Origin of the sequence: Cellvibrio fibrivorans (genome assembly GCF_031457055.1) — a bacterium.
GTDB lineage: Bacteria > Pseudomonadota > Gammaproteobacteria > Pseudomonadales > Cellvibrionaceae > Cellvibrio > Cellvibrio fibrivorans.
On the sequence record NZ_JAVDVX010000001.1, the window covers coordinates 288,357 to 346,027 of the forward strand.

The following is a 57,671-nucleotide window of genomic DNA, read 5'->3' on the forward strand; positions in this document are numbered from 1 at the left end:
CACCCAGAACGAATTTGATGGCGATGGCGAATTCCGCAAAACCGCCTCAGTCGCCAAGCTGGTAATCAACGGTTACGCGGGCGCGGGCACCATCACCATGGGCGGTTACGACTACCATACCGGCGACCGTTCCACCGGCGAAATGCGCGATCTGCGCGCAGGCCGCTGCATAGGCGCTTGTATCGAATACGCCGCACGCAAAGGCATGCCGGTGATGATTTATGTATTTAGCGACGGCTCGGTCTTCAGCAACGGCATGATCGATGATTCCATGGCGGGCGGAGGCAAAGGCGTCTGGACCGGTGACGACCAGCAAACCGGCGCCGCCTTCTTCCTCGTCTACAACCCAGCGCGCCGCGCCGTGTTGATGGGCGGTACCAGCAGCGATCCGAACACCATCAGCGATGCGCAGCGCCTGCACCAGCAAATCGGCCATATGCGCGCCAGCGGCGATGTGGAAACCGGCTCAGGTGTCGTTGCCGCTAACAACGTCAACTCATTGGTGGAAACCGTCGTGCTCAATTACATGGCTTTGCACGGCGCGCAAAACCAGTTCGGCAGCGTTTTCCCCGGCAACAGCCTCGGCAACGCCGCTACGCTCGATAAACTCACCGCCTTTACCCCAATTTGCAACGGGGTAATTTCGCAGCCAGTGTAATTACCAACCAATCGACAGCAGATAACAAAACGCCGATACTGCCCGCCAGTATCGGCGTTTTATTTTATCCGCCCGCATAAAATCCCTGACTACCGCATTAGCGAACAACAATAATTCCAAGGATCTGCCTCATGAAAAAATCACTCTCATGTATTTGCACTGCAATTGCACTATTCGGTCTTTCCAATTCATCCAACGCCAGTATCCTCTGGCAGGGCGATTTTGAAACCGGTGATATTTCCCAGTGGGATACACCTATTAATCCAGCGGGATTATCCGTTACCAGCGAATGTGTTTTCGACGGCAAATATGCAGGCAAAGTGCGCTTGACCGGTGAAGATTCTTTTTTGTGGAAAGGCAATAAATTTTTGAATCGCAGCGAATTCCATCATCGCCGTGCAGTGGGCAATACCCATGAAGGTAAAGAGACTTTTTTTGCGTTCAGTTTTTATCTGCCGAAAAAACTCAGTGAGCACAAGCACGAATTGGGTTATTGGGAATCGGATAAAAGCTGGCAACAGATGCTGCGTTTTAATATCGCGGGCAGCGAGTTAAGTTTTCAGGAAACTGCAGCAAAAGAGGTGCTTTGGAAATTACCGGAAGGCGCTGCACCGGGGCAATGGCATCGCATTGCGCTACATATCCGCTGGTCAACCGATCCCAAGCGCGGCTCAGCAGAAGTCTGGGTCAACGGCCAGCATATGGGCAAAAACCAGTTTAAAAATTTACCGGCGAAAGACTCATTGATGTTTACCCAAATTGGTATTTTGCGTACGCAAGAAAAAACGGTTGAAGACATTTTAGTTGATGGTGCGATGGAAACCGACAACCTTACTGAGTTGTTGGAGCGGGATAAACATTTGGTCGGCAAAACCTGCAATCCAACCACTAACTAATCACTAGGTATTTGCCATCCAATAGAGTGCAATTTTTTAAGGTTGCACTCTGTTTGGGCTGCCCACCCAATCTGCATACGATTGGTATAGCAATCTTTTAGTGGTTGCTAACACACAATCACTTTGCTTATCAGCATCACGCACGCTTAAAACCAAATAATAGGACACGATCAAGTGACACCCCCAAAATCACTTTTTCGTGCACTTTTTCGTTTCACAAATTCGCCTGCGCACAACATAAGTGCAACCACGTTGTTTATATCAGGCTAAAACGCGCGAATTCCGCTACCACGACATACCTCCCCGCGATGGCACATGAGTTGCAAAACCATACTTATTCTCATTGCGGGTACTGGCTATGCGATTCATTTTTTCGGCTACGCGGCTTTGGTCTATTGCGATTGGTGTATGTGCAATCTTATTGGGGGCAAACTGTATTGCAGCGGAACCCAATATTATGGAAGTGACCACTGCGCTGAATAGCAGCTGGGTAGTCATTACCGGTGTGCTGGTTTTTCTAATGCAAGCGGGTTTTGCTTTGGTGGAGAGCGGCATGGCGCGCGCAAAAAATTCCGTCAATGTGATTATGAAAAATTACATGGATGTTTGTGTGTGCAGTGTGATTTTTTGGGCGCTAGGTTACGGATTAATGTTCGGCGTGAATAACTCCGGTTGGTTTGGTGAGAGCCATTTTTTCCCCAGTGATCTCGCTGGATGGGATTGGACATTTATCTTTTTCCAAATGATGTTTGCTGCTACCGCCACCACTATCGCGAGCGGCGCTATGGCAGAGCGAATTCATTTTCATGCTTATTTAATCGGTGCCTGCATTATTGCCGGATTGATTTATCCCGTATTTGGCAGCTGGGTATGGGGCAGCGCCCACGGTGGCAACGGCTGGTTGAAAGAGATGGGCTTTATCGATTTTGCCGGCTCGACCGTTGTGCATTCGATTGGCGGCTGGGTTGCTCTGGCCGGAATTATTGTGCTCGGGCCGCGTCTCGGACGATTTTCCGCGGCTGGCGAATCGCGCGCAATTCCCGGACACAATTTAAGTATGGTGGCACTGGGTGGATTTATTTTGTGGTTTGGTTGGTTTGGTTTTAATGCAGGGTCAACACTCGCGGCGAATATCGACATCGGTAAAATTGCACTCAACACCCATCTCGCGGCTTGCACGGGTGCACTGGGCTATATGCTCACCGCCAAATTATGTAAACAGCCAGTGCTATTAACCGGCACAGTAAACGGCAGCCTCGGCGGCTTAGTAGGTATCACCGCCGGTTGCGCCACTATGGACCCGCAGTTTGCATTACTCACGGGTTTTATTGCCGGAATTATTACTTACATCGCCCCTAAATTTATCGCCAGTTTTAAAATTGATGACGTGGTGGATGCAGTGAGCGTGCACGGTTTTTGTGGCGCCTGGGGCACACTCGCAGCGGGGATTTTTTTTGCGGGGGATTTATTCAGTCTCGAACGTTTCAGCATTCAAGGTTTAGGCGTGCTGGTTGCCTTTGCCTGGGGCTTTGGTGTCGCACTACCCTGTTACTTCCTGATCGACAAAATCATCGGCATACGTGCCAGTACGCTGCATGAACAGCGCGGCCTGGATTTTACCGAACACGCTGAACTCGGTTACCCGGAATTTCAGGATACGCGCGCGCTCAACGCAGACGCATTACATTCACAACGATAATTGTTTAATAAGAATACTGATTTAAAAATCGGCGATGGAAATAGGCTCAATTTATACGGCCATCCAAAATCAACCATCATGAACCCAGCCGATCACCACTATCACAGAGCGACAAGAACGAGGCTATCAGTGAATCCAAGCCAAAAACGTAAAGCCGTTGAAGAAGCGCTTATGCCGTTTATTAACGGTAAAACACTCGCCAACGCATTAATCCTGTGGGACGAAAAATACGCCCACCAGCCTACGTTTGCCCTGCAACATTTTTTACGTGAACTCTGTAACGATCTTGAAATAGCCCATATGCGCTCACGCATGTTACAAGCGTTGGTCAGCACGTTTTCATCGATGCAAGATGACCGTCACCATCGCACCGTCGAACATCCGCCCATCAAACACAACACTGTTCATACAGCGAAAACGTCTAGCTCGCCGATACTGCTGATGTTTATGGCACTGGTGGAGCAACTTATTGACACACCCGGAGGTGATGCCTCGACGCGCATCCGTCTCTACGTGTTGGAAAACCTCACCAAAATTTCATTGCCCACACATGAGCGCTGGGCCTTTCACGGTTGGTTAAACCAGATGGCGCCACTCACCGGCACTACGCCTAATATCAATACTATGCAGCAGGTAATCAACCTTGCGTATGTAGCACTGTGCGAATACTTGGGGCCGATTAAAGCTGATCAAATTTTGCAAAGCACGGTGAGCAATGTGCAAAAACAACATCTAACAACCAATGTCCAAAGTTTGTTGTAACTGAAAATGTATTTACTGAAATATGATTTCTGCGCGTAACCAGTATTCGCGGCCACCCGCAGGAAAAGGCGTACTCACATCATTATAGGGCTGGGGAATAAGCACATTAGCGTCAGTGAGATTGCTAACACCCAGCGTCCAGAGCACTGTTGGAAAACTGTAGGTCAAACTCAGGTTAAGGGTTTTTTCCGCGGCGAGCTGTTGTACTTGAATCGAATCTACTGCAGCTGAATATTGCTGTGCGTAGCGGCTGCCGACATAACGTAAATCCACGTTCACTCCGAGATTTTCTAGCGGTGTTTTCCACCCCAGCCAGAGATTGGCGACTTGGTTAGCCGCCCCCATATTTTGCCCTGAGTGATTGGGCACATCGTAAGGCAATAAATCATCGTCATTGGCTTTTGCATAACTCGCGTTAGCGCGCAGACTAACAACATCACCGGTAAACCAATATTGCAGATCGATACCCCGAGTTTTAATTGGCGGATTATTGGTGTAACCCGGCTCGTACGAATAAATAATGGCATCTTTAATTTTTTGATCAAACAGCGAGAGAGTCAGATAACTTTTTTGGCCAAGGGTATGGCCATATTCTATTTCACTTACCCGACTTTGTTCTGCTTTCAACGTTTCCGTCGCTGGATGAAAAATCGGATTGCTGGTTTGTAAATCCGGTTCGCGAAAGGCGGTGCCGTAGAGCATTTTCATATGCCAGTTTTTTTCTGCGCGCGTCACTCCAATGCGAGGTGTAAATGCACTGCCGGAATAATCGTGATGGGAAGCGCGCGCACCCAGTGAAAGATCATAATCACTCATACGCAAATCCCAATTTGCATAAATCGCACGCGTTTGTTGCTGCAATTCGCCGTCGGGCGGAAAATATTCTTGCGGTGGCATATCCACACTAATTGCACGCGCTATTTCCGTTTGGTGGTACACCCCCAAACTGATACTCGCGTCTTCCACATATTGGTAAATCGAATCGAGCTGTGCATCCCAGGCGCGGGCACGCACATCGTAATCGTAGACAAAATCTGGCGCTTGCGAGGATGAGCGCCAATTGGCTTCATCGCGATAACCAAAACGCGGCGTTAATTTCCATTGTTTATTCAATTCAAAATCGTGCGCGATAAAAAAATTGGTTTCGCGAAAATCAATTTTTGCCGTAGGAGCGTACACACCGTACTGTTGGATATTGTCCATACCATATTGCAGATGAAATAAACGCACTTGTGTACCCGACCAATCGAGATTGGCAGCAAGGTTGCCGCCACGCGTATCGCTGGTAGCAATATCCGCGTGTGTGCCTTGGGAATCAATCCACTTGCCTTTGCCCCAATTTCCATCCTGGAGGCTAGCCGACACGCTGAATTCACCACCATCAAAACGGCTACCGCCATTCACACTGAGGACATTGGCGGATTCTTGAGTGCTGACGGTTATTTGAGTTTCTTGCTCGGCGCGGGTATAAATTCGAATGACTGCCAACTGCGCACTGTTGCCGTACTTAACGCTACCTGGCCCGCGCAATACTTCAATGCGATCCAATTGCGCGACTGGAAAATTGGGCGGCAGCGGGAAGGTGCCGTAGATAAGATCATTCACCGGCAAGTCGTTAATCAAATATTGGATCTTGCCCTCGAATGCCCAATTGCCGCGCGCAACGAGGTTGACGGTATTTTGCGTATCCATCCCCAAGCTGACACCAGGAATGTGGAGCAATACATCGCGTAAGGTGCGGGCACCCATCGCGCGCATATCGGATGAATCAAATAAGGTAATAATGCCCGGCTGGGAGCGCCAGGAACTGCTGCGCGTACTGGCAGTGTCCACCTTTAAATCCATCAACTCGCTGAGTGACAATTCAAATAAATCTGTGCTGTTCGCCGCGTCAACACGTGCAGCAGGCAAGCCACACAATGTAAAAATCAATAACACCAAGCCTCGCCAATCGCGACAGGAAAAACGCATACAGGGGTTACCAACAGGATGAATGGTTAATTTACTGATTAAAGCCTAGCCGACGAATGAGTGGATTGCGCTTTTTACTAACTGACATGGCATTCGCTGCTAGGCTTAACTAAACCCCTCACACAAAAGCGACTGCATCATGAGCTACCGCATTCGCATCAGTTTTTTGTTGATTCTATTCATGGCAGGACAGGCCATGGCCGAGCTGGTGGTTTGGCACAGATCACCGCTGGACTTCGGCAATTTCCGCTATGTGTACGATATTGAGGTGCTGCGCCTTGCCCTGGATAAAACGCGCACCACTCACGGTGATTACCAACTACAAGCCACCCCCGCTGCCAGCTACGCGCGCGTGCTGCACAGCCTGCGCAATAATACTTATCCCAATATGCTGTTGGAAATCAGTTACGACAAACAATTGGAAGACTCGGGCGAATTAACCTACATCAACTTCCCGATTGAGCTGGGCATTATTGGCTACCGGGTTTGCTTCGTGAATCCGCTCGTCAAAGACAAGATCAAACAGGCAAAAAAGCTGGCCGATTTACTACCCCACACTGTGGGCCAAGGGGCTGACTGGGCCGACATCGACATACTGCGCCACAACGGTTTTACGGTTATCGAGGTGAGCAACTACACCAGCCTGTTCAGGATGGTCGCAGGTGGCCGCTATGATTTACTCTGCCGCGGCGCAAATGAGCTGATGATGGAATATGAGCAGTACAAACACATCAGCAACCTCACTTACGATGAAAGTTTTGCGCTGGTCTATCGCATGCCGCGCTTTTTTTATCTCAGCAAAAAAAATATCGCACTTAAACAGCGGGTAGAAGAAGGATTAAAAATCGCTTATGCGGACGGTTCATTGCTAGCGCTTTGGAGCAAACACAATTTGCAAAGCGTCCGGTTTACGCAGTTGCCCATGCGCAAAATTTTTTATCTGGACAATCCGTTAATCAAGGATTTACCCAAAGATTACGAACAGTATTTTATTGACCCCATGCTCCTTAAATAACAACACTTCCAGTTATAAGCACCAAACTAATAAGCATTAGCCATCACGCCATCTGGCTGTTAGCCTGCGCGACCTGTTTAATTATCAACACTTTAGCGGAGCAAGCTGTTCAAAATTGATCAGCCTGGCGGCGGAATTTTATGGATTTTCAACTTGGCTACGTAGTAGCTGGACTGATAGTAGGTTTTATTGTGGGTATGACCGGTGTGGGCGGCGGTTCGCTGATGACGCCCATCCTGCTCTATTTTGGTGTCAGCCCGGCCAATGCAGTGGGTACAGACTTGCTTTATGCGGCTATCACCAAAGCCGGTGGCATTCACGTCCATCACAAAAAGAAGAATATCGATTGGAAAATTACCGGTGAATTGGCACTGGGTAGCTTGCCCGCTGCGGGTTTAACCCTGTGGGCACTGCACAGCCTCAGCATGGACACCGAAACTCTCAACAGCATTATCCGCACTACGCTGGGTTATGCGCTGATCCTCACGGCGGTGGCGATTCTGTTCAAGCGCAAAATTTTTGATTACAGCCGCAAAAATGACGCATGGATTACCCGCATGAGCCGCCGCGAGCAGATGTTCGCCACTGTCGCCACTGGCACCGTGCTCGGCGCGGTAGTCACCATCACTTCTATCGGTGCGGGCGCACTCGGCACAGTCGCCCTGTTTATGCTCTACCCGCTGCTGCCCACGGTGCGTCTGGTCGGCACTGAAATCGCACACGCCGTACCGCTGACGTTAGTCGCCGGTATGGGGCACGCCGGTTTAGGCAATGTGGACTGGGGATTACTCGCTAACTTGCTGATTGGCTCACTACCGGGAATTTATCTGGGCAGCCATCTGGCCAACCGCGTTGCCGACCACTACCTACGCCCGGCGCTGGCGATAATGTTGGCGTTTGTAGGGATCAAGTTGTTGTTTTGATCAAGTCGATCTTACTGGCAGAAACAAAAATGGCGACTCTTGGGTCGCCATTTCTCTTTGATAGATTAGCGGCGGTTTAACCCGCCTTCTCCGGTGGCGGCGCAACCCGTAATACCTCTTCCATCGTCGTTAAGCCTGCAGCCACTTTCTGTGCACCGGACAAACGCAGTGTGCGCATGCCCTCTTTCATCGCCAAACGGCGCAAGTCCTGCAAGTTGCAGTCGGGGACGATTTTTTCTTTGAGGTTTTCCGACAGCATCAAAATTTCGTACAGCCCCTGGCGCCCTAAATAGCCGGTATTGCGGCATTCAAGACAACCTACCGGGCGATAGACTTTGGCGGGTACGTTCACTTTCCAGGGCGCGACCAATTCCTGCCAATGCTCATGAGTGATTTGCCCCTCTTCCTTGCAGTGCGGGCAGAGGGTGCGCACCAACCGCTGTGCCATCACACCCAGTAAGGTGGCGTTGATCAAATAAGAGGGAATGCCTAAATCCAGCATCCGCGCGACAGTTGATGGCGCGTCATTGGTGTGCACGGTCGATAGCACCAGGTGACCGGTGAGCGCGGCTTGCACTGCCATCTGCGCGGTTTCCAGGTCGCGGATCTCGCCCACCATGATGATATCCGGGTCTTGCCGCATCAGGCTGCGGATACCGGCGGCGAAATCCAGCCCAATCTTGTGGTGCACCTGCGTCTGATTGAAGCGCTCCTCTACCATTTCGATGGGGTCTTCAATCGTGCTGACGTTCACTTCATCGGTGGCGACCTGCCGTAGCGATGAGTAGAGCGTGGTCGTCTTGCCGGACCCGGTCGGGCCGGTGACCAGCAAAATCCCGTTGGGGCGGGTGAGCATGGAGTACCAGCGTGCATAGTCGTCACCCACCAAGCCCAAATCGGCAAAACTGCGCAGCAGCACTTCCGGATCGAAAATCCGCATCACCAGTTTTTCGCCAAAAGCAGTTGGCAAAGTGGACATACGCAGTTCGATTTCACTGCCATCGCTGCGCCGGGTTTTGATTCGGCCATCCTGCGGCTTGCGTTTTTCGGCGATATCCATGCGCGCCAACACCTTGAAGCGGCTGGTTACGGCGGTGGACACATTGGCAGGTAGTTCGTAGACGTAATGCAGGACACCGTCAATGCGGAAGCGGATACGTCCCACCTCCCGACGCGGCTCTATATGAATATCCGATGCACGTTGGTCATAGGCGTATTGCAGCAACCAGTCCACGATCTTGACGATATGCTGGTCATTCGCATCTGGATCGCTGGCTTTGCCAAGCTCGACCAGCTGCTCAAAATTGGTGATCGCTGAGGCCGCCGTCGCCCCACTGGCGCCGGAGACAGAGCGCGCGAGGGTGTAAAACTCCACCATAAAGCGCTCGATATCGGCCGGGTTAGCGACCACCCGTTTCACCGCCCGGCGCGCCACATGCTCCACTTGCGGCTCCCAGCCCGCCATAAATGGCTGGGTACAGGCGATAACGACATGATCTGACTCGACTTTGACGCAGAGGATGCCGTGACGTTTGGCGAAAGCGTAACTCATCACCTCGGTGCATTTGGCGACATCGATTTTCATCGCATCGATGTGGAATAGCGGCAGGCGCGCCTTAGTAGCGAGCCATTCGGTGAGGGTATCGCCATCAAGGCTCTTGCCAGGACGCTGAACATCGTCCAGATTTTGGGTGGCGATATAAGCGAGCGGATGCATGATGGCCTGCTCTCGGGTGCGCGAGGCACCAAGCAGCATATTGGCATCGACCTGCTTCATGCGCCCGTCGGCGACCAGATCCTGAATCAATCCACGCAAATCCAATACCCGATCCAACACCTGCGCCATCTTATTGTTCCTGTTTATTGATTTGAGTTCAGGGGATTGTAACGCCTCGCACGCCAAGCGTCTGCCCAGTAGCGCGCAAGCTGGTATTTCGCCCTGCGGCAGCTAGGCTCTAGTTGCGGAATTGAACAGCCACTGCCAGCGCGCCTGCACCTGGTTCACACTCAAAAAAAACGGTCACGATTCTGTCATAAAAATGTAACAAAGCCGCGTGACCCTGAAGGGCGATCTTTCTATACTGCACGCACTTTTTACCGGAGGGGGTAATTGATGCCTTTTGCAAACCTGTCAAACCTGTTCGGCCGCTCGCCCATCAAGCCTATGCAGGAACATATGGCGCTGGCGGTGCAAGCGGCTGCCGAGTTGACCCGCTTTTTCGAGGCGGTAACCAGCGACGATTGGCCGCGCGCCAGCGAGATCCAACAACGCGTGGTGCAATTCGAACATCAGGCCGACGAGATCAAAAAGCAACTGCGCCTGCATCTCCCCAAAAGCCTGTTCTTGCCGGTACCGCGTACCGATTTGCTCGAACTCCTGACCATGCAGGATCGCATCCCTAACCGCGCCAAAGACATTGCGGGCATCATCATGGGCCGCCGCATGACTATCCCGACGAGCATGAAGGAGCAGGTGAATGAGTTTGTGCGCGCCAGCGTCGCGGCAGCCGAACAGGCGTTGATCGCCATCAACGAGCTGGATGAATTGCTCGAAAGCGGTTTTAGCGGGCGCGAACTGGCAGTGGTGGAGAACATGATTAAAGAGTTGGACGACCTGGAAGAGAAGACCGACCACCTCGAAATTGGCGTGCGCACATCGCTCTTTGCACTGGAGGCGCAGCTGCCGCCGGTCGATGTGATGTTCCTCTACAACATCATCGACTGGGTGGGTGACATCGCTAACCGCGCCCATGATGTGGGCGGCCGCCTGCAGTTGCTGCTGGCGCGCTAAGGCGTCTTAATCAGGGAAATCCACCATGAATTTATTTGCCGAATACAGCCAGCTGCTGTTTATTTTGGCCTGTGTATTCGGGCTATTTATGGCTTGGGGTATAGGCGCTAATGATGTGTCCAATGCGATGGGCACATCAGTAGGCGCACGCGCACTCACGATGAAACAGGCAATCTGCATCGCCATGGTGTTTGAATTTGCCGGCGCTTATCTCGCCGGTGGCGAAGTGACCGAAACCATCCGCAGCGGCCTAGTCGAAATGGAGGTGATGGCCAAAAACCCGGACTTGTTTGTCTACGGCATGCTCGCTTCACTGCTGGCCGCCGGTAGCTGGCTGCTGATTGCCAGTATGCTGGGCTGGCCGGTCTCCACTACCCACTCCATTGTGGGCGCCATTATTGGCTTTGCGGCGGTGGGCATCTCGGTCGATGCCGTCCAATGGAGCGCGGTATGGGGCATAGTGGGCAGTTGGGTGATCACCCCGGTGATGGCAGGCGTCCTGTCCTTCTGGATTTTCCGCTCAGTACAGTTCCTGATACTGAATACTGAAGACCCCTTCGCCAATGCCAAACATTACATTCCCTATTACATGTTTGCGGTCGGCTTTTTCCTCTCGATGGTGACTATCCTCAAGGGGCTGAAATACGTTTTGCGGGAACGCCAAATCGAATTCAGCTTTTTAGAGGCGGTGGTGATTGCTGCTGGGATAGGTGCGCTGGTAGCGGCAATTGGTATCTATTTGCTCAGCCGCATCAAACAAGATGCGGCCGCGGACAAAAACAGCCGCTTCGCCAGTGTAGAGCGGGTCTTCGGCGTGCTCATGATTTTCACCGCCTGCTCTATGGCCTTCGCCCACGGCTCCAACGATGTCGCTAACGCCGTCGGCCCGGTGGCAGCAGTGATCAGCGTAATCAAATCAGGTGCGGTTGAAGCCAAAGCACCGGTTGAATCCTGGGTCCTGTTATTGGGGGCTTTCGGTATTGTGATCGGCTTGGCAACCTACGGCTACAAAGTGATGCTGACCATCGGCAAAAAAATTACTGAACTTACTCCCAGCCGCGGTTTTGCTGCCGAGATGTCTGCCGCAGCCACTGTGGTGATCGCTTCAGGTGCGGGGCTGCCCATCTCCACTACCCATACGCTAGTCGGCGCGGTGTTGGGCGTGGGTCTGGCGCGCGGTATAGGCGCACTCAATATCAGCGTGATCGGCGGTATTTTTGCCTCCTGGGTCATCACCCTACCCGCTGGTGCTGGACTGTCGATTCTTTTCTTCTACGTTCTCCAAGCACTGTTTAGCTGACTGCCAGGACTAAAGCAAACAGCCCGGGCAGGAAACTACCCGGGCTTTTTTTGCAGGGGGATTTATTGCTCTGCGCTTGCAATTTCCCGTGCAATCGCCGATAACAGCCCGTTAGTATTTCGATGAGCCCAAGCCTTTATTGAGTCGAACCATGAGTGTTGATTTCAAGCGTTACCAAGATCACCTGCAACAGCTGGTGGCACTGCCATCGGTCAGCTGCGCTGTGCCCGAATGGGATATGAGCAACCAAAAGGTGATCGACTATCTCGCCAACTGTTTTGCCGATTTGGGTTTTAACACCCAGGTAATGCCACTGGCGCAGTCCAGTAAAGCCAATTTGGTTGCCACCCTCGGTAGCGGCGATGGCGGACTGGTACTGGCTGGCCACAGCGATACCGTTCCGTACGACGCCGATCGCTGGCAATCTGACCCATTCATACTCACAGAAAAAGACGGCAAGCTCTACGGCTTGGGCGCCACCGATATGAAAGGTTTTTTTCCGGTCATTATCGAAGCCGTGAAACCCTATATCGATCAAACGTTTAAACACCCGCTCATCGTACTCGCCACCGCCGACGAAGAGAGCAGCATGAGCGGTGCCCGCGCCCTGGCAAAAACAGGAATTCCCGGCGCAACACCGCGCTATGCAGTGATTGGTGAACCCACAGGCTTAGTGCCGATTCGTATGCACAAAGGCATTATGATGGAAGCCGTGCGTGTGCGCGGCCAAAGTGGCCACTCGTCTAATCCTGCGCTGGGCAAAAATGCGCTGGAAGCGATGAATCAAGTCATGAATGAACTCATCAGCCTGCGCACTGAGTTGCAATTGAAATACCGCAATGCCGGATTTGCGGTACAGACCCCCACGCTTAATTTAGGCTGCATCCACGGTGGCGACGGTGCCAATCGCATCTGTGGCGCCTGTGAATTGCATTTTGATTTACGTTTGCTGCCCGGGATGGATAACGATGAAATGCGCGCGGCTATCCAGCAACGCCTCACACCCATCGCCGAACGCAGCGGCACCGATATTGTTTTATCATCACTCTTCGAAGGTGTTGACCCCTTCGGTGAAGATGAACAGAGCGAATTGGTAAAATTATGTGAGCAACTTACCGGCAATCGCTCTGAGAGTGTCGCGTTCGCCACTGAGGCGCCCTTCATGCAACAGCTCGGCATGCAAACCGTGGTGATGGGACCTGGATCAATTAACCAAGCGCATCAGCCAGATGAATTTATTCCACTCAATCAGATTGAACCGGCGGTAAAGATTGTGCGCGGATTGATTGAGAAATATTGTTTATAGATTTTTTTCACACCGACAATTATTTTTAAAAGACCTTTAACAAGAACTTTTTAATTAGAGAAACATCGTGCCCGCAAACACTCAAGATTACGTCAAGTGGTTTCGCCATTCGACCCCCTACATCAATAGACACAGCGATAAAACGTTCGTTGTGATGCTGCCGGGTGAAGCTATCACTCACGCCAATTTTCACAATATCGTGCACGATATTGCCCTGCTCTGCAGCCTCGATGTTCGTTTGGTCTTAGTACACGGCGCGCGGCCGCAAATTGATGATCGTCTGCAAGTCGCAGACACCTTCAGTCACTTCCACAATCACTTGCGCATTACCGACAGCGAAAGTTTGCGTTTGGTGATTCAGGCGATTGGCGAGGCACGTACGATCGTGGAAGCTGCGCTCTCTACCAGTTTACCTAACTCGCCTATGCACGATGCCGATATGCAAGTGATCAGCGGCAACTTTGTAGTAGCCATGCCCTACGGCGTGATTGATGGCGTGGATTTGCAACACACCGGCAAAGTTCGCAAGGTCAACACCCGCTCGCTCAACGCAGCGCTGGACTCTGGCGCAGTAGTCTTGCTCTCGCCACTCGCCTATTCACCTACTGGCGAAATTTTTAATTTGACCTTTAGCGATGTCGCCACGCATGTTGCCGGTGCAATCAAGGCTGACAAATTATTGGCCTTTGTTGCAGGTAATGGATTGAGCGATAGTGAAGGCAATTTAATTCGCCAGTTATCTCTGCCGGAATGCAAAAATTATCTCACCGAGTTTGGCAACAACATCAGCTTTGACTTGCAGCAAGCCGTGAGCGCCTGCTATTTAAGTTGTCTGCAAGGTGTGCAGCGCGCGCAATTAATCAGCTACGAAACCGACGGTGCATTGCTCACTGAATTATTTACCCGCGACGGCTTGGGCACCATGATTTATTCAGGCCAATACGAGCAATTGCGTACGGCGAGCATCGATGATGTCGCCGGTATTGTGGAATTAATTCGCCCGCTCGAAGAGCAGGGAATTTTAGTGCGTCGCTCGCGTGAAATATTGGAAACGGAAATCAATAAATTCCATGTAATGGATAAAGACGGCTCCATTATCGCCTGTGCCGCACTCTACCCTTATGGTGATATGGCAGAGTTGTCCTGTGTGGCAACCCATCCGGATTATCGAAACGGCGGACGTGCGGCTGCACTCTTGCAGCAGATGGAGAACCAGGCGCGCAAACAACATATCAAACAATTATTTTTGCTTACCACCCAAACAGCGCACTGGTTTATCGAGCAGGGTTTTGTGCAAGGCAAAATTGAAGATTTGCCCATCGCCAAGCAAGAGCTTTACAACTACCAGCGCAACTCCAAGATTTTTATTAAATCGCTGGAATGATTAAGTTGGAGGCCGCTGCCGACACCATCGGAAGCGGCCTTTCCCTTCTATCGCCGCCCAAACCCCAAGCTGCCGTAAAGCCTGCTTTCTGGTATGATTTCGCCCATTACCACATCCAAATTCACCGCTGTTAGCAACTCGCAACGCGCTTTACGAGGTTATGCCTTATGCCCATCTATCGCTCCAAAACCACCACTGCTGGCCGCAACATGGCTGGTGCCCGCGCATTGTGGCGCGCAACCGGGATGAAAGACGGCGATTTTGATAAGCCGATTATCGCCATCGCCAACTCCTTTACCCAATTCGTGCCAGGCCATGTGCATTTGAAAGACCTCGGTCAATTGGTAGCGCGCGAGATTGAAAAAGCAGGTGGTGTTGCTAAAGAATTCAATACCATCGCCGTGGATGACGGCATCGCCATGGGCCATGACGGCATGCTCTACAGCTTGCCATCGCGCGATATTATCGCCGACTCAGTGGAATACATGGTCAATGCCCACTGCGCCGATGCAATTGTGTGTATCTCCAACTGCGACAAAATCACTCCCGGGATGCTGATGGCGGCAATGCGCCTGAATATCCCGGTAATTTTTGTCTCCGGCGGCCCTATGGAGGCGGGCAAAACCAAATTGTCCGAGCACAAGCTCGATCTGGTTGATGCGATGGTGATTGCAGTTGATGACAATGCCAGCGATGCGAAAGTGAATGAATATGAGCGCTCCGCCTGCCCAACATGCGGCTCCTGCTCGGGCATGTTTACCGCAAACTCGATGAACTGCTTGACCGAAGCATTGGGCTTATCCCTACCTGGTAACGGTTCTTTGCTGGCGACCCACTCTGATCGTGAGCAGCTGTTTCTGGAAGCGGGTCGTCGCATCGTTGAAATCACCAAACGATACTACGAAGAAGATGACACTAGCGTGCTGCCACGTTCCATTGCCAGCTTTGATGCCTTTGAAAATGCAATGGCCCTGGATATTGCTATGGGCGGCTCCACCAATACCATTCTGCATTTGCTGGCAGCAGCGCAGGAGGGTGATGTGCCCTTCACCATGTTTGACGTAGACCGCATGAGCCGCAAAGTACCGCAGCTCTGTAAAGTCGCCCCAAATACACCCAAGTACCATATGGAAGACGTGCACCGCGCGGGCGGTGTAATGAGTATTTTGGCAGAACTGAATCGCGGTGGCCTACTGCATAACCAGTTGCCCACTGTGCATAGTAAAACCATTCAAGAAGCTCTGGATAAATGGGACATCATTTCTACTTCATCTGAAGCTGTAGCGACTTTCTACAAAGCAGGCCCTGCAGGTATCCCCACACAAGTGGCTTTTAGCCAATCCACCCGTTGGCCCACACTGGATGGCGACCGCGCCGAAGGCTGTATTCGCTCCGTGAAAAATGCGTACAGCAAAGAAGGTGGTTTGGCAGTACTCAAAGGCAACATTGCCGTTGACGGCTGTGTAGTTAAAACCTCGGGCGTGGATGAAAGCTGCTGGGTATTTGAAGGCAAAGCCTATGTGGTGGAAAGTCAGGACAAGGCCGTCGCCGATATTCTCGACGGCAAAGTAAAAGAAGGTGATGTAGTAGTAATTCGCTACGAAGGCCCTAAAGGTGGTCCGGGCATGCAGGAAATGCTTTACCCAACCAGCTATCTGAAATCCAAAGGTTTGGGCAAAGCCTGCGCACTCTTGACCGATGGCCGCTTCTCCGGCGGAACCTCTGGCCTATCTATCGGCCACGTATCACCTGAAGCAGCCTCCGGTGGTGCGATTGGCTTGGTGCAGACGGGCGATATCATCCATATCGACATCCCCAACCGCACCATCAACGTAGCGTTGACGGATGCTGAGCTTGATGCGCGCCGCGCTGCAGAAAATGCGAAAGGGGCTTTAGCCTGGAAACCCTCCGAAGTTCGCCCACGCAAAGTCAGCGCTTCATTAAAAGCCTACGCAATGTTAGCGACCAGTGCGGATAAAGGTGCAGTAAGGGATTTGAGCAAGTTAGATTAATTAGAAAGAATAGTGCTACAAAAGCCATCGCGCACGTAGCACTATTCTTGAATGAGCTGAAACAACTCTCCTAAAAAAAATTAATTCCAATAAAAAAGCCAGCGAATGCTGGCTTTTTTATTGGATAGAATATTGCTATCAATTCTGTGCAAGAGCTTCCAATCTGGCCTTCTCTTTTTCGGAGAAAGTAACCCATTGGGCTGCCACTTTAGAACTGCGAGCGTCTTTACCCGCTTCTTTGAAGAACTTGATTGCTTCATCAAAGTTTTTCAACTCAAATTCAGCTTGAGCAACTGTCAGGTTGGCATAATCAACACGCTTTAGCTTTCCAGCTTTGAGCGCTTGACGCCCCCACTTTGATGCCTCTTTGTATTTATCGGTTGCAAGATAAGCTTGTGCAAGACCAATAATCAAATCGCCATCTGTAGACTTTTCAGCTGCTTTTTCGTATTCAACCAAAGATTCTTTCGCATCTTGAGCTAAACGCAAAGAGTCAGCTAACAATTTGAGATTTTTCGCCGTTGGCTCAACAAGCTTGTCTGTGTAGATCGCCTTTTTCAAAACCTTAGAGGCTTTGTAAGGAACTTCTTCTTCCAAGTACATGCTCGCCAAACGAATAACATCTCTCTCAGTAGTCAAGCCGCCCATAAGGTAGCAAGTTTCAAGTGCATGCAGTGAATCTTTTGGTCGATCAACAACGTAATACACCTGCGACAATTGCTTCCAGTATTGCGCCTTTGGATAATGCTTAATAAGCTTTTCCAAAACCACCAAACCGTTCTTGTAGTCCTCTTTATCAAAATACAGACCACGTTGAAGCACATACCAAGATTCAGCGGGAACTTTACCTGCCACCTCCTGATTTTTTACTGCTTCATTAACATTGAGAAGCGCATTATTGTTGTCTTCAAGCTGATAATACAGCGTTGAAAACATGTAAGAATCTTCAGGTTTAATGGTGTCAGTGTATTCAGTCCATTTCAGCAAAGTTTCCAGTGCCTTTTTGGGATTATCCATTTGAGAATACAGTTGGCCAACAATACGGATTGTTGATGCTTCAGTAGCAAGCGGCATATTGGGTGTCTGGGCAAGCATTTTGTTAAAGCTTTCAATTGCTTTAGCGTAATTCTCGCTACCCAAATGAGCATAGCCAGTGTACTGATGCAACAACACTAGCTCATACGCATTAGCCTTGGCCGAATTAGCTGCCATTTCGCTAAGAAGCTGCATTGCCTTTTTAGGATCGGGCTTTACAGATTCATCTTGCGGCTGCAAATAGTTAGCTGCTTCAGTGATTTTCTTACCAAAAGACTCGCTTACGTTTGGAAATTTACGCTGCTGGTCTTTGGCATACTTGTTCTTTGCTTTCACCTGAGCCATTGCGCTAGAAATCTCTACAGCGCCAGGAGCCACTGCATCAACTGCTTTGCTCACCAACAATGGGGATACAGCAATAACACCAGCCAACAAAGTGCGGCTCAGAGCAATTGAAACGGCAGGAAGTACTTGTCTCATTTCATTACCCCTTATTTCTGCATCTCATAGGTGAAGCGGTTCTTCACCCCAGGAACTTCAACTGGCTTACCATCAACAACCTTAGGCTTGTACTTAAATTTGAGCGCAGCTTTAACAGATGCTCGGTTAAATACAGACGTTGGTTTACCGTCTTTGGTGATGCATTGATCTTCAATAGGTTGAGGGTCGCGCGTAGTACCAGTTTCAGTCACGGTATAAACAACTGTACAAAACCCTTCGATACCACGGGACAGTGCTGTGCTTGGATATTCAGGTGGAACCTTAACGATAGGGAGATATTCACCTTCACTAAATGCCAAGGAACCAGAGCCAACATCTATCCCAGCTTTAGCGACAGGAGCCGTCATATTTAAAGCCTCACCAGAAACATCAGGTGCATCAAACTCGGGTTCCGGCAAGTCTGGAGGAGTCTCAGGTTCTTGGGGCTTTTCAGGTTTCGCGTCATCTAACCTGGTTTCAATTTTAGTGTTGCTCATCCGAATATCAGGAATTTTCACAGACTTAGAAGCATCAGGCTGCGCAAATTCCGTATTTACTAGACTATTCATTAAATACAGGAGGCCAAGTGTGACAACAACACCGAGTATTCCTGCTATGGCGACTTTTATAGGGTTCATAGCTGCTTAGTTCTTCTCAGTAGATACACTTATATCGGTAACGCCAGCTTTACGCGCAGCATTAGCAACATCCACTACAAACTTAAGGTCTGACTCTTTATCTGCTTGAATAGACACTGATCCCTTAGGGTTGTCCGCACGCATACGCTCAATTGCCTGACGCACATTACGTGGATCAATTTCTTTTTTGTCCATCCAGATTTCATTATCAGGACCAATTGCAATCAAAATACTGGCATTAGGTTTGTCTTCAGCTGTATTAGCGTCAGGTCTTGAAACCTCTTTACCAGTCTCTTTGATAAAAGTGGCCGTAACAATAAAGAAAATCAGCATGATAAACACAACGTCCAACATGGGCGTCAAGTCAATTGCCTGAGCTTCTTCTTCTGGCCTTGGGTTTTTCCTGCTCATGAGACATCTCTTTCATACAGGTTGAAATTAGTCGTACTGCAATGGATCACTATTACTAGTGATCCATTGTCAGATGGTCAGCAAATAAGGCTTTTTCATTATCTGCTATGCGAGTCAAGTAAGTGCTTGCAAATACACCAGAAATTGCGGCGACCATACCAGCCATTGTAGGAATAGTGGCTTTTGATACACCACCGGCCATAGACTTAGCATCACCACCACCAGTGTTGGCAAGTACACCAAACACTTCAATCATTCCCGTTACGGTTCCAAGCAACCCCATGAGAGGACATAACGCTACCAATGCAGTAATCATGTCCAAATTAGAGCTAATCTTGTCATCCATGCGAGAAATAAGTGCCGCACGAATCTGATGAGCATTCCAAGACTTGCGCTCTTTACGAGACTCCCATTGAGCGAGCGACTGCTGTATATCGCCTTTCAGACTACCTTTGAAATAGACGAGGCGCTCAAATATGAGCACCCACATCCAAAGGGTTAAGGCAGCGATTGCATACATCAATATGCCGCCTTGGTCCAAAAAGGCTTCAAGGGTTCCTATAGCGTCCGTCAAAGCCTGCATGGTTTATCTCCTACTTGCCGTTACGCTCAGCATTTTCCGCAATAATACCGGTAGTCTGCTCATCGAGTACGTGAATCACTGACTTGGCGCGACCATTAACCAAGGTATGCATTAATACCATTGGGATAGCAACAACAAGACCCTGTACGGTAGTTACCAATGCTGCAGAAATACCGCCTGCCATGTTTTTAGGATCGCCAGCACCGAAAATGGTGATTGCCTGGAAGGTTGTAATCATACCGGTTACGGTACCCAACAGACCCAGCAACGGACCTACAGCAGCAATAATCTTCATAATCGCCAAGCCGCTTTCAATCGAAGGACGCTCTTTCAAAACAGCCTCTTCGAGCTTCAACTCCAAAGTCTCAGGGTCAACATTTTTGTTTTCTTGAGCAACCTTCAATACGCGACCAAGCGGGTTGTTTGTGCTTGGGTTACTCACATTCTTAAGTTGAGCTTTTACTTTTGCACTCATAGCGAAGAGAACCAGCATACGCCAGAAGCCAAGCAAAATACCGAAGATACCTACGTATACGATTACCCAACCTACTGAGCCGCCTTGATCAAGGTATTCCATAAAGGTTGGCTTCTGAATCAGGGCACCAAGCAACTGACCACCAAGAGGGCCAGTTGGGTCGATACCCAAATCTACTACACCGCTAGTAGCAGATTGCAATGCTGCTGCGGCAGAAAGCATTGCTGAGTCTGGCTGACGCGCAAGCTCTTCAATTTTTCTGCCGTCGTAAGTGAGGTATGTACCATTTGAAACCAGATTGTAAGTACCAACACGAACAATTTCTTGCTCCGCTTGCTCACCATTTGGTTTGATTACTGTTGCGTTGAATTTCGCAACACGGCCAGTTTCTACCATTTCACGTTGAACTTCGTACCACAAACGCTCAATCTCTTCGATGTCAGGAAGTTGAGTACTTCCATTCATCTTTTCGATCAAAGCATCCAAGAAGTCACCGCGATTAGGGTATTGGGCGCTAACCAGAGAAGTCTCAAGTGTTGCGCGCAAATCGCCAGCAGTTGAAGTCAAATGACCAAAGAGTTCACGCATTGAACCCAAACGCTCATTTAATTGCGCTTTTTTCTGAGTAACCAAGAGCTGCTGTTCGGCGTACTTCTTTTCCAAAGCAACAGAGCGGTTCTCTTCTGCTTGGCGAGTAGCATTAGCTTGCGCCAATAAACCAGCCTGACCAGCTTTATCGCGAGCAAATTCAGCTTCGCGTTGCTTGTGCTCAGCAGACTCACTGATTTGAGATTTTTTTACCATATCCAACAGTTGATCAAGCGTTTGAGCCTTCTCTTGAGCCACAGCAAAACTGCTGCTCAATAGACCAACAGTGGCAAGCATCAGGCAGTTTTTAACAAACTTCATTTTCATTGTGCTGCCTCCGGTGCTTGAATGGGCATAGTCATAATATCTTTGGTAGCTTGGTCACGCGCAATCTTCAAACCTTTCAAAATCGGCGCATTGTAAGAGCTATCTAATGAAACCCACGATTTTTGGGCAACATCCCAATAACCACTGGCTTGTGCATCAGTTGTTTGGTACATCAAAGAGATGCGGCCAACACGCAGGATGCTCACTTCACGATCCTGACCATCAAGTGAAAGGGTAGTTTTGTATGCAGAAATTGTGCTGCCGTAAGCAGATTCAATTTTGTAGGCCTCAAGCACCTGACGAAACTTCTCTGAAACAGAGATATCAGCACGATCTTGGTTAGCACGCAGCATTGCGATTTGAGCTTGACGCTCTTCCAATGAAAATGGCTTATCCAGATTCACGAACTGCTCCAAACCATCGAGCATGCGGAAAATCAGCGGCTGAATTTGACGTTCGATAACAGTTACTTTCTCGATTGATTGCTCCAACTCCTGGACCACAACCAACTGCTTGGCAACTTGCTTTTCCATCTGGGCGTTAAACACGCGGAGATCGTCGATCAGCTTGTTTTGTTGTTTGAATTGTTGCGCCAGATCGTCAGTTTCCTGAGCCAATCTATCAATGCGCTTCTGGGAGTCTTGCGCCAAAGTAGTTTTGGCTTGACCTGCCTGGAGTACTGCATCCAGAGTTTGATCTGCCATGGCAACGCTACCCATTAGCGCGCCGGCAGAAAGCATTGTGGTCAGAGCCACCGCTTTCAATCGCTGCTTTTTCATAATCCCCCCAACTGGGTGTTCAATCAAGTGAGTTTGCGGCAACAAGCTGCCACAGACGCGTTATCCACGTAGCCTCTTCGAGGCGGCTAAGAACGGCGGCATTGTAATAAGCGCCATGACCTACTTCCAATGATTTATCCTACAACCTTCCACGTGTGTATTAAGGTATCAACTTGGTAACACATTACTGCTTTTAATAAGTGCACCGGTAACACAAAAACAAAAACATCAAAAACAAACCAGAAAAAGACATTTAAAACAAAACTTTTAGTTATTAGCGATCATTTATCACGCAATCCGGGAATACACTAAAAACTCGTGTGGTACTAACGCAGCCACATCACCCGCCGCGCATGACTCCAAGCCCCATTTCGCCTCATCCAGCGCCTCAAAAAAGGCATCTCCTTGCGGCTCGACATCAACACGCGTCAGATAAATGCGATCCGCAAATTGCAGCGCTGAACGGTATATTTCTGCACCGCCAATAACCATAACCTCATCGAGATCCGAAACCGTGGAGCCGCGCACTTTTTGCGCCTCAAGCAGCGCTTGCTCTAAACTATTGGTAACAATTACTCCCTCAGCAGCCACCCAATCCTTGTTACGGGTAATCACTATATTAGTGCGTCCCGGTAAAGGCTTACCGATGGACTCATAGGTTTTACGCCCCATGATAACTGGCTTGCCCAGTGTTACCGCTTTGAAATACTTTAGATCTTGCGGAAGGTGCCAGGGCAATTGATTATTGCACCCGATAACACCATTTCTGGCTGCCGCAACTATGATGGCCAATTTCATGCAGAGCCTTCACCTTTACCTTCTAATATATTCGTCAACAACCAAAACACCACTAGATAGCAATAGGCGCGACTATACGCGGATGGGGCTGGTAACCGTCAAACACAAAATCCTGTAATTCATAGCCGAAAATGGTGTCCGGCCTGCGCGAGAACGTAAGTGTAGGCAAGTTTTTAGGTTCGCGCGTTAATTGTTCGTAAACTATGTCGTCTGTAATGTGGTTATTGTACAAATGGCAATCACCAAAGGTATGCACAAAATCACCAACACCCAAATCGCACTGCTGGGCAATCATATGGGTCAGGAGTGCGTAGCTGGCAATATTGAACGGCACCCCTAAAAACAGATCAGCACTACGCTGGTAAAGCTGGCACGAAAGCTTACCCTCGGACACATAAAACTGAAACAGGGTGTGGCACGCAGCAAGCGCCATTCGCCCCCGCTCGACATTCTGCTGGGGACTCATCGACTCATCCGGCAAATCAGCCGGATTCCAAGCACTGACAATCAAGCGACGCGAATAGGGATTTTTCTTGATTTGGGCAATCACTTGGGAAATCTGGTCGATAGTCGATCCATCTGGACACGCCCAACTGCGCCACTGCTTACCATAGACCGGCCCCAAATCGCCCGAGTCGGTGGCCCACTCATTCCAGATGTTACACCCCCGCTCCTGCAACCAGCTAACATCAGTGCGCCCTTGCAGGAACCACAGCAATTCAACAATCACACTTTTCAGATGGACAGTTTTGGTGGTCACCAGGGGAAAGCCTTTATTGAGATCAAAACGCAACTGGCGACCAAAGACTGAGCGCGTCCCTGTGCCGGTGCGGTCGCCGCGCTGAACACCGTTTTCCACTACATCGCGCATCAAATCAAGATATTGCTTCATTCACAAACCTGTACCAAAAATTTAACAGACCTTATGGGTTCTTGGCGGATTTCGGGGCAAAGACGTAAGCCCACACCAGCAGCCCTGCACCGAGCAGGAACATGGGGACGCAAAGCAATTGACCTCGAGTCATGCCAGCGATCAGGGCGACCCCCAGATCTGGCTCGCGCACAAACTCAACGCCAAAGCGGAAAATCGAATAGCCAATCAGGAACAAGCCTGACACAGCGCCCCGCGGGCGAGGTTTGGCAGAGAACCAGAACACAACCACGAACAACACCAGACCTTCGAGGAAAGCTTGGTATAACTGGCTCGGGTGACGCGCCAGCCCTTCCGGCAGCGCCTTCGGGAATACCATTGCCCAAGGTACATCGCTAACACGACCCCAGAGTTCCTGACCGATAAAATTACCCAAACGGCCAAAACCCAGACCGAGTGGGACTATGGGAGCGACAAAATCCATCACACTGACAAACGAACGGTTGATGCGATAGGAATAAATAATCATCGCCATTATCACACCGATCAAACCGCCATGAAATGACATGCCACCCTCCCACACGCGGAACAGCCAGAGAGGATCGCGCAGGAATTCTTCAAAATTGTAAAACATCACATAACCAAAGCGACCGCCGAGTATCACTCCAAAAGCACCATAGGTGATGAGATTTTCAACTTGGGATTTGTTCACAGTGGCAGCAGGAGCCTTGGCACGATGCATGGAAATCAACCAGGCACTGGCAAACGCCAGCAGATACATAATCCCATACCAATGCACATTGAACGGCCCGATAGTCATGTCGCCAAGCGATATGGGGCCAATAGGGATAGTAAAAGCGATGGGATTTAAATCCGGGTATTGCAACATAAGCGGTTAAACCTGAAACAGCCAACTCAGTGGGCGGTGATTATGGCGCGGAATTGTGACCCACCCAAGACATTTATATTTATTCATTTGCATCTGAAGCAACCGGACGGATCAGGCGAGTCAACCCTGTCTCACGCAACTCACGCGCGATATGGTCGCGAATAAGATCACCATTGGACATGCGCATCACTTCCGCAAGCAATTGTTTGGCTCGCTCGAAGGTTATACCGCGAATAACCGACTTGACCTTGGGAAGGTTGGTGGCATTCATCGACAGCACATCATATCCCATTGCCATCAGCAGGATGGCAGCGCCCGGATCACCCGCCAATTCGCCGCAGATACTAACACTGATGCCGGCATCGTGCGCTGCATAAACGATATATTGCAACGCGCGTAGAACAGCAGGATGGAAGGCTTGATAGAGGTCCGCTACCTGCGCATTATTGCGGTCTACTGCCAGCAGATACTGCGTGAGATCGTTGCTACCGACCGAGAGGAAATCCACCCGGCGCGATAACTCCGGCGCAAGATATACCGCTGCAGGCACCTCGATCATCACCCCGATTTGCGGCTTGCGCACGCGGTAGCCCTCTTCGAGCAACTCTTTATGTACGCGCTGGATCAGCGCCTTGGATGCATCAACCTCCTGCATATTTGTGATCATCGGTAGCAGGATACGCAGATTATCCAAACCTTCACTGGCCTTGATCATGGCGCGAATTTGCGCGAGAAAAATCTCCGGGTGATCCAGTGTGACGCGGATACCGCGCCAGCCTAGGAAGGGGTTGTCTTCTTCAATCGGGAAATAAGGCAAGGCTTTATCACCGCCGATATCGAGGGTCCGCATGGTCACCGAGTGGGGCGCAAATGCCTCCAACTGCTCGCGATAAATGGCGCGTTGCTCTTCCTCACTGGGAAAACGATCACGCAATAGGAACGGCACTTCGGTGCGATACAAACCCACGCCTTCAGCTCCGCGCTCAAGCGAGCGCACTACATCAGCCATCAGACCGGTGTTGACGTGCAACGGTAAACGGTAGCGATCTTTGGTTTCGCAGGGGAGATCTTTAAGCGCCTCCAAGCCTTTAACCAATGCCTGTTCTTCAAGGAAGATCGCTTTGTATTGCTTGCGCAATTGTGCGCTGGGATCACAGTAAACTGTGCCTTTGTAACCATCTACAATAATTGGACGCCCATCGATTTGGGTAAAAGGCAAATCCACCGCGCCCATCACCGTGGGGATATCCATCGCCCGGGCCAGGATCGCAACGTGAGAGTTGGAGGAGCCCAGCACCGACACCAAGCCCGCCAGCTTTTCTTTGGGGATTTCCCCCAGCATTGATGCAGTCAGCTCTTCACCGATCAGGATGGTTTTGTCGGGATATACACGCGTCTTTTGATTGGATTCCTGCAAGTACGCCAGCACACGCCGCCCCAGATCGCGCAAGTCAGTCGCCCGCTCGCGCAGGTAGGGATCATTCATGCTATTGAAGATATTTTCGTGCTCGAGGATCACCTCACTCCAGGCATAGGATGCGTTGGCGCCTTTGCGAATACGATCAGTTACTTCGCCGCCAAGGGAAGCATCATCAAGCATGGCGAGATAGGCATCAAACAGCGCCTGCTCCTCGCGGTTAATGCGCGCCTTTAATTGCTCACCCAAAGATTTAATATCGTCGCGCACCGCCATCAGGCTGCGGTGAAAGAAAGCGATTTCGGCCTCAACATCCTTACAAGCCTGATAGGGAACCGACCTTAAATCTGCCGATGGCGCAATCACTACCGCTTCACCGATAGCAATACCCGATGCGCCAGACACGCCGATAAATTTCGCCTGGGTTGCCTTGGCGCCCACCGGTACCACTCCACCAGTCGCTTCAGCATGGGCAATCACACCCGCTAATTGCGCCGACATGGTGACTAAAAACGCCTCCTCTCCCTCGTCAAAACGGCGCTGCTCGACTTGCTGGACAACGAGCACACCGAGCACTTTGCGATGGTGGATAATCGGCACACCGAGGAAGGCGCTATAGCGCTCTTCGCCAGTCTCGGGAAAATACTGATAGCTTGGATGCGCTTCGGCGTGTTCCAAATTGATCGGTTCTTCGCGCACAACCACGCGCCCAACCAAACCTTCACCAGCCGCCAGCCGCACCTTCCCAACCGCATCAGCGTTGAGGCCGTCGGTCGCCATGAGCACATAATCGCCCTTGGCATCGCGCAAGTAGACTGAGCACACCTGGGTCGCCATCACCTGCTTTACTCGCGTAACAATAATCGCCAACGCGGTTTTCATATCGCGTGCGGCGTTTACTTCCAGAACGATGGAGCGGAGTGAATTTAACATAGGGGTTGGTGATCAAGCCTGTCAGGTGGATATGGTTGGGATTATAAGTGCTTTCTTTACAGTTACTTTAATTATGGGGCGAGCGAACGCGGGCGCTGCGATCCTCCAAATGCGCGTGAAACAATGACAACTCTTTAAGCGCACGACGGTACACATCGCGCTTAAAGGAGACGACTTTACCCAACGGATACCAATAACTGACCCAACGCCAGTCATCAAACTCGGCACGACCGCCATTATTGAGGCTCACCTTGGCGTCGTCACTCAACATGCGCAACAAAAACCATTTTTGTTTTTGCCCCACACACAGCGGCAAAGAGTTATGGCGAACCAAACGATGCGGCAAACGGTAGCGCAGCCAACCACGGGTGCAGGCGAGTATTTGCACATCTTCCTGGCGCAGGCCAACCTCTTCATGCAACTCGCGGTAAAGAGCTTGCTCGGGCGTCTCATTGGGGTTTATACCACCTTGCGGAAACTGCCAGGCATCCTGACCACCAACACGCCGGGCCCACAGCAATTGACCCTGATCGTTGGTCAAAATAATGCCCACATTAGGGCGGAATCCGTCTGAATCTATCACGGGGGAATTGTCCATATAAAAGGTTTTGCTGCGGCAGAAAACAAAACTCCAGCTATGAAAGAGCGGACATGTTCCACAAAACAGCGTTTTCCGCACTATATCAGGCTTACCCAAACCCGCAACCCTGAATCTCGGAAATGGTTTTCATTGAGCGCGCTCGCCACTGCCGTTATCCTAGCGCCCCTTTTGCAGCAACTCCTGCAAACACTTACTTCATATATATAGGGAACCACCGTGGCACTGGCAATTTTTGATCTCGATAACACCTTGCTGGCAGGCGACAGCGACCACAGCTGGGGAGTCTTTTTGGTGGAAAAACAGTTGGTAGATGCTGAAATCTACCGCCAGGCGAACGATGGCTTTTACGCCGACTACAAAAATGGCACCCTCGATATCCGTGCCTATTTACAGTTTTCGCTGGCGCCGCTCTCTCGCCACAGCATGGACGAACTGGAAAAATTACACGCAGAATTTATGCGCGACCATATCGAGCCATTGATGCTACCCAAGGCAGAAGAACTGCTGCAACACCACCGCAACCAGGGCGATCATTTGCTGATCATCACCGCCACCAACGGTTTTGTGACCCGCCCCATCGCCAAATATTTGGGTGTGGATGACATTCTTGCCACTGATCCGGAGGTGGTTGACGGTCGCTATACTGGCAACTATGTGGGCGAGCCCTGTTTCCAATCCGGCAAAATTGTCCATCTCAACGAGTGGCTTAAGCACAACCATCACTCGCTGGAAGGCGCCTATTTTTACAGCGACTCGATTAACGATTTACCCCTGCTGGAGCAGGTTGACCATCCGGTAGTAGTCGATGCCGACGTGCGGCTAAGCTCTATCGCCCGCGAGCGCAATTGGAAAGCAATAAGCCTGCGCTAGGCAGGCTTATTGTGAGAAGTGGAAACGCAGGTCTGGGTTTGGCTAGGCTAAATAAACGCGCGCAAATACTGCTTTTAAATAATCGGTTTCAGGAATAGCGGGATGGATCGGATGATCCGGCCCTTGTCCGCCCTGCCCAATAATCTGCACATGGCGATCCAAGTGACGGCCGGATGCGCGCACAATTTCCAGTAGGGTATCTTTACCCAAATGCATGGAGCAGGATGCTGAAACCAACAAACCGTCGCGCCCCAACAAACGCATCCCCAACTCATTAATATGGCGATAAGCCGCCTCACCCGCTTTTTGGTCTTTGCGTTTTTTGATAAATGCAGGCGGATCAAGCACCACCACATCGAAACGCTCATCACTGGCGATCAGTTCTTTCAACACTTCGATGGCTTTGCCTTGAATCGCCGCAACCTTATCGGCGACACCATTAAGCTGGGCATTATCCAATACTGCATCAGTCGCCGATTCCGATGCATCTACACAGAATACTTCGCTCGCACCCGCCACAGCCGCTTGCACTCCCCAGCCGCCGATATAGGAAAACACATCCAATACCCGCTTGCCTTGCACATATTGCTGCAGCAATGCACGGTTCATGCGGTGGTCGTAAAACCAACCGGTTTTTTGCCCACCATGCACCGGCGCCATAAAACGTGTACCGTTTTCGACTAACTCCACCGATTCAGGCACTTCACCGTAGGCGACGTCGGTGTACTCCGACAAACCTTCCAGCGCACGCGCGCTGTGCTCATTGGCGAGCAATACGCCATGCGGATTCAGCACCTGCACCAGCGCCTCAACTATCTCACCCTTCACCAATTCCATACCCGCACTGGCAATCTGCACCACCAGATAATCGCCAAAACGGTCGACCACCAACCCGGGAAGAAGATCAGCATCGCCATAGATCAGACGATAAAAAGGTTCATCAAATGCCATCTCGCGCAGCGCGAGCGATTGCTTTATACGGTGCACCAACAGGGATTTATTGAGCGGATACTTTTCATCGCGGCTGACCAAGCGGCCGCAGATCAGTCCATTGGGATTGACTAGTGCGATACCGAGCGGCTTGCCACTGTTAGTTGTGACCAGCGCCTGCTGCCCCATTGAAAAAGATTTAAGCGGCGATTTGGCGACATCCACCTCGTTGCTGTAAATCCACAAATGCCCCAATTTTAGGCGGCGATCCGCTTGGGAATTAAGAACAAGGATAGGCAGTGTCATGGCAAGGCTCACATAGCAAAAAAAGTGCGCGGATTATAAGCCTTGTGCGACTGGGACACAGAATTAAAAATGCGCCAACTGCAAAATGCACCGAAAGGAAGTCGGAAATGCCAAGGAAAATGCTAAGAAACGCACAAATATCGGGTGATTTGGCTGCGGAAGCGCGTTTTTTGAGCGCTTGGCACTTTATCATTGAAAAGATATGAGCTAACGTTAGCTGTGGCCATAAGTCCCAATAAGCTCAACAGCTTAGCGCAGATTCTTTATGCCATTTATACCATCGAATTCAATACCAGCCGCCGCCTTATAATCAACTTACGGCGGTCGGTAACCTAGGAAGACATCATGCATACTCTAAAAACGACGACGATTGTCAGTGCAGCGTTCATCAGCCTGCTACTTTCTGCTTGCGGCGGTGGCAGCGATTCGCCGCTTCTTAACTCTGGGAACTCAAGCACTGCCAGCTCAGGGTCTGTAAGTACAACCGATCCCACAGCGATTGGTTTCGGCAGCGGTAGCAGTTTTACCGAAGGGGCAATAGGCGCCGGCAACACTAACCTCGCGCCGGGTGCAAGCACCACTCTGACAATTAATATTGTCAGCAGCACCAACACGCTTGTAACCACGCCCATCCAGGTGACTTTCAATTCTGGCTGTTATGCATCAGGCGAAGCCGTGCTGTCACAAGGCACTGAAATCACCAACAAGGTCACCACCGATATAGGTCAAGCGAGTATTACGTATGCAGCAAAGGGCTGCGTTGGTGATGATCAGATTACCGCCACGGCAATTATCGGCGGCGTAGCCAAGGTAGCTCGCGTTACCGTCAAAGTCGCACAGGATACCGTGCAGTCCATCAGCTTTGTCGAGGCAAACCCCAGCAAGATTTTCCTCAAGGATAGCGGCGGAGCACAAACATCAACCGTACGCTTCTTAGTAAAAGGCAGCACCGGCGCACCAATCAAAAACATTCCCCTGAATTTCAGTTTGAGCACTCAGCTTGGCGGCATTGCACTCACTGCCGCCACAGCAACTACGGATAGTACAGGCCATGCATCTACCGTAGTGCAAGCAGGCACAATTCCCACTGCAGTTGAAGTCATCGCCACAGACCCCGCGTCAAACATTACCGCTCGCTCAAATAAATTATCGATCGGAACCGGCATGCCGGATCAAAACAGTATGTCGATTTCAGCTTCACGCTTTAACCCTCCAGGTTGGGACTATGACGGCGAGCCAGTAAACATTACCATCCGTCTTGCAGATGCATTTAACAACCCACCAGCAGACGGTACATCCGTTCAATTTTTAACTGAAGGCGGATCGATCGATACCAATTGCACCACGATAAACGGCACCTGTACCGTCATTTGGAAAAGCCAAAGCCCAAGACCGAGCAATGGTAGAGTCACCATTCTCGCCACTACTGTAGGTAATGAAAGTTTTAAAGATGTTAACGGTGACGGCCTCTACACTGCTAATACCGATATTTTCAATAGTTTTACTGACGGCTGCAGTCCTAATGTCCCCCTATCAACTGCGGAAGCAACTCCAGGTGGTAACGACCAGCCTTGCGACGACTTGGGCGAGGCCTATCTCGATGAAAATGAAAATGGCGACTTCAATACAGGTGCAAGTGCGGAAGACTATGTAGACTTCAACATGAATGGGAGCCGCAATATTGAGAACGGTATTTACAATGGCGTTCTCTGCTCTACAGAGGGTTCAACTTGCACCAAACAACCGGTAACCATCCGTCAGGACATAGTACTGTCCATGTCCAGCGAACAACCAATGACACAAAATGGCCGCCTGCTGGGACAACCTGAAGCAATAGAATTAAGCGCCAACGAAACCACCATGTTTACGGTCACCCTTGCAGATATCAATGGTAATGCGATGCCAGTGGGAACCACGGTATCCCTGAGTACTAGCACTGCCAGTGATGTGACTATCAATCAAAGCATGACTACCGGTGTGGCTAGCACCCTGAACCCAACCTCATTCACCGTGACACTAAAAGCAAGTGAAACCAAACGCCCAAGCGGCAGCTTCAATATAGTAGTTACCTCCCCCAAGGGCACATCCTACAGCTTCAGCACTCGCTTGATTCCAAGACCTTTGGAGAATACTGCAGCCGTATATATAGGTAAGAGCAGTGGTGCAACCTTCCTGGTTGGACAAGTAGATGTAGGAATAGAGGATGCCGTGCTGCCGCCGGGAGGCTCAACCAGTCTCTCGGTCAGTTTTGTTGACAGCAATGGCAACCTCACTACTGGAAGCGCGACGGCGACATTCACCTCGCCCTGTGTGCGCGATGGCACTGCAATTCTGACTGACTCCAGTGGTCAGCCCACAAGTACAGCTAGCACCCAAACCGGTCGCGCCACACTTTTCTACAAAGCGAATGGCTGTATTGGAACGGACGTAATTACTGCTACCTCAACGCTGCCCAGTCTGCAGGTCAATACCGCTACTGCCACATTGAACATAACAGTGGCCACTGCACAGAACATCGTGTTTGACCGCGCTAATCCAGCTCAAATCAGCTTGAAAGGCGGCGGCGGCGTAGAAACGTCGGATGTACGCTTTATCGTGAATGGCCCTAACGGATTACCACTGTCTGGCGTTCCGGTAACACTTACCTTAAACAACAGTGTCGGCGGTGTATGCCTGATTGCTGGAGGTACTTGCACTCAAGAGGTTTTAGCGACCAGTAATGCTTCAGGGATAGTCAGCGCCCGCGTGCAAGCCGGTACTATTACCACCACCGTGCGCGTCACCGCATCAACCGAATCTGGCGGCACCACAATTTCGACGCAATCTTCAGGACTGGTTATTTCTACTGGCATTCCAGATCAGGACAGTATGTCAATTTCAGCCTCACAATATAATGTGCCGATTTACGTCGAAGGCTTTGAAGTGGAAGTGGTTATTCGGTTGGCAGACGCCTTTAACAACCCTGTTCCCAAAGATACCTCAGTCAGCTTTACGACCTCAGGCGGTATAATCGACAGTGCCTGCTCTACTGATGAATTCAGTACTTGTAAAGTAATTTGGCGTAATCAAAACCCAAGACCTTCCTCAGGCAAAGTGACTATTTTGGCAACCGCCTTGGGTAATGAGAGCTTTGTTGACACCAACGGCAATGGCACCTATGACGCCAATGACACCTTTGCTGAGAGCGGTAGTACCTGTACTCGCAATGTACCGACACCTACATTGGTTGACCCCGCCACGGCGTGTGATGATTTAGGCGAAGCCTATTTGGATAGCAACCGAGACAATACCTACAACCTAGGTGAAGTTTTTATCGATATCTTTGGGCCTGGCAATTCTCTGGTTAAAGATGGCGTAAGAACAGCCGGCAATGGTATTTACGACGGCGCGCTCTGCCCAGCAACAGGTGCAACCTGTACTCGCAACAGTGTAACTGTACGCCAAGACCTCATGCTGGTTCTGGGTACTGGTGTAGCAGACACAACAGGGAACCGACTAATTGGCCAACCGGCTAATATCGACATGGCAGCAAACTCTATCCAGACATTGCCGATCATTCTGCGTGACACCAATGGCAATAGCATGCCCGCTGGCACAACAGTGACCGTCAATAGCACAAATCTGACGGGCGCAACAGTAACACTGAGCCCAACAGCAGTAACCGTAGCAGACAATGTAACTGGCCCGACCACTTTCGATCTTGTGGTGAAAAGGGATGCAGCTGCGGCTTCGGGCCAGTTCAAACTGGTTGTAACAGCACCCGGTCGCCCGCCAGCGGAATACACATCAACCGTAACTTCGCTGTAACCTGGCTCCATCAATACCCCAATTCGGGGTGTTAACACCAACAAACCCCGCCCTAAAAGGCGGGGTTTTGTTTTTCTTGCACTGCGTTTTCCTGCGCTAGATCACTTCCGAAAAGCATCAGCACAGATAGCTTTCCGCTAACAAGACCAGCCTCAACTCAATTGCATAAAAGTCAACCGGTAAGTGATGCGTTAAAAGGATGTATTCAAAGGTCAGGCGAAGAGAGGCCAGTATCAGTGAATATGTGGCATGAAATACTATGTAGCGATGCAGGCAAGACTCGCACCATCGGCAGGCCACTCCGAGCAAACATCAAAACGCTTTAGTACGAGGAAGTAAAACTGACAAATAAATTCAAATGCCGGGGGCGATAGTATTGTTGGCAAAAACAAATTGCACCGAAAACTAATACTGATCTGGCCGTGATTGATTATGGCGTAGGTGGGAAGCACTTATAGCTTAAATAAAATTGGCCCCGCTATGGGGCCAATTTTTATAAGATGACAAACTTAGGGTTTTACAAAATTGACGGGAATACTAGTCGCTTCAATACCGTATTCTCCGTTGACAATGTCTTCTCCTCTCGCTGTTAAATCTAATGCGCTTTCCGATAATGACATGTCGTAACCGCCATTACCGATCCAGCTGTTAGCAATCCACCCGAATGGCAAAGTACTATTAGTCCAAGCTTTTGTATTTGCCCCAGCCAATACTCCCTCGCTCAAAGCACCGCCAGCATAATCGAACTTGAATCCATCAACCTCTGCCTGGGATTCAAAACCTATCGTTAGGATAGGCTGGGCATCCTCAACTTCAACGTTACCCCAAATTTGCACATCATCCACTTTTATAGTGGCATTTACACCGGGACCACCAAATTGGAAGCCGAAGTGTTGCAGATTGCCCAATCGGTTGAAATTGGGATTAAAAGTATCTTCAACAATTTCGATTTCAGTCCATTCGCCGGGAGTAAATTGGTCGATGGTCATGGTTGGGAAGGAGAAATGATTCCAACCTGCATCTTGCATAAAGAAGTTAAAAAAGAAATCCGTGTTACCCGCAAGATTAGCAGGCACAAAGACTTTAGCCCTAATGGTCACTGGGCCAGCCAAATTCAATTTCTTACTATTGATATCGCCTTTACCAACTGCAACATCTGCATCACCACCGGTATTGGTATTGCGAACCTCCAGCACACCATCAACCACTGCCAATGACGCCATTTTATCCCAAATGACGGAATAGGCTTCTGCGTCACCATCGAATGCACTCGCTAACTGCTGGGCATTGATAATCTTTGTGTTCTTCTTATTGGGATCATTAATCTCAATAAAATCTACCAGCAAAGGCTCTGCCATAGCGCCACTAAAGCCGCCCAACTGAATACCAAATGCTTGCGCTGGGCTAGCATCACTGAAATCCACATTGAACTTCACAGTATTCCAAGCACCAACAGTAAGGCTCGCAAAGCTTTGCGCAGGGATATCCTTCCAAATTTCCCAATTCGCACCGAATTGACCAAATATTTTCAACCAAGCATTACTTTCAGCTGAATAAGATGCAGGGACGTAAACGCGCAAAACTACCTCTAATGCCGTGTCTAGCGGAATTGAATAAAGGCTTGGTGCTTTCCAGCCCTGCAGATCTATCGCACCATCGCCACCGCCGGTTGGTAGGATTGTTAACTTTCCATCAGCAGCAGCCGTGGTGAATGGACCCCAATGAGCCTCCCACTCTTCATTACTCGCATCAAAATTAGCGATATATACAGGAGGGATGCCTGGGAATACAGTGAGATTATCGAATATCAAATTGCCGCTTACATCTACTGGCTTGCCATTTGCAACAATTTCAAATCCGATTTTTTGTACCGCCGTCAAATCAAAACCATCTTCGACGTAAGCACCTATGCCTTTTAGATAATCGACGCTGGTCAATTTAAAATTCAATTTATTCCATGCATCAAAATTCATGCTGCTTGCCTGATTCCACCCGGTATTGGCGTAGCGTCCATTGGCATCTTTTAAGTACATGACAATGCCGAGTTTGCCGTTGTCGACATAGGTTTTTGGAATAAACACATCGGTACGGATGCTTGCACCGCGCAAAAACAATGGTGTGTCCAGTGTCATAGCGTAAGCCGCTTTATCCTCCGCAGATTGCCAAGGGATAGAAAAGCCCATACCGCCATCGCCATAGCCCTTTCTCATAATACCCAGGTGATCAACCTCATTTTGGGGCGCAACAGCAGAGCCACCGAAACCACTCATCACAATCGGCATATTGGTTTTCGCCAAGCTGGTCATCGCGGTGCGCACCTTGTCATCGCTATTCCAGGTTTCGCCAAATCCGTGCACTGATAACACCAGATTACCTTGGGTGTCTGCAGCTTTTAGCTCGCGCGCCCGCCCAGCTGTAAAGGAATAATAATCCTGACCGCAACCCGCCGCGTCGATCACTAAAGGCACTTTCAAGCCGGCCTTACGGAATTCCCGGATTGCCAATTTGTGCGCTTCTATATAATCGCCGTAGCCGACAGTGTTTTCAGTGAACACACTTTTGGGGCCCCACTGATTAGCAACATTAATCATGAGATGTGGCTGAAAGCGGTCTTGTGCAATTACTTCCAACCAAGTCCCCAACCACAAATCGCTGACGACTTTATCCAGCTCATCGGCATCATCTTTACAGGTCAATGAATCATCGACCAAAGTAATCAGTGCCACCATATTTTTACCGATGATGTCCACCAGTGCGCCTTCCAGCTCTTCTTTGCGCGTGGTTTTCTTTACTTGTAAACGCACAACGTTAGAGCCAATTTCTGCCGCTGGTGTAATATTCTTAATCCGCTCCAACGGATTGTCACCAAACAGGATATTGGCTCCACGTAGAAAAACAGGCTGCCCGGAAACATCCTTCAGCATCCAACCATCCGCTTTCATAAACGGAGTGGATTCAGAGGGGCGAGGACGATCAGAACCATCATCGACTACTGGCTCGGGAATTAATGGATCAGTACTGTCCTTTTCGTCACCCGCTAAACCGCCGCCACCGCAAGCCTGCAGCAGCAAGCTACTCATAAAGAGCGCCATGTAACTAATTTTAAATTTCATAATAAAACTCCAAACTGTTTTAAAAGGTTGCCGTATTTAATTGCGCATTTGATTTATTTTTTGCGACGGCACTCATTAAAGTTTTACAGTCATACCCAAGGTATAACGGCGCTCTTGCACCCAAAGAGACTGGAACTGATCCGCCATTTGCGCGTAACTTCTGCGGTTTTGACCGGTCAGGTTGGCACCGTTGAAACTGAATTCAAGATGATCGTTAACCCAATAGTTTGCGGAGAAATCCAAATAACCGGTTGCCTCCAACCAGTTGCCCAAATTGAGCTCTGCAGCATTGGTATTCAAACCGACACGCCCGAGATACTCCTCACTGCGCCAGTTGTAAGCCAGACGCAGGTTCAAGCCATCGCGGTCATACCAGAGAATTAAGTTCGACTGATGTTCGGAGTTTGACGGCAGAGGCAAGGCATTGCCTTCAATATCAATGTTGTTAGATTTACTTTTTGAGTAGGTGTAGTTGAACTCAAGCCCCGTCGAACTGAGAATTTCACCCGGCAAAAAGGTAAACGGTTGCTTGTATCCCATTTCAAAGCCGTAAAGATCAGAGGCCCCCACATTGCTAGTGGTATAAATATTGGCTGTACGGCCACGATCAATACCATCTCCATCTGTAAATGGGCGCATCTCTTGCGTCTGCTCGGTGGATGTTTCCACTTCAATCAGGAATAAACCCGCAGCCAGCATGGCGTTTTCATCAAAGTACCATTCAGTTGATGTGTTATAGACATTTGCGTACCAGGGTTTGATGTAGGGATTACCGTCATCATTGCCGCCGCCCACACAGCTCACCGATTCATTGCGCGTTTGACCGCCGCCAACTGGGATCTGGATAGGCTTACCGTTTTCATCCAACTTGTCGCACTGCTGATACCAAAGCACCAGACCAGAGCCCACGTTGTTTAAATCATTGCGCGATGTAGTTTTTGATGCACCCATGCGAACGACAACGTCATCTTGCGGGAAAAAGTTCAGATTGAATGATGGCAATACATCATTAAATGAATGCTCAGTGGTGGCGGTTTCAGCAACAAACGCAATTTTTTGCCAATCGTCGTAACCTATGGAGTTATATTTATCTAATACATCTGGAACCACTGCGCGAATTACAGTGCGATCAGTGCGAATAAACTGCGCACCAAAATTACCTTTAAAAGGAATTCCGGCAAGCCCTTCTTCACTATTGAAATTGAATTGCGCGAATGCAGTCGCTGTCTCTTCAGTTACGTCGTAGGTATAACCTGGGTCGTTCGCTGTTTTAGTGCCAGGATATAACTTATTGAGGAATGCCAGAGGGTTATCCCATTCGGACGGATCCAGAGATGAAACGCCACCTTCAAATCCTTTAATGGGCCCAAAGTCAGTGAACACTGTGGTATTAGCCGCAGAGAAACCATTATCTACCAGCCCATTATCCAACAAGCCTGTTGGTTCTTCCGCGAATTCAAATTTGCGCCACTCAGGATACTTTTGCCAAATCTGATTGCCGGTTCTCAACTTGTAGCGCTTATCAACGGGAACACGAGGATCATCCCAGTTGGAGTAACGAGCTGTTGGTGTCACGTAATAAAACTTGGTGTAATCCGCTTGGCGTTCGCCCCAACGCAATCCGCCTTCCACAGATTCCCAAAAATTATCATTAAATGAAAACTTTGCATCAACGCGAGCGACATTAAGAGTGGCATTGGTATCGCTGCCGTCAGCAAAACCTTGGTACTGCTTTAATAAATTTGCGTTGGAAAGATCATCATCAAATACAAACGAAGGAACATCGCGTGAATAATCTACCGTGACGCTATAAATATTGAGCGGATCTTTACCAGAAATACCATCTTCGTCTACCCACAACCACGCAGGAGTACCCTGTTGGAAGGTGGCTTTGCGATAATGTTTTTCAGCTTCTGCATAAATGTAACGCACGCTCGCATCAAAATTGTCACCATTGGTGTATTTCAACTGCAGGTTTGTATTAAGCGCACCTGTGCGATTGCTTTCGTTGGTGGAACTGGTTTGAAAGTCAGCCGCATCGATACGCGCAACGTTTAATGCGTGCAGAGAACGGTTTTGAGTTACACCATTTTTGTCAACGTAACTGAAATCGATGCTATCGCCAAACTCACTACCGGGCAGCAGTACGTTGTACAACTGTTCATCGTAACCAATCAAAAGATCGTTGGTACCCTCGCGCGGAGCACGAACACCGTTGACCTCGTAATAATTAGGATTCGTGGCCGCATTAAAACCAACACTCACACCGCGATCATATTGCGCCATGCTGGTATAGAACACATCGCCGCGCAATGTAAAACCTTCTGCAATATTGGATTCAAACGTAAATGCACCGCCTTCACGCTCGCGGTCCATGTAATTGCTTTTTGCGCTGAAAGATTCAGGCGTTAAATACCAGTCACCGACTTTGTCTCCATCCCCATCAAAGTCGAGCGGGTCACGCGGAGTCCCTCCTCGCTGATCAAGAAATGCCAAGCGCGCATTTTCCCACATTGAGTAATTGGCATTGTATGTTGTTGAGTTAAAACCCGAGAGCGTAAACGCAAAGACATCATCAAAGTTATTGCCCACAAAAATGCTGACATTATGGTCTGGATCGCGTGTGCTGGTTGAACCGTCTTTGTTGGTTTCCTTATCCGACATATCACCCATGGAGCCTTCAATTCGAGCGCGCACCATCCAATCTTTTAGCGTTAATGGGCTGAGGGTTTTCAAATCCACCAAGCCGGAAATGCCTCCGGCCAACGAATTGGCAGATTGGGACTTGTAAACATCAGCACCAGAAATTAAACCGGCCGGTACATCCGAGTAGTTAGCGCCCACGCCGGTGATTGTCCATGGGCTCAGGAACTGCTCACCATTGAGCGTGGTCAACACTTGCGGCATACCACGCACGTTCAAGCTAGTACCTTCATTGGCCTCACGGGTAATTTGCACACCAGTCACACGCTGTAGCGAGTCGGTGATGGTGGTATCCGGCAACTTGCCAATATCTTCTGCCACAATCGAATCAACGACTACGGCCGAATTACGTTTGATATCAATCGCCTTGGCCTGCGATGCGCGCACGCCTTTTACGATCACTTCTTCAACCTGCTCATCGCTGGTTGCTGCGGCTGCCGGTTCCTGTGCGTATGCCTGTACACCGTAAAGTGCACAGCCTATCGCCAGAACCAGAGCTTTTTTTCTGGTGGTGATACCGCTAGGTTTGATCATCTTGAGCTTCCTCGTGTTGTTATCTTTTATAAAAATCGGGGGCAACGCTGTGCGAAAGCGCATTGGATGCAGCTCTCACCGCACATCCATGAAGGAAGGCGGAACGGGGAAATACCCTGGTTGTTTACAGCGCGAATGTTCTCTAATTGCTTAAATTTATTGTGTTTAGTTCTGCAATATTGAAAATAAATACTATTAATGACATTTATTGGTGTGAATTTATGACAGAGATGATGTATTAAAATGTAATCGGTTTCAAGCTGAATTTGTGACCGGTTACACCAAATTAAACCTCGCCATTACTGAGGCTTAATTGATTAAAACGTACTTAATTCTATTTTTTAGTCTAAAAATGATTCGAATTAGGGTTATATGCACCTAAAAACTTCAAAAAAAGAATAAATAAGCAGAATTTCCAAGCAAAAATGCTAGAAAGAAGTAATAAGCGTTATTTGACGACAACTAAAGAAATCTAAAAAAGAATACGGTTTCATTTGTTTTTGCAGATGTATGATCAAAAGTCGGGCATAAAAAACCCGGCAATGCCGGGTTTGGGGGCGGGATCTAGCTGCGGAAGTCAGGCGATAAGGGCACTCACAGCAACTGCTCTATCGCGGCCGCTAGCTTGGGTGAATCCGGCTTGGTCATACTGCCGAAATGCTCAACTACCTTACCGTCTTTACCGACCAGATATTTATTGAAATTCCATTTTGGCTCTTCACTTTGCGCATTAAGCGCTTTAAACAGGGTATTCGCCTTCTCACCGGTCACATGGGTGGGTGAGAGCATGGTGAAGGTCACACCGTAATTGAGATAACAAATTTCAGCGGCTTTTTCCTCATCGGCATCTTCCTGCTTGAAGTCATCGCTCGCAAAACCAACCACTACCAAACCCTTGTCTTTGTATTTTTTATGCAGTGCTTCCAGCTCTTTAAACTGGGAGGTAAAACCACAGTGGCTGGCGGTGTTCACCACCAACACCGTTTTGTTTTCCATCAGTGCACAAATATCGACAGAATCTTTTGAATGCAATTTACGATATTCGCCTTTCATATAATCCGGGCAGGCGGATGCGGCAGCGCTAACCAAGCTGACCATAGCAACTCCAAAGAAGGTAACCATAGGGTTAATAAATGATTTCACGGCAGATTCCTCACTATACAAGTAGGTGAATAACTTACGCAGTGTATGCTTTTTTGGATGCGAGAAAAGAGTAAGCGCGGCCGCTTAACCAATCCTTACGAGTGTGACGGCGCGCCGATAACACACAATTAAAATAGAAAAACAAAAAAGCGGACCTGTAAACAGGCCCGCAAAGTCCGGGGGAGGAGATAAACCGAAAGTGAAACAACAGCGTTAAATTTTAGTAATGCGTATCCAATTGATATTCCAACCAGCTTGCGGAGCATAAATGCCGAGACTGTAAGTGCCCGCCGTGACATTCACGTTGTGCGTAACAGTCGTCCAGTTTTGCCAACCGCCAGTTGCCGGAATAGCCACTTGCCCTAACTGGATTGCACCGGCATTCAAATCCAGCGATAAAACAGAACCGCTTAGACTGGCCACACGGTATTCCACTTTATAGGTACCACTGCTCGGGAAATTGATATTGGCGTAAGACATCCAATCGCCCGTATCAATCCAACCAACATATTGCCCTGCGCCACCATCGCTGGTGACGTCGAGCTGCACACCACTCATGACTGAATAGGATTCAGCTTGAATCAACCGGGAAATTGCTGTGGGTGTACTGGATGAAGCGCGGCTGGAGCTCAGCGGTGTACTGGAGCGCGAACTACTTGAAGCAGTTGCACCCATAACACCGTAAGGTGGCGATAATGTTTGGCAGGTTTGGATACCCACACAGTCCGCATTATTTTGCCAACCCCAACCGGAACTGATGTTGGTGCAGATAGCGTAAATTGTTCCCCACCAATTACATTGTTGCCCAGCTGCAGTTGAACTGCTGGAACTGACCGCCACACTGGAGCGACTGGAACTGTTCGGACGCGAGGATGCAGCCGGGGTTGAACTGGTATTGTTGCCATTAATATTTTGCACGTAGCTGGTACCCACCGCGCGCAAGTTGGCAATTTTTTGCGGGATTTCCGTTGCTGGAACCTGGTTATTTTTTTCAAAATAAACCCAGTCTACATCTTCAAAATATTCGCGATAGTTACTGTTGTTGATGTAACCCCGGGTATTGCACGCCGCATCAAAACAATCATTGCTAAACCACAATTGGAACATTAAATACATCGGATAATCCGGTGCCACTGCACCGCTAAATGATGTTTGATAAGCGCCGTCGATATAAAACGAAATCAACCCATCTTGCACTTGCATCACCAGTGTATGCCAACCTTGCAAACTACCCTGGGTGCGCGTAACACCGTGATTACTTTCATCCGACCAATCGACAATACGATAAGTGCCAGACCACATACTCGGTGTTGCCGAACCGGTCCACCACCCGCCGTTAGGTAAGTATTCAAAATCGATTTCGCTGTAAGGCTCCGCCCCTTCAATGTAATCCGTCAAACCAAAAAAAGTTTCGATCGCGGTATCACCATCGGGACCGGTACTGGGTGCATCGTTAAAATACATGCGCGCTGCCCAGGTGCCATTTTTATAAATTTGTTCGACACGTGCCACTTCCGCTTGCGACACGCTCCCGGTAGTGGAACGATTATTGACAATCGTACTACCGTTAATATTGGTGTTCGCCTTCAAGCGCATAAATTTATTGGCTGGCGCTGCCGGGTCGGTCACAAAAGAAATATTGTTAGTGCTCCAGGTTCCATTCGCCAAACCTGGGCCGCCTTCCCATGTGCGCACACGCCAACCGTTATTGGTTAACTGTGTTGTTGTGGTGTAACTAAAATCATCAAATAAAATTTGTTCCGTTTGGGCAACACCGGGTTGTGCTCCTAAACACAATGCCAGCACACTGGCCGCAACCATGCAGCGGCTTTGCCATGCCTTAAAGTTGATAAAGTTCATTATTGTTCGCTCTCAAAAAATTCATTGAAGTGCCCGCCCGGATAATGACTGCCAACCAGATCCAAGGCTCATTGACCACGCTAGCACTGGCCAAAAATCGCAACAATGCACACAGTGAAAGTCGCACCTGCCCTGACTAAAGTCGAACTTTGCGAAAAAAAGTGAAGCACTATTCCGCCAACCTTGTCACACCACATAAAACATCAATAACGGTTCGTTAGGGATTAACAATTACACCTTGATAAATATTTTGTTGCGATACAACAGCAAACTAATAAACCAGAACAGCAGCACATGCAGCAATGCAAATACAAGCGACGCCATGGCGGGCGGAAACACCTGCGCAAGCCAGGTAAATAATGCGCTATAGAAATTTCCGCTCTCGCCCTGCACAGGGATAAATAAGTAAGCGTGCACCCAAAAAGGCGCCAACATATAAATAAAAATGGAATTGGAACCGTAAATAATAAACGGTTGCGCCAACCGCTTGAATTGTTTGATATCCACCAGCCACACAAACAGAGCAAGTGCAATACAAAAATAGCCGGCGCTATAAATCACAAATGAACTGGTCCAGAGTGATTTATTAATTGGCAGCCCAATGCTCCAGAGCAATCCCAAGGTTATCCCTGCCAAGCCTAAAATCAGCAATATAAACAAACTTTTCACACGATCTTGTTGTGCCACTAAAAAACGCGTCAACTCAAAACCAATCAACACATTGACTACCGCAGGTAAAGTGCTGAGCAAACCCTCAGGGTCAAAAGGCACACCTTTTCCGTTATACATGTGCTCCGCACCGAGCAGCGCCACATCTAATTTGACGACAATATTTTGGGTTAAATTAAAGGGATTATCGCTGCCACCAATAACCAGCAACAACCAATAACCCACCAATAAAAAAGCGCCGATAATATAGACGTGGTGGCGCTTTAGGCTGAGCACAATAAATGCCGCAATCGCATAAGCGAGCGCGATGCGCTGTAATACGCCCATGATCCGCAAATGTTCCCAACCACCCAGTACCCCATTGAAAATCAGGCCGAGAACAAAAATGATCGCTGAGCGCCGCACAACCATGAGCGCAATCGCGGGCGATAATTGCATGGATACTTTTTGTAGTGAGAAATACATCGCCGAACCCACTACGAATAGAAAAAATGGAAAGACCAAATCGGTAGGTGAACACCCATGCCAATCGGCATGCATAAAAGGGGGATAAACAAATTCCCATGAACCGGGAGTATTGACCAAAATCATCATTGCAATCGTTAATCCGCGCAGGGCGTCCAACGCCAAAAAGCGCGCAGGGGTAGTCATCTCAGGCATAGCAGTCCACTGTATTGAGAATATTAATTTTTCGTCATTCCTGCGAACGCAGGAATCCATATGCTGGATACCCGCATTCGCGAGCATGACAACATGTGTATTGTTCAGAGTTTTTTAGCGCGAATTGGCCGCACAATGTTTTTTGATATAGTCCATATGCGTTGGCATAGCGTCAGCAGCGCGATCAATAACCGATTTGATTTCATGCATTAAACGCTGGAATTCCTGTTCTTCAATTTGATCAGTAAGCGGATGGTAAAATTTTGGAATTAATCCCTGCCCTTGCATCACTGCAAACCAACTTACCTCATCGAAAAGTTCGTTGTTGTCGCGAAACAAGCGCCCGCTGGATTCATACAGATCCAGTTTTTTCTGCAATGTCTCCGGCACTTGCATCTGGCGGCAGTAATTCCAAAATTCAGAATCTGTGCGCTGGCTTGCCTTGTAATGCAAAATTATAAAATCACGCACATAGGTGAATTCTGCGGTCAGCAATTCATTGTATTTATCGATAATGGTTTGGTTAAAATCTGCCGCAGGCAATAACGCAACTAATTTGGAAATGCTAGATTGAATTAAATGAATACTGGTTGACTCCAATGGTTCAAGGAAACCACTCGCCAAGCCCATAGCCACACAGTTTTTATTCCAGAACTTACGCCGCATACCGGTTTTGAACCGGATAAAACGCGGCTCTGCCAACACATTGCCTTTAACACTTTCCAGGAGTATTTTTTTAGCTTGGTCATCACTCATATATTTACTGCAAAATACATGGCCATTACCGGTTCGGTGTTGTAATGGAATACGCCACTGCCAGCCAGCAGTATGTGCAGTCGAACGCGTATACGGTGTTGGATCGGAAACTTTCTGCGTTGGAACCGCCACAGCAGTATCGCAGGGCAGCCAATGCGACCAATCGTCATAGCCGGTGTTCATCGCCTGTTCGATCAACAAACCGCGAAAGCCAGTGCAATCAATAAATAGTTGTGCACCTAAACTCTCACCGGTTTTTAAAATAATTTTTTCGACAAAGCCATCATCGCTACGCAATGCCACTTTGGTAATTTCACCTTCTATGCGTTCAACACCGCGCGCCTCGGCAAAGCGGCGCAAATATTGTGCATAGAGTCCCGCATCAAAATGGTACGCGTAAGAAATTTGCGAGAGGGGTGAATTGGGAATCTTTGCGGGCGGCATAAAACGCCCGCGCAAAGCGGCCTGGATTGCAATGGAAAATTCGCCTGGGTCACGCGCCTGTTGGTTGGCCGCATGGCGTAGCCAATAATTATAAAAACTTAAATAACCCATGTTCATGCCGTAAGCGCCAAAAGGATGGACATAGCTATTGCCAAGGCTGCCCCAATCCACAAACTGGATTCCCAACTTAAAAGTACCCTGGGTGTGTTTAATAAAATCATGTTCATCGATGCCGAGCATCTGATTAAATTTTTGGATTACCGGAATAGTGGCTTCGCCTACACCCACAGTTCCAATCTGGTCGGACTCTACCAAACGAATGCGACACTTATCTTTATAGACGTGTGATAGCGCTGCGGCTGCCATCCACCCGGCCGTGCCACCGCCGACAATTAAAATATCGTTAATCATTTATCACTCCGGACATTTTATTTTTTGTAAATTTAAAATTCAGTATTTGTAGGCTAAAAATCGTTTCGTCATACCCGCGAACGCGGGTATCCATAAAAATTAGAACAGTGGACTCCTGCTTTCGCAGGAGTGACGAGAAACGAAAAAAATCAGTTACATTAATTTACAAAAATCAAAACGTCGCCCGCACTGATAACGCATAACGTCGATCAGTTAAAGAGAAGTTTTTCGGAGTGGTGACACCTTCCTGGTTGAACTGCGTGCGCGTGAGCGTCATTTCGTCCAACAAGTTGCTGCCTTCAATACCGATGCGGAAATTGTCGTTGATCGTGTACCAGATAGACGCATCCAGATACCCCTGGTCTTCACTGAAGATAGGCGCAAATGAATTGGCATCGCGGCGGGTAATCAAATACTCGGAGCGCCAGTTGTACGCGAAGCGCGCTTCTATTCCTTCGTATTGATACATCAATGCAAAGTTATAGGTATCTTCCGACAAACCCGGCAATGGTAAATTGTTGAAATTACGGAACGCATTGCGGTCGCCTCCCACCGAGACACTGGTACCCATTTCCGCATCTTCAAGATCATCTTGCGATACATAGGTGTAGTTAAATTGCGTACCAAATCCGCTCCAGAATCCGGGCAAGAAATCATAAAATTGTTGATAGGCAACTTCGAAACCTTTAATGCTGCCCTCACCTTCATTGACTTGACGGCGCACCAACATATCCATCGAAGTACCGTTATCCGGATTAATTACGGTAGTTTGATAATTGCGTTCGCGGAACAAATTTTCGATATCTTTCTGGAACAAACTCAGCGTTAAAGAACCCACTTCACTGAAATACCATTCCGCCGTTAAATCGATTTGATTGGATTCTTCCGGCTGCAAATTGGGGTTGCCACCCGTACCGTTCGCCGATACTTTCATATCAATAATGTTGGCGGGGTTAGCAGGATCGGTGGTGGATGTAACCGCTGCATTGTAATTGGTGGTATTGCGCATATCGTAAAGCGATGGAAAAAATATCGCTTTGGATAATGCAAAGCGCGTAATAATGTCATCGGTCACAGCAACACTCACATTAAGACTCGGCAAAGTCGTGGTGTAAGTATCTGGCTCTGCGGTATTTACGGTTGAGCCACCGCCATTAAAAAATGCCGCATAAGTAGGAAAGTTTTGTTTATAGTAAGCTTCTGCAACATCACCTAAACCCGGCTTATTAAAACGAGATGTTCCTGTCGCTTCTACACCATAACTCACATAGCGCAGACCCACATTGGCTTTAACCGGCATTGGCAATTCATCATTTACAAAATCAAACCGCACATACGCTTCTTCGCGATCAATTGCGGTGGTGACAGTTTCGTGCGGTAAATATCCCTGCGCATTGGTCGGTTTGCCATCAATACTGACGCGCGCACCGCGATTGCGCCAACCACCATTGTTCAAGCCTTTATCCATAAGAAATTGATCGTAAGCTAATAAATTTTTCTCTTGGGTATTGCTCATGCGTGGAAATAAGAAAGTGCGGTTATCGCCCGCAAGACCTTTACCACCCATAAAATCATTGCCGAAAGTGACGCCTTCATACAATTCTGGATTGCCTGCCATACCCGCAGTCGGCGCTGTACCCCAAGTATGGGAGACTGCGCCCCAGTTAATATATTCGTCGTCTTGAGTAGTGCGGTCGATATCAGAAAAATACGCACCACCCGCAATGGATTTCAACCAACCACTTTCAATTTGGTATTCAACATCAGCGGTGAAAGAATCCATAGTTCCTTCAGCATCGACATTGGTATCCATAATTGATACTTGATAATAATCACAAGCACCCGCGGGATCAGACAAATCGGTTGCGCCGGGATTTGTTCCAGCAGGGCACCAATCCGGTACACCCCCTGTTGCATTAGTGCCTAAAAATTTCACGGTCGGAATTTTGGTGCGTAAATCGAGGAACACATCGGACATCGCGAAGCGATTGTTGATGGTGTTATTTTCGCGCTCGTAACTGGTATCAAGCGTTTGATAATCCAGTTCGATTTTCCATTTGTCATCCGGTGTCAGTAACACATTAAAACTGGCGTCCTCAACGATACTTTCAGTGCGATCGCCACGTGTTGACGCCAGATAAGCAACATTCCACGGATAGCTTATAGTTCCGCTAGTAAAGTAGCCTTTATCATCAAAGGTTGCGTCGGTACCGACCAATACAGCATTGGTAAGATCTGCATCGAAGCCCTGCGAACTGGTAGTCGGGAAGAGCACACGCTCGCGCCAACTCTCTTCGGAGTCCGAACGGATAAATTCAGCGGTGGCTTTAATAGTTTCGTCGCTATTTTGCCATTGCAATGCAGCATCAAATCCATTGCGGTCGCGATTGGAATCAGCGGTTTGCATCCAGGGCCCGGTGGGCATGTAGAGTTTTTTTCCGGCATAACCGGGCAACTCGGTCGAGCCCAAGGTTGGAAACTCGGTCTGGGTTGCACTGCGCTCATAAAAGTTGGTCAGGTTGATGCCATCACCGCGCGCGGTAAATTCCGACGTCGATGCGCTGATCAAAAAACCAAACTCACCGATATCGGTATCCCAGCGGTCGCTGAATAATCCCGAATAAGATGGCGACCAATCATCGACCAGATCACCGTAGCTGGTTTTAGCTGAGAGAAAAATTTTGCGCCCATCCATATCCAAAGGTTTGCGCGTAATTAAATTCACCGTACCGGCAATACCACCGGAAATAATATCGGCGGTTTGGTTTTTAATTACTTCCACCGTGCCCACCAATTCAGGTGGTATATCTTCGTAACTCAAACCCGATGTCCAGTTGCCCGCACTGAAAGATTCGCGCCCATTAAATTGGCTGTGCACGCGATCCAATCCGCGCACCAAAACCCCACGCCCTTCAGCCGCAAAATGGTTAGGGTCAGTCGGCGCTGCAAAACGGCCAACCGTTACACCCGGAACACGCTGCAAAGCTTCGGTCACACTTTTATCCGGCAACGCACCAATGTCGGAAGAAGTAATAACATCTTTCACCGTATCGCCGTCGCGCTTTAACGCTTGCGCATCTTCAAGACTGGTGCGAATCCCCTGCACCACAACTTCTTCCAGTTCTTGTTCAGTTGCTGCATTTCCTGTTTGCGCGATTGTTGGAGCGCCGAACGCCATAACCGAAACAGCGAGCAGGGATTTTTTAAACATCCTGCGCGTGTTTTTTGTGTTTGTATCGCCACGGTTGAACATAACTAACCCCTATTTTTGTCGAGTGATTAAAAAGCCGGCAAATCAAGCCATCTCCGAATCTAGCACTCGCATTTTTGGGGTTCTACGGCACAGAAAAACTCGAACCAGAACTACTAAAAGTCGCACTTAGGGGCCAATAGAAAAGTCGAACCTGTTTATCGGTACAAGAAAAAGATTTTTCGGGGGGAGTTTAAATAGGTTGTTTTTATCGTTTTTGTGACTGGCTTGGTATTTCTGATATCACCGTTTTCTATGCGGGATAACGCACTGATACAGCAATTAATCTTCCTTAAGCTGGATTTGTCACGCTGAATCGGAGTCGCTTGAAGCGATAATCTCAGGCTATAGAATCTGTCATTTTTGCTTTTATAACCCGATTAAGTGAACTGTCTTTCTTACCGAGGGCACCACTATGATCAAATTAATCAACCATGAAAAGCGCGGCAATTTCGCGTTCTATTTAGCAACCTTGTCGGTGAGCGGCCTGCTGTTAGCAGGTTGTAGTTCGCCCCCCAAAGCACCCGACCAGGCATTACAAGCTGCGGAACTGGCCATCGCAACGGCTGAACAAGCGCGCGTCGCCGACTATGCATCTCCTGAGCTGGGTGAAGCCCGCGACAAACTCACCGCTGCACGCACTGCAGTCGCTAAAGAAGAAATGACGACTGCGGCGCGCTTGGCAGAACAAGCGCGAGCCGACGCCGAATTAGCAACGGCCAAGGCAGAAGCAGCCAAAGCCCAAGCGATCAATGATGAACTGGGAAAAAGCGTCAATACCCTTGAACAGGAATTGCAACGTAACTCAGGAGGTGTCCAATGAACCAATTCACGAAACCTATCGCGCCAATCTTGTTAGCAGTGATTAGCAGTGGGCTGTTATTGGCCTGTAGCACTACACCTAAAGCGCCAGATGGTTCAGCAGAAGTACGTGCAAAACTGACCCAACTGCAATCGGATTCACAATTGGCAACTCTTGCACCGGTTGCGATTAAAGAAGCCGAAGCGGCCGTAAACCTTGCTGAACAACCACGCAAAGACACCAAATATTCACAACATCTGGTGTACCTCGCAGATCGCAAAGTCGATACCGCTGTAGCACTGGCAACGGCCCGCTTTTTGGAAGATCAGCGCAAAGAAATCAGTGATCAGGCAACCGAGGCGCAACTTGCATCACGCACTCAAGAAGCCGATGCCTTGCGCCGCCAATTAGCTGAACTGAATGCAAAACAAACCGAACGTGGATTGGTGGTCACCCTGGGTGATGTGTTATTTGAAACAGGAAAAGCCGATTTAAAAGGGACAGCAACAGCAAACCTCGCGAAGTTAACTGCATTTCTCTCGCAACATCCCGATCGTTCCTTGGTAATTGAAGGCCACACCGACAGCGTCGGCAGTGAAAGTTATAACCAAGTGCTTTCGCAAAATCGCGCTGATTCAGTTAAAGCTTTTTTGCTTAACCAGGGCGTTGCGTCTAATCGTATGACCGCTTTTGGCAAAGGCGAAAGCTCGCCTGTCGCCAGTAACGATTCTTCTTCGGGCCGACAAATGAATCGCCGCGTGGAAGTCATCATTGCCACTCCTGGCCAAGCAAGTGCCGGCCAATAAATGTGGCATAAACCGAAGCTGGTAATTGCCAGCTTCATCCCTCCGCAACGGATAGCACCGAGAGGATTGTCAGGGAAAATTGTTTGAATTGCGTAAGGAGAAACCTATGACCCTTGGCACAATTTTATTAATCGTCCTGATCCTGATGCTCATCGGTGCTGTTCCCGCGTGGCCTCACAGCCGCAGCTGGGGTTACGGCCCCAGCGGAGGTTTGGGTGTAGTGGTAGTAATTTTAATCATCCTGCTACTACTGGGCCATATATAGCAACAGGTATTGCGCTTTTACAATTTTAGTAATTATTAACATTCACTTTTTAAACGGCGTTTTACATTTTATTCATTCAAAGGAATCTAACTATGAAAATCTATAGTCATTATTTTACCGCTGTTCTCCTGTCCTTTTTTGTTTTGCTGGCTGGATGCTCTTCAACATCAAAAGAAAAAAGTACCGGTGAATATATCGACGATGCAGTGATTACCACCAAAGTAAAAGCCGCTTTCGTTGAAGACGACGATTTAAAAGCAACTGAAATCCAGGTTGAAACTTTTAAGGGTGTAGTGCAACTCAGCGGCTTCGTCGCTAATGCATCGCACGTTAGCAAAGCCAGCAGGGTAGCTCGCGAAGTAAAAGGTGTGCAATCAGTTAAGAATGATATCCGGGTGAAGTGATAGCGCTCGTTAAAACATCGAATAAAAGGGCTGCAATTGCAGCCCTTTTAATTCTCTCAATTATTTTTAACTATTCCGAAAAAAAAGCGGATCTAAAAAGATCCGCAAAGTCCGGGGAGAAAACAGAAGAAAACCGATAAGGCAATTCAATTACAATTTGGTAAATCTGATCCAGTTAAGATTCCATCCGCCCTGGGGTGCAAAAATTCCTACACTGTAAGTACCCGCATTAATCGACACGTTGTGCGAGACCGTAGTCCAGGTTTGCCAGCCTCCAGTTGCTGGAATATTCACTTGACCCAATTGAATCGCACCGGCATTTAAATCGAGTGATACACGTGAACCGCTTACACTCGCTACACGATATTCCACTTTATAAGTGCCATTGGTGGGGAAATTAATATTGGCGTGCGCCATCCAATCATTTGCATCGATCCAACCGACGTTTTGGCCGCCACCCGTGTCAGTTGTAGTTTCAAGTTGCACACCGCTCATCGCGGTATAGGCTTCCGCCTGAAGCAAACGGGTGAACGCAGCAGTTGATGAACTTGAAGATGATGTTGCGCCACATGCTGATGCCGCAATTGGCTCCCAGAAATAGGTACTCACATTGGGGATGTAACCCGGGTTAGCGTATTCAGCGATGTAGTAACCGCCTTGGTAAGTCACTTTATCGCCCGCCGCATAATTTTGTCCGCTTACCCACGCCGGGCAACTGGTGGATGTTGATGAACTCGATCCACCACCACTACCAATTTGGCTGTGGATTGCAGCGAGCAAACTATTTGCACCGGCAACATCTTGCGACAATTCCCAGATCATTACACCCGAACCTTCTTGCAGCGCGAGTTGGGTTTTACTGCGAATGGTGGGAATACCGTTGTAGGTAATGTAGCTGCAGCCAGCGCAGCGAGTGCCGATCACATCCGCCTGCGCAGCACCCGCACCAAATTGACTGACGATGGAATTAAAATCGTAGGCAGCCGCATAACCATTAAATCCGTAACCGTAAAAAGGAACACCTAACACCATTTTTTGTTTGGTTAGGCCACGCGCTTTCCAGATATTAATATCCGACACCGCCATCGAATAAGGTGAGTGTTCAACACCCGCCGGGCCCCAACCTGGGCCAATCGCGTCGTACGACATGATGTTTACAAAATCAAAATACGGCAGCGATGAGGTGGGCACCATTCCGCCAACATAAGAAGCAGTCGCCGAGGTCAATAATTTTCCGGCCGGTAAACCATTGCGCAGAGCTTGGATAAATGGCGTGTAGTTTCCAGCGTTATCGATATTGGTGAGCACTACACCTTCGATATCAATATCCAACCCATCGAGATTAAATGTACTCACAAACTGCAACAGGTTATTGACGATAGTGGCGCGGTTCGCTGGCTGCAACAGCGTTTGCCAATTGCCCGAGCAAGGCGGCAGAACACCGCCAGCTACCGACACCAATACCTTCACGCCTGCCTGGTGCGCTTTGTTCACCACATAGTTGATATCACTCGCACTAGCCCCTTCCATACACACCGGATTGCCACCGCTGGTAACTGCACCGCTGGCATTCGGGTTTAAAAATGACAAGTTGAGATGGGTAAGTTTGCTAAGGTCAGTGCGATCAATCACTGCTGGCATATTTTTGTACGACGGAATGTAACCGACAACTTTCGTTTGCGCTTGGGCAATAGTGGAAAAACTTGCCAGAGCGATCAGCCCCAAGCCTGCACAAAGCCATTGCCGAACTGCCGATGGGATGGTCCCCGATCTATGATTGGTTTGATGAAGTGCGCGCATTTGCGATTAACCTCTTTAACGTTATTAGTAGTGAGCGACCGATTAAAACCTCTGCGAAATAAAATCATTACCGATGCAAACTAGCACTCACCCAAAACGCTCGCAACATCCTTACAACCACTGACCTAAACTCACACCCAATTGCCATAAAGTCACACTTTGCGCACTAAAGTGGGATTTATTGTGACGATGAATGAAACGAACGAGCAAACAACGGATTGTCGTTAAGCAAACGAACCACTTTGGGCAACATAAGAGTGGGATGAAATAGCGCGACATGCATCACCAAGGTAATGACAAGCAATTCCGGTTAAACATGCACGCAAAAAAAAGCCAGAACTGGGTTCTGGCAAGTCACGGGAAACAAGGGCAAATCAAAGGGGTAATTACGATTTGCTCAGCTAACTAATAGCATTCCAAGGAACATCAAAAACAAACAACAATTAACAAAGTAAGATGAGTTTAACCACCTAGCTTTTTGATACTGATTGCGCTTTGGATTTACCAATTCACAGTTAGAATTCAAATGGACACTCATAACATTTATACCAAGAAACCCGAGTGCATAGACTGTATTGTCACGTTAGCATCGAGTTGAAGCAGCGGCAATGTATAGTTTAGGCGGGGATAAAAGTCGAACCTGGAAGCTGAATATCAAACCTTTTTATAACAAAGAAGCCCTATCGGATAAGTAATTCGTTATGCTTTTTAAAGTTCAATCCACACCTGCGAATAAAGTCAGCCAATTGCGTCATATCTTGCCCGGATTTAAATTGGGTGCTTTTCTCATCAGACCTTAAAGGAGGGAAAACACCATAACCCGCCAACAGACACGCCCATGATTTGGGCTGATAACTGCCCACCAGATTATTCGTATACATGTTTTTGGCAAAATCACCGCCTCTGTACCAAAAGTGAAGAATTTGGTTTAGTGTTTCTGACAAGTGTGTATTCGCAGCATTATCCTTCCAATATTCGGAATCTGTTCGTTGATTAACCTTGTAATGGCACACAATGTAATCCCTGACTCCATCAAATCTTGCATTAATTTCTTTATTAAATGCATCTTCGAATTGATTGGTATATCCGCCTTGTTCGTAAGACTTTATAAACCCCGATATAGTGTTGAAAGATAAGGCAAGCGCAGTCGCCTCTAATGGCTCAATAAAACCCTGTGATAAACCTATCGCTACGCAATTTTTTTCCCAGTGTTTTTCGACACGACCCACTTTCATCTGCAGATGTCTGGCTGCAACATCATTATCGAGCAACCCTAAATGCTGCCTTAATTCTGTTTCAGCTTGTTCAGGCGTAATATAATCCGCGCTATATACGTAACCATTACCATAGCGATTGGTTAATGGAATTTTCCATGCCCAGCCATTTGAAAGAGCAGTTGATTTGGTTTCGGGCGGAATGATTTCAGAGATTGGCGTCGGCATGACTACCGCCGCATTATTAAACAAGTTTTCTTTAAAACTGATATAGGTGGCCTTTAAAGCCCCCTGTAGTAGCAAAGACTTGAAGCCCGAGCAATCAATAAAGAAATCTGCTGATAAAAGGCTATCATCATCCAAGCGCACCGAAGCCAACTCACCAGTTGGATGCATGAGCACTTCTGTCACTGTGCCAAAAATGCGATTAACGCCTCTACTAATCGCTTTTTCAGCCAGATATTGCCCCAATAAACCTGAATCGAAGTGGTATCCGTAGGCAACGCCAAAGGGAAAATTTTCCGTGGGTATAGGCCCAAGATTTTGTTGGGTAATATAGGTTTCTAAAAAATAAGGGTCTGGATGTGCATTTGTGTTGTAGCCCTGCATGCGAGCGTTAATATTGTTAAAAAATGCCGGGACAGTAAAAATATCATCCGTCTGCGCAGGAAAGGGATGAAAATAGGATTCAAAACCAGGGATCAACGACCAGTTAGCAAAGGTAATTCCATTTTTATAGGTTGCGTTGCAGCGCGGCATCCAGTCTGATTCGTCAATACCCACTTCATCAAAAAAGAATTTTAAATGTGGTGTCGATCCTTCTCCCACACCGATGATTCCAATATCACTAGATTCAAGCAAGCTGATATCAACATCACGCCAGTGTACTGCTAATAAATTGGCAGCCATCCAGCCAGCAGTACCACCGCCAACAATGAGAACTTTTTTTGGTTTTTTTGCTGCGCTTGTCATATAAATAAATTCACTTTGGATGCTTGGCGTTGGTATTTTTTTGCAATCACTATTTTTTTAACTTTTCAATAAAATAATCTTTGATGGCTCGTACATAATCTAACGATAGCTTTCCTAACAGATGCTGCTGATGTTCAGGAATATAGGACGCTGGATCAATGCCCTGTTTAAATAAATAATGATCAAACATATAACGCCATGCATTGCGCTGATTCGGCGTTAAATCGCGCATGGCCAGCAATGCAATATTTAAACTGTCGATAGGGCTAGGCGATGTCGCACCTTTGACTGCAGATCCATTCCACCAATAGTTAATCAATGCATTCACTTTTGCCATAGACTCAACATGATGCCACCAGAGCATAGGAATAAAAATCGCATCACCCGGTTCAAGTTCTACGGAGTAGGCATTAGCCAATGCCGTTTTGAATAATGGATAACGTTCAAAATCCGGCGCATATAAATCGACCAAACTAACAGGTGCACCCGCTGGTGTGAAATTGAGTGGCCCGGGGTATAAATTGCCGGTTTGATCCGGGGGAAATAATGTAAAACGCCTCTTCCCGGCAACAACGCAGGCTATATTATCTGCACCATCGTAATGAGCACTGACAATGCCCTCATTACCAACCCATAGATGCTGTTCTGTAGCGGGAAAAAAAACAGAACTATTTTCATCACTTAAACCTGGCAATATTTCACTTGGAGAAGAATTTTGCATGGAAATAGCCGGGTAGATTTCTCTATCCATTAGCTCCAGCAAGCGACCTAAAAATAAATCTACCCGCTCCTCCCCGCTGATGTAATTCACATCGGTCAGATCGTCGTTATAAAAAAAACGTTTATTGGCTGCGGGAGGGGCAACAAAAATTCTGGCCTTTTGACCGGTATAAAAGCGCAATAGGTATGAAGCAAAATCCTGCGGCGATTTTTTCGCAGCCGCCACCAACGGCCAGTGTCCCGAAAAATTGCGGATCACGATGGGTTGCTGCGCGGGCGCAATCTCGTCAAAAAATTGCTGCGCAGAAAGATTGTGGTATTCCGCAATAGGCTTATAGGTGTTCATGATTTTTTAACAGCGCAATACTGTTGGATATAATCGCTGTGGGACGGCATTTTCATGACGGTATCCCGGACATTATGTGCACTCTCTTGCATCAATGTCACCATATACTGCTCATCAAATGCATCCACTAACGGGTGGTATTTTTTCGGGCGCACTTTCATACCTTCAAGAATCGAACACCAGCTATCAATGGTGAAAAACTGCCCGGGAATGTGCTCTATCTGACCACGTTCACGAAATAAACAGATTTTTTCACGCAAGGAATCAGGCACCGGCATAGTCTTACACCAACGCCAGAACTCCGTATCATCGCGGCCGCTGATGCAATAATGCAAAATAATAAAATCGCGAATTTCTTGATAATCAATATTTATTTTTTGATTAAATGCTTGTTCTGTATGGGATTCAAAATCCTGATCAGGAAAGTGACGGACAAAATGAACCAGGGTTTTATGCACCAGATGAATCGCAGTGGATTCCAATGGCTCAAGGAACCCGGACGCAAGCCCCAAGGCCAAACAATTGTTGTGCCATATTTTTTTACGTCGTCCGGTCGTAAAAGGAATGATTCGCGGTTCATTGAGCAATTTTCCATTGACCGCCTTAAGCAAGGTATCAGTCGCTTGTTCGTCAGTGCAGTATTGGCTTGAAAACACATAGCCATTACCCGTGCGATGTTGCAATGGAATTTTCCAGGTCCACCCCGCCTCACGCGCAGTAGCAACAGTAAAAGGATGCAAGCCACTAGTATTTTCTGTCTGCACTGCAACAGCGCGGTTACAAGGCAAATAATGCGTCCAATCTTCATACCCAATGTTCAGGGCACCTTCAATCAGCAGCCCCTTGAAGCCAGTACAATCAATAAAAAAATCACTCGTAACAGTTGTGCCACTGTTCAATTCAAGAGAGCGGATAAATTGTCGCTCATCAACCACAACTTTATCCACGGTAGCCTCTATTCTCTCTATCCCGCGCTTTTGGGAAAGCTCACGCAAATAGCGCGCAGCTAATATTGCATCCAGATGCAAAGCATGGCTGTAACTGTTCAAAACCCAGTTCTGTTGCGGGGGCGGGCGAAGCATGAAGCGCTGATTCTCGGCCATGATTGCGCAAGGAGAATGGTCAAGCCAACGAGTAGCTTTACCGTCAATGACATTTTTTAACCACAGCTGATAAAACTCAAAACCATTAACATCCTGTCCGACACGACCAAAAGGATGAAAAAATTGCGCTCCTGGCTCTAGCCAGTCATCAAAGCGTATGCCTAACTTGAATGTTGCCGAAGTTGCTTCAGCAAACTCTTTAAGGTTGATTTGGCATGTTCGCAAAAAATCCATAATAGAG

42 protein-coding genes (2 of these 42 cut by a window edge) are annotated in these 57,671 nt (G+C 48.5%); 17 read left to right on the top strand and 25 right to left on the bottom strand.

Annotation, left to right across the window (positions count from 1 at the left end):
• From J2X05_RS01310 to J2X05_RS01325, 4 genes are all read left to right on the top strand, one after another.
• Window positions 1–658, top strand: the final stretch of a protein-coding gene (locus J2X05_RS01310) for a hypothetical protein (protein WP_310067656.1). It extends 962 nt beyond the left edge of the window; 658 of the gene's 1,620 nt are visible here — the last part of the coding sequence; its start codon lies off the left edge, out of view; its stop codon occupies window positions 656–658.
• Between the two features lie 131 nt (window positions 659–789).
• Window positions 790–1,554, top strand: coding sequence for a polysaccharide lyase family 20 protein (locus J2X05_RS01315; RefSeq protein WP_310067658.1), 765 nt, complete (start codon window positions 790–792; stop codon window positions 1,552–1,554).
• Window positions 1,555–1,912: 358 nt separating this feature from the next.
• Window positions 1,913–3,253 (top strand): ammonium transporter, encoded by a 1,341-nt coding sequence (locus J2X05_RS01320; protein ID WP_310067660.1) that lies wholly within the window; start codon window positions 1,913–1,915, stop codon window positions 3,251–3,253.
• Between the two features lie 129 nt (window positions 3,254–3,382).
• Window positions 3,383–4,015, top strand: coding sequence for a hypothetical protein (locus tag J2X05_RS01325; RefSeq protein ID WP_310067662.1), 633 nt, complete (start codon window positions 3,383–3,385; stop codon window positions 4,013–4,015).
• A gap of 12 nt (window positions 4,016–4,027) precedes the next feature.
• Here J2X05_RS01325 and J2X05_RS01330 read toward each other — a convergent pair whose 3' ends face one another.
• Window positions 4,028–5,986: a TonB-dependent receptor plug domain-containing protein gene (locus tag J2X05_RS01330; protein ID WP_310067665.1), complete on the bottom strand. Its 1,959-nt coding sequence runs from the start codon at window positions 5,984–5,986 to the stop codon at window positions 4,028–4,030.
• Between the two features lie 139 nt (window positions 5,987–6,125).
• On the opposite strand from J2X05_RS01330, the gene J2X05_RS01335 reads away from it, so the two are divergent.
• Together J2X05_RS01335 and J2X05_RS01340 are read left to right on the top strand one after the other, a co-directional pair.
• Window positions 6,126–7,001: a transporter substrate-binding domain-containing protein gene (locus tag J2X05_RS01335; protein WP_310067668.1), complete on the top strand. Its 876-nt coding sequence runs from the start codon at window positions 6,126–6,128 to the stop codon at window positions 6,999–7,001.
• Between the two features lie 140 nt (window positions 7,002–7,141).
• Window positions 7,142–7,924 (top strand): sulfite exporter TauE/SafE family protein, encoded by a 783-nt coding sequence (locus J2X05_RS01340; RefSeq protein ID WP_310067670.1) that lies wholly within the window; start codon window positions 7,142–7,144, stop codon window positions 7,922–7,924.
• Between the two features lie 76 nt (window positions 7,925–8,000).
• Here J2X05_RS01340 and tfpB read toward each other — a convergent pair whose 3' ends face one another.
• Window positions 8,001–9,770 carry a type IV pilus assembly ATPase TfpB gene (tfpB, locus tag J2X05_RS01345; RefSeq protein ID WP_310069419.1) on the bottom strand — a complete coding sequence of 590 codons (1,770 nt, stop codon included), beginning with the start codon at window positions 9,768–9,770 and terminating at the stop codon, window positions 8,001–8,003.
• 267 nt (window positions 9,771–10,037) lie between these two features.
• Here tfpB and J2X05_RS01350 point away from each other — a divergent pair, with 267 nt between their 5' ends.
• From J2X05_RS01350 to ilvD, 5 genes are all read left to right on the top strand, one after another.
• Window positions 10,038–10,715, top strand: a complete 678-nt coding sequence (locus tag J2X05_RS01350; protein WP_310067673.1) for a TIGR00153 family protein — start codon at window positions 10,038–10,040, stop codon at window positions 10,713–10,715.
• Window positions 10,716–10,740: 25 nt separating this feature from the next.
• Window positions 10,741–12,015 (top strand): inorganic phosphate transporter, encoded by a 1,275-nt coding sequence (locus tag J2X05_RS01355; protein ID WP_310067675.1) that lies wholly within the window; start codon window positions 10,741–10,743, stop codon window positions 12,013–12,015.
• Between the two features lie 151 nt (window positions 12,016–12,166).
• Window positions 12,167–13,321, top strand: coding sequence for an acetylornithine deacetylase (gene argE, locus J2X05_RS01360; protein ID WP_310067677.1), 1,155 nt, complete (start codon window positions 12,167–12,169; stop codon window positions 13,319–13,321).
• A gap of 67 nt (window positions 13,322–13,388) precedes the next feature.
• Window positions 13,389–14,705 (top strand): amino-acid N-acetyltransferase, encoded by a 1,317-nt coding sequence (argA, locus tag J2X05_RS01365; protein WP_310067679.1) that lies wholly within the window; start codon window positions 13,389–13,391, stop codon window positions 14,703–14,705.
• Window positions 14,706–14,872: 167 nt separating this feature from the next.
• Window positions 14,873–16,717, top strand: coding sequence for a dihydroxy-acid dehydratase (gene ilvD / locus J2X05_RS01370; RefSeq protein ID WP_310067682.1), 1,845 nt, complete (start codon window positions 14,873–14,875; stop codon window positions 16,715–16,717).
• 138 nt (window positions 16,718–16,855) lie between these two features.
• Here the strand turns inward: ilvD and J2X05_RS01375 are convergent, their stop codons facing one another.
• The 11 genes from J2X05_RS01375 to rppH all read right to left on the bottom strand — a co-directional run bounded on the left by J2X05_RS01375 (window position 16,856) and on the right by rppH (window position 27,524).
• Complete coding sequence (locus tag J2X05_RS01375; protein ID WP_310067685.1) at window positions 16,856–18,232, bottom strand: tetratricopeptide repeat protein; 1,377 nt, start codon at window positions 18,230–18,232, stop codon at window positions 16,856–16,858.
• An 11-nt stretch (window positions 18,233–18,243) separates the two neighbouring features.
• Window positions 18,244–18,870 (bottom strand): energy transducer TonB, encoded by a 627-nt coding sequence (locus J2X05_RS01380; RefSeq protein ID WP_310067688.1) that lies wholly within the window; start codon window positions 18,868–18,870, stop codon window positions 18,244–18,246.
• 6 nt (window positions 18,871–18,876) lie between these two features.
• The gene (locus J2X05_RS01385) at window positions 18,877–19,281 is read right to left on the bottom strand and encodes an ExbD/TolR family protein (RefSeq protein ID WP_310067691.1); all 405 of its coding nucleotides are present in this window, start codon (window positions 19,279–19,281) and stop codon (window positions 18,877–18,879) included.
• 55 nt (window positions 19,282–19,336) lie between these two features.
• Window positions 19,337–19,864: a MotA/TolQ/ExbB proton channel family protein gene (locus J2X05_RS01390; protein ID WP_310067693.1), complete on the bottom strand. Its 528-nt coding sequence runs from the start codon at window positions 19,862–19,864 to the stop codon at window positions 19,337–19,339.
• A 10-nt stretch (window positions 19,865–19,874) separates the two neighbouring features.
• Window positions 19,875–21,254: a MotA/TolQ/ExbB proton channel family protein gene (locus J2X05_RS01395; protein WP_310067695.1), complete on the bottom strand. Its 1,380-nt coding sequence runs from the start codon at window positions 21,252–21,254 to the stop codon at window positions 19,875–19,877.
• Window positions 21,251–22,033 (bottom strand): DUF3450 domain-containing protein, encoded by a 783-nt coding sequence (locus J2X05_RS01400; protein ID WP_310067697.1) that lies wholly within the window; start codon window positions 22,031–22,033, stop codon window positions 21,251–21,253. The genes J2X05_RS01395 and J2X05_RS01400 overlap by 4 nt, the downstream gene beginning before the upstream one ends.
• 288 nt (window positions 22,034–22,321) lie before the next feature.
• The gene (locus J2X05_RS01405; RefSeq protein ID WP_310067699.1) at window positions 22,322–22,831 is read right to left on the bottom strand and encodes a dihydrofolate reductase; all 510 of its coding nucleotides are present in this window, start codon (window positions 22,829–22,831) and stop codon (window positions 22,322–22,324) included.
• Between the two features lie 52 nt (window positions 22,832–22,883).
• Window positions 22,884–23,723: a thymidylate synthase gene (locus J2X05_RS01410; protein ID WP_310067702.1), complete on the bottom strand. Its 840-nt coding sequence runs from the start codon at window positions 23,721–23,723 to the stop codon at window positions 22,884–22,886.
• Between the two features lie 31 nt (window positions 23,724–23,754).
• Entirely contained in the window at window positions 23,755–24,591 is an 837-nt protein-coding gene (gene lgt, locus J2X05_RS01415; RefSeq protein ID WP_310067705.1) for a prolipoprotein diacylglyceryl transferase, read from the bottom strand.
• 79 nt (window positions 24,592–24,670) lie between these two features.
• A complete protein-coding gene (gene ptsP / locus J2X05_RS01420; RefSeq protein WP_310067707.1) occupies window positions 24,671–26,941 on the bottom strand; it encodes a phosphoenolpyruvate--protein phosphotransferase in 2,271 nt (756 codons plus the stop codon).
• 67 nt (window positions 26,942–27,008) lie between these two features.
• Window positions 27,009–27,524, bottom strand: coding sequence for an RNA pyrophosphohydrolase (rppH, locus tag J2X05_RS01425; protein ID WP_310069422.1), 516 nt, complete (start codon window positions 27,522–27,524; stop codon window positions 27,009–27,011).
• A 234-nt stretch (window positions 27,525–27,758) separates the two neighbouring features.
• On the opposite strand from rppH, the gene J2X05_RS01430 reads away from it, so the two are divergent.
• Window positions 27,759–28,412, top strand: a complete 654-nt coding sequence (locus J2X05_RS01430) for a histidinol-phosphatase (protein WP_310067710.1) — start codon at window positions 27,759–27,761, stop codon at window positions 28,410–28,412.
• 42 nt (window positions 28,413–28,454) lie between these two features.
• Here the strand turns inward: J2X05_RS01430 and J2X05_RS01435 are convergent, their stop codons facing one another.
• Complete coding sequence (locus J2X05_RS01435; protein ID WP_310067712.1) at window positions 28,455–29,648, bottom strand: class I SAM-dependent rRNA methyltransferase; 1,194 nt, start codon at window positions 29,646–29,648, stop codon at window positions 28,455–28,457.
• 345 nt (window positions 29,649–29,993) lie between these two features.
• On the opposite strand from J2X05_RS01435, the gene J2X05_RS01440 reads away from it, so the two are divergent.
• Entirely contained in the window at window positions 29,994–33,455 is a 3,462-nt protein-coding gene (locus J2X05_RS01440; protein WP_310067715.1) for a hypothetical protein, read from the top strand.
• Between the two features lie 509 nt (window positions 33,456–33,964).
• Here J2X05_RS01440 and J2X05_RS01445 read toward each other — a convergent pair.
• From J2X05_RS01445 to J2X05_RS01475, 7 genes are all read right to left on the bottom strand, one after another.
• The gene (locus J2X05_RS01445) at window positions 33,965–36,568 is read right to left on the bottom strand and encodes a hypothetical protein (RefSeq protein WP_310067717.1); all 2,604 of its coding nucleotides are present in this window, start codon (window positions 36,566–36,568) and stop codon (window positions 33,965–33,967) included.
• 75 nt (window positions 36,569–36,643) lie between these two features.
• Window positions 36,644–39,805, bottom strand: a complete 3,162-nt coding sequence (locus J2X05_RS01450) for a TonB-dependent receptor (RefSeq protein ID WP_310067720.1) — start codon at window positions 39,803–39,805, stop codon at window positions 36,644–36,646.
• Between the two features lie 594 nt (window positions 39,806–40,399).
• A complete protein-coding gene (locus J2X05_RS01455; protein ID WP_310069425.1) occupies window positions 40,400–40,927 on the bottom strand; it encodes a glutathione peroxidase in 528 nt (175 codons plus the stop codon).
• Between the two features lie 234 nt (window positions 40,928–41,161).
• Window positions 41,162–42,808, bottom strand: a complete 1,647-nt coding sequence (locus J2X05_RS01460; RefSeq protein ID WP_310067722.1) for a carbohydrate-binding protein — start codon at window positions 42,806–42,808, stop codon at window positions 41,162–41,164.
• Between the two features lie 231 nt (window positions 42,809–43,039).
• The gene (locus J2X05_RS01465) at window positions 43,040–44,137 is read right to left on the bottom strand and encodes an acyltransferase family protein (protein WP_310067724.1); all 1,098 of its coding nucleotides are present in this window, start codon (window positions 44,135–44,137) and stop codon (window positions 43,040–43,042) included.
• Between the two features lie 114 nt (window positions 44,138–44,251).
• Window positions 44,252–45,748: a tryptophan halogenase family protein gene (locus J2X05_RS01470; RefSeq protein ID WP_310067725.1), complete on the bottom strand. Its 1,497-nt coding sequence runs from the start codon at window positions 45,746–45,748 to the stop codon at window positions 44,252–44,254.
• 172 nt (window positions 45,749–45,920) lie between these two features.
• On the bottom strand, window positions 45,921–48,959 hold the full coding sequence (locus tag J2X05_RS01475; protein WP_310067727.1) for a TonB-dependent receptor: 3,039 nt from the start codon (window positions 48,957–48,959) through the stop codon (window positions 45,921–45,923).
• Between the two features lie 454 nt (window positions 48,960–49,413).
• Between J2X05_RS01475 and J2X05_RS01480 the strand changes: the two genes are divergently transcribed.
• The 4 genes from J2X05_RS01480 to J2X05_RS01495 all read left to right on the top strand — a co-directional run bounded on the left by J2X05_RS01480 (window position 49,414) and on the right by J2X05_RS01495 (window position 51,275).
• Entirely contained in the window at window positions 49,414–49,821 is a 408-nt protein-coding gene (locus J2X05_RS01480; RefSeq protein ID WP_310067730.1) for a DUF4398 domain-containing protein, read from the top strand.
• Complete coding sequence (locus J2X05_RS01485) at window positions 49,818–50,606, top strand: OmpA family protein (protein WP_310067733.1); 789 nt, start codon at window positions 49,818–49,820, stop codon at window positions 50,604–50,606. Before J2X05_RS01480 ends, J2X05_RS01485 begins: the two co-directional genes overlap by 4 nt.
• A 106-nt stretch (window positions 50,607–50,712) precedes the next feature.
• On the top strand, window positions 50,713–50,871 hold the full coding sequence (locus J2X05_RS01490; RefSeq protein ID WP_310067735.1) for a DUF3309 family protein: 159 nt from the start codon (window positions 50,713–50,715) through the stop codon (window positions 50,869–50,871).
• A 92-nt stretch (window positions 50,872–50,963) separates the two neighbouring features.
• On the top strand, window positions 50,964–51,275 hold the full coding sequence (locus tag J2X05_RS01495; protein WP_310067739.1) for a BON domain-containing protein: 312 nt from the start codon (window positions 50,964–50,966) through the stop codon (window positions 51,273–51,275).
• A 150-nt stretch (window positions 51,276–51,425) separates the two neighbouring features.
• On the opposite strand, the gene J2X05_RS01500 is transcribed toward J2X05_RS01495, so the two are convergent.
• The 4 genes from J2X05_RS01500 to J2X05_RS01515 form a co-directional block, all read right to left on the bottom strand.
• The gene (locus J2X05_RS01500) at window positions 51,426–53,075 is read right to left on the bottom strand and encodes a carbohydrate-binding protein (protein WP_310067742.1); all 1,650 of its coding nucleotides are present in this window, start codon (window positions 53,073–53,075) and stop codon (window positions 51,426–51,428) included.
• Between the two features lie 680 nt (window positions 53,076–53,755).
• A complete protein-coding gene (locus J2X05_RS01505; protein ID WP_310067745.1) occupies window positions 53,756–55,261 on the bottom strand; it encodes a tryptophan halogenase family protein in 1,506 nt (501 codons plus the stop codon).
• Between the two features lie 49 nt (window positions 55,262–55,310).
• On the bottom strand, window positions 55,311–56,327 hold the full coding sequence (locus J2X05_RS01510; RefSeq protein WP_310067748.1) for a cupin-like domain-containing protein: 1,017 nt from the start codon (window positions 56,325–56,327) through the stop codon (window positions 55,311–55,313).
• Window positions 56,324–57,671: the 3' portion of a tryptophan halogenase family protein gene (locus J2X05_RS01515; protein WP_310067750.1), read on the bottom strand. 164 nt of this gene lie beyond the right edge of the window; the window shows 1,348 of its 1,512 coding nt (coding positions 165–1,512); its start codon lies off the right edge, out of view; the stop codon is at window positions 56,324–56,326. The genes J2X05_RS01510 and J2X05_RS01515 overlap by 4 nt, the downstream gene beginning before the upstream one ends.

Excerpts from the sequence above, each read along its gene's own strand:
- J2X05_RS01315 (WP_310067658.1), top strand. The coding sequence starts at position 790 with ATGAAAAAATCACTCTCATGTATTTGCACTGCAATTGCACTATTCGGT.
- J2X05_RS01320 (WP_310067660.1), top strand. The coding sequence starts at position 1,913 with ATGCGATTCATTTTTTCGGCTACGCGGCTTTGGTCTATTGCGATTGGT.
- J2X05_RS01330 (WP_310067665.1), bottom strand. The coding sequence starts at position 5,986 with ATGCGTTTTTCCTGTCGCGATTGGCGAGGCTTGGTGTTATTGATTTTT.
- J2X05_RS01335 (WP_310067668.1), top strand. The coding sequence starts at position 6,126 with ATGAGCTACCGCATTCGCATCAGTTTTTTGTTGATTCTATTCATGGCA.
- J2X05_RS01340 (WP_310067670.1), top strand. The coding sequence starts at position 7,142 with ATGGATTTTCAACTTGGCTACGTAGTAGCTGGACTGATAGTAGGTTTT.
- tfpB (WP_310069419.1), bottom strand. The coding sequence starts at position 9,770 with ATGGCGCAGGTGTTGGATCGGGTATTGGATTTGCGTGGATTGATTCAG.
- J2X05_RS01350 (WP_310067673.1), top strand. The coding sequence starts at position 10,038 with ATGCCTTTTGCAAACCTGTCAAACCTGTTCGGCCGCTCGCCCATCAAG.
- J2X05_RS01355 (WP_310067675.1), top strand. The coding sequence starts at position 10,741 with ATGAATTTATTTGCCGAATACAGCCAGCTGCTGTTTATTTTGGCCTGT.
- argE (WP_310067677.1), top strand. The coding sequence starts at position 12,167 with ATGAGTGTTGATTTCAAGCGTTACCAAGATCACCTGCAACAGCTGGTG.
- ilvD (WP_310067682.1), top strand. The coding sequence starts at position 14,873 with ATGCCCATCTATCGCTCCAAAACCACCACTGCTGGCCGCAACATGGCT.
- J2X05_RS01375 (WP_310067685.1), bottom strand. The coding sequence starts at position 18,232 with ATGAGACAAGTACTTCCTGCCGTTTCAATTGCTCTGAGCCGCACTTTG.
- J2X05_RS01380 (WP_310067688.1), bottom strand. The coding sequence starts at position 18,870 with ATGAACCCTATAAAAGTCGCCATAGCAGGAATACTCGGTGTTGTTGTC.
- J2X05_RS01385 (WP_310067691.1), bottom strand. The coding sequence starts at position 19,281 with ATGAGCAGGAAAAACCCAAGGCCAGAAGAAGAAGCTCAGGCAATTGAC.
- J2X05_RS01390 (WP_310067693.1), bottom strand. The coding sequence starts at position 19,864 with ATGCAGGCTTTGACGGACGCTATAGGAACCCTTGAAGCCTTTTTGGAC.
- J2X05_RS01395 (WP_310067695.1), bottom strand. The coding sequence starts at position 21,254 with ATGAAAATGAAGTTTGTTAAAAACTGCCTGATGCTTGCCACTGTTGGT.
- J2X05_RS01400 (WP_310067697.1), bottom strand. The coding sequence starts at position 22,033 with ATGAAAAAGCAGCGATTGAAAGCGGTGGCTCTGACCACAATGCTTTCT.
- J2X05_RS01405 (WP_310067699.1), bottom strand. The coding sequence starts at position 22,831 with ATGAAATTGGCCATCATAGTTGCGGCAGCCAGAAATGGTGTTATCGGG.
- J2X05_RS01410 (WP_310067702.1), bottom strand. The coding sequence starts at position 23,723 with ATGAAGCAATATCTTGATTTGATGCGCGATGTAGTGGAAAACGGTGTT.
- lgt (WP_310067705.1), bottom strand. The coding sequence starts at position 24,591 with ATGTTGCAATACCCGGATTTAAATCCCATCGCTTTTACTATCCCTATT.
- ptsP (WP_310067707.1), bottom strand. The coding sequence starts at position 26,941 with ATGTTAAATTCACTCCGCTCCATCGTTCTGGAAGTAAACGCCGCACGC.
- J2X05_RS01435 (WP_310067712.1), bottom strand. The coding sequence starts at position 29,648 with ATGACACTGCCTATCCTTGTTCTTAATTCCCAAGCGGATCGCCGCCTA.
- J2X05_RS01440 (WP_310067715.1), top strand. The coding sequence starts at position 29,994 with ATGCATACTCTAAAAACGACGACGATTGTCAGTGCAGCGTTCATCAGC.
- J2X05_RS01445 (WP_310067717.1), bottom strand. The coding sequence starts at position 36,568 with ATGAAATTTAAAATTAGTTACATGGCGCTCTTTATGAGTAGCTTGCTG.
- J2X05_RS01450 (WP_310067720.1), bottom strand. The coding sequence starts at position 39,805 with ATGATCAAACCTAGCGGTATCACCACCAGAAAAAAAGCTCTGGTTCTG.
- J2X05_RS01455 (WP_310069425.1), bottom strand. The coding sequence starts at position 40,927 with ATGGTTACCTTCTTTGGAGTTGCTATGGTCAGCTTGGTTAGCGCTGCC.
- J2X05_RS01460 (WP_310067722.1), bottom strand. The coding sequence starts at position 42,808 with ATGAACTTTATCAACTTTAAGGCATGGCAAAGCCGCTGCATGGTTGCG.
- J2X05_RS01465 (WP_310067724.1), bottom strand. The coding sequence starts at position 44,137 with ATGCCTGAGATGACTACCCCTGCGCGCTTTTTGGCGTTGGACGCCCTG.
- J2X05_RS01470 (WP_310067725.1), bottom strand. The coding sequence starts at position 45,748 with ATGATTAACGATATTTTAATTGTCGGCGGTGGCACGGCCGGGTGGATG.
- J2X05_RS01475 (WP_310067727.1), bottom strand. The coding sequence starts at position 48,959 with ATGTTTAAAAAATCCCTGCTCGCTGTTTCGGTTATGGCGTTCGGCGCT.
- J2X05_RS01480 (WP_310067730.1), top strand. The coding sequence starts at position 49,414 with ATGATCAAATTAATCAACCATGAAAAGCGCGGCAATTTCGCGTTCTAT.
- J2X05_RS01485 (WP_310067733.1), top strand. The coding sequence starts at position 49,818 with ATGAACCAATTCACGAAACCTATCGCGCCAATCTTGTTAGCAGTGATT.
- J2X05_RS01490 (WP_310067735.1), top strand. The coding sequence starts at position 50,713 with ATGACCCTTGGCACAATTTTATTAATCGTCCTGATCCTGATGCTCATC.
- J2X05_RS01495 (WP_310067739.1), top strand. The coding sequence starts at position 50,964 with ATGAAAATCTATAGTCATTATTTTACCGCTGTTCTCCTGTCCTTTTTT.
- J2X05_RS01500 (WP_310067742.1), bottom strand. The coding sequence starts at position 53,075 with ATGCGCGCACTTCATCAAACCAATCATAGATCGGGGACCATCCCATCG.
- J2X05_RS01505 (WP_310067745.1), bottom strand. The coding sequence starts at position 55,261 with ATGACAAGCGCAGCAAAAAAACCAAAAAAAGTTCTCATTGTTGGCGGT.
- J2X05_RS01510 (WP_310067748.1), bottom strand. The coding sequence starts at position 56,327 with ATGAACACCTATAAGCCTATTGCGGAATACCACAATCTTTCTGCGCAG.